Origin of the sequence: Thermococcus sp. 9N3 (genome assembly GCF_012027685.1) — an archaeon.
Lineage (GTDB): Archaea > Methanobacteriota_B > Thermococci > Thermococcales > Thermococcaceae > Thermococcus > Thermococcus nautili.
The window spans coordinates 877,308-930,225 of sequence record NZ_SNUV01000001.1 but is presented as its reverse complement, the minus strand read 5'-3'; the positions used below and the strand labels follow the sequence as shown (position 1 = coordinate 930,225).

Genomic DNA, 52,918 nt, shown 5'->3' with positions numbered 1-52,918 from the left:
ATGAAGAGCAGGTACACCTCAGCCACCCTTGGCCAGCTTTGCGAGCCCGTAGCAGGTTGCAAAGGCCAGGGTTATTCCGAGCAGTCCCATTGCCACACTCTGACCCCAGGTCTCCCCGTAGTCGAGAGGGGCATGGTAGACGGGTTTTTCTTCGAGGCCAACCTTTTCCATAGTCGCCTCCAGTCCGTCCGGGTTGCTTGATGCCAGCGGGAGGACGAGGGCCAGAATTACCGCTATAACCAGGAGTCCCTTTATCACGGCCTTCATGCAGGCACCCCCTCCAGAGAAGGAAGCTTTGCCCGCAGGGCGTTGACGATGAGCACGGTGAGTACGGCCTCGCCGATTCCGATTATCGAGTGGTAGCCCACCATCAGAGCCAGAACCTTTGTGAAGGGCAGGCTGTGGCTGAGTCCTATCTCAATCGAGGCGAGTGTCGCTCCCAGCACAACGGAGAGCCAGGAGGCGAATCCCATCGCGAGGGTTTCGTTGATGTTCCTGAGCTTGAGGTAAACCCCGTACCCTATGAAAGCTCCAACGAGCCCCATGTTCAGAATGTTGGCTCCAATGGCGGTGATTCCACCGTCGCCGAAGAGGAGGGTCTGGATGAGGAGAACAGCGGTCATGACTATAACCGATGCGTAGGGCCCGAGGAGGATTGCAACGAGGGTCGCTCCGAGCAGGTGTCCGCTGACGCCGCCGATTATCGGAAAGTTGACCATCTGGGCCGCGAAGATTCCCGCCGCGAAGAGGCCGAGGAGCGGTATCTTTTCCTCCGGAAGATTCCTGAGTTTTCTCGCGGAATACGCGACTCCAAGTATTGTTATGGCGTATGTCACGATTATAATCGGGGTACTCAGCAATCCGTCGGGTATGTGCATGTTTCACCCCTCCGGTGTGTTATCAAGTAACTGAAGAGTAGCACGAAATAAAAGCGTTTTTAAAACCTGGTATTACTAACCAAAGGTTGAGAACAAAGCGATGCTCCTAGGTGTCCATAGCCCTTCTTCCAAGGACACAAAAAGAAGGCAAAATGAGGAAGTGGCGTCGGAGCTCAGAGGTAACCCCTGTCCTCTTCCTCCGGGGCAGGGGGCATCGTCTGCTCGAGCATCGCCCTCTGCATCTCCTGAACCTTCTGGAGTATCTCCTCGGTCTCCTTGGCGCGCTCCTCGAGGGCGGTCATATCGAGCTCTATTCCGAGTATCTTCGTGACCGCCGTCAGGACGGCCTTGGCAGCCTTGGCGTCGACGATGTAGCCGAGGCTCTCGCCGAGTATGCTTATACCGTACATCGAGCGGAGCTTGCCCATGCCGAGGAGAAGGCCGGCCGCTCCCACTATGGCTCCACCCTCGTCCTCCCTCCAAATCACCTCGACAGAGCAGTCCTTGAGCTTCTCCTTGTAGTAATCAACGAGCTCCTCGTGGGTTACCGCAGCCAAAACCCTCGGCTCGCCCTGGAGTTCCGGCACCTGGTAGCCGCCCATCGTTATTATCTCCCTGACGCCGAGTTCCTGAACGAGGTCGAGCATTTTCCCAACAACCTCGTAGTGGCCGGGGCTGTCCGTCGGCGGAACCTGCTGGTCGCCGGTGATGATGATTAGGTCCCTTCCGTTCTCGTCGGGGTTAACCCAGTAGTAGAACTCGTTCTTCATGAGCTCGACGATTGAGCCCTTCTTTATAATGACCTGGTGCATGAAGTGCGGTGAGTAGAGCTCGGCGAACTTCACCGCGTTGAGCTCCTGGATGAGGTGCTCCGCGGCGAGCTTTCCAACAAGGCCTATGCCCGGGAGCCCCTCTATAAACACCGGGTCCCTGAGCTGGGGCCTCTCAAGGAGGTAGATGGTGGTTTCCTTCATTTTCTCACCTCTATCCCAAGGACTTCCCTTCTCCACCTGCGCCTGTACTCACCGTAGGGGTCCTCCGGCGAGAAGCGCGGTGGGTGGGCTACCTTGGTCTTGGCCCCGCAGACTGGGCAGGTCTCCTTCAGGGTGTACCTGCCACACTCGGGGCACTTCCTTATGCGGAACTTCATGGTTACCTCCTCTTAATCTTCCTTATGCGCTTCTCCTTTCTAATGAGGGTCGCCTCTCCGCCCGCTTCCTTTATGACGCGGAGGATTTCTTCAGCTATGCTCTCGAGAACCTCTTCTGCCTTGTAGTAGTCCGGGGCGGTTATGTCAATCCTGTATCTCGGAGCGCCCTGGTAGGTGAACTTGACGTCTATGTCCTTCTCCTCGTTGGCCCTGTCTCTGGCCCTAATCAGGGCCTCCTTGATTATCTCGATTCCGTTGGGCTTCGGAACGGTTATCTCGAATTCCGCATCGATGGTAACGGTCGGAATCTCGACGTAGGCTTCGATAATCGGCTTGAGCGCGTCAAGCCACTCATCTGGAATGAGGCCCTTCAGAACCTCAATTCCGTTCTGGGCGGCATCTTCAAAGGCGGCGTAAACCTCGCCGTACTCCTCCTCGAGCGGAACCCAGACCTCGCGCCAGGCCGTCTCGAAGTCCTTGCCTATCTTTTCGGCGGCCATCTTGAGAAGGTTCTCGGCCTTCTGGGCGCGCTTGTACTCCTGGAGCTTGGCCTTCCTCTGCTGCTGGTTCACCCTCTTGAGGCTCAGGTCTATGTGCCCCTTCTCCGGGTCAACGCGGATGACCTTGACGACTACCTTCTGGCCCTCCTTCACGTAGTCCCTGATGTTCTTGACCCAGGTTGGAGCAACCTCGCTTATGTGCATGAAGCCCTCCTTTCCGGGATACTCGTCAAGGGTGAGGAACGCTCCGTACGGGTGAATGTTCTTGACGGTAGCGACGACGAATTCTCCCTCCTCGGGAAACTCCTTGGCTTTCCTCGGCATTCTAACCACCTCTAAATTTTTCTCTCCGGAAGGTTTACGAGAAGAGGTTTTTAAAAGTTTGGCGGGAAGGAAAAAGGGAGGAAATCACTCGAGAACCTCGAGGATTTTGGCCTTGATGACGCCCTTACCACCGGTCGGCTCGACGAGCGTTGCACCGCAGACGAGACAGCGAACCTTGGTAGCCGGGTGGCTGAAGACTATCTGCTCGTTGCCGCAGTCAATGCACTTGACGCGGAGGAACCTGCTCCTCGGCATCGGGATGAGGTTCTTCGGGAGCGCCATGTTCACACCTCCACGAGCTCGAACTTCTTAACGCGGAAGCCCTTTCCTCTGGTGTGGGCCTTACCGCAGACGGTGCAGCGGAAGCGGAGGTCGAGCTTCTTGACCGGCTTCTCCCTTCCGGCTGGGTTCGGCCTCGGGAAACCGCGGTAACCCTTGAGGATTCTGCGGAAGCGCCTCTGACCCTGGCTGAGCTCGCTCCTCGGCCTCTTCTTGACCTTCTCTACCTTGTGGATGGTGTGCTTCTTACAGTACGGGCAGTACGTCCTTATCTGCTTCGGGTACTTCATCTCACTCACCTCCACCGGGAGCCCGGCGGGTTCCTTAACGGATACCCCCGAGCCATGAGCCGATGATTAGCTCGGGTTCCCGGTTTGAGACGATGTTTAAAAAGCTTTTTCCCGGTTCCGAAACTTTTAAATACTAAAGGTTACTAAAATGTCCCGGTGATGGGAAATGAGGAGGATGATTGACCTCGTCAGGGAGGCAAAGAAGGTTGAAGAGAGGGCTGAGAGGGACTACCGGAAGCTCCTCAAAGAGCTCGATAAGCCGGAGTACGCCGATTTGAGGGGGCTCGTTCTCAGGCTCGCAATAGACACGGCCTTCCACAAGCGCCTCATGGAAGCCCTTGAGAAGGCCTACAACGACGCCATCAAGCTGGTGGAGGAGTACGCCGTCGAGAAGCCCAACGAGGACTTCGCCCTCATCCCGGGCGTTCCAACGATGGTCATGCCACTCGGCTTCGGCCCGATTGGCGCCAGGATTCCACCGGAAGAGATAATCGAGGAGTACCTCAAGGACTTCCCAACCGAGGTCGTTCTGCCGGACGGTGGGGAGAGGCTCATAGAGGTTCTAAAGAGGTACGCCGAGGAAGAGGAGCGGATGAAGGAGCTCTACGAGGAGCTCTCGAAGAGGGCATTTCATCCCGTTGTGAGGGAGCTCGTTAGGGAAATCAAGAGGAACGAGGAGCAGCACGAGAGCCTCGTCAAGGGCCTCGTCGAGAAGTACTCTAAAGACTGAGTATCAGCGGAACCAGGAAGGGAACGACAGCAGTTAGAATGAACCCGTGGACGAAGGCAACCAGTGCCACCTCCCTTCCTCCAAATTTCGTTATTATCGGCAGGGTCGTGTCCATCGTCGTTGCGCCTCCCATCACCACCGCCGTCTCGGGCCCGATTTTTTGAGTTACGAGGGGGTAGAAAGTAATCGTGAGAATCTCCCTGAGCAAGTTCCCGAGAAAGCCGACCGCGCCGTAAACCGCGGAGTACTGCGCTATAAGCGGGCCCGTCAGCGAGTACCACCCACAGCCGGCCCCTATGGCGAGGCCCCACCTCGGCTCTATCCCGAGAACCAGTGCCGCCAGCAGTCCGCCGAGGATTGAGCCCGTCAGCGTCAAAAACGGCAGGACAAGGGCCTTTCGGCCGACCCTTCTGAGCTCCTCAGCGTTGAAGTTCAGCCCAAGGTCTGCCCCAATCACGAATATGAGGATGTAAAGCATAATTTCATAGGCGTTCCCGAAGTCGGGGGAGAAGAAACGTCCGACGAGTATTCCGACCGTAAGCGATGCGAGAACAAGGTGGAGAAACCTCATCCAACCACCTCCGCGATGAGAAGGCTTCCCACTATCGTCAGAACCGCGAAGATGGCTGAAACGCCGAGGAGCCAGAGGCCGTTCACCTGAACCTCCCCGGTCTTGACCCCAAGGAAGAAAATCATCGCGAGTAGCGCGATGCTCGTGGGCGTTTCCAGGTTCGGTCTTTTTCCGGCCCTCTTGAGAAGATACCCCAGCAGAAGGCCGAGGATGAGCGGGATGAACACGTTCATGCTTTAGATTTTGCTCTGAAGGTTAATAAAAGTATCGAATGGGCTCGGAGGGTGTTCACGTCATCATCTGTGAGCCCTCAGTTTGCTTGCTATTCTTCATCGCCCATCGGGATTTGAGAGCGGAGTTTTAAAGGTTGTCCCGAAAAATCCTCGTAAAACCTCCCCTTCCTTTGAGCCAAAGTTTTTATGATGAAAGTCTCAACAGTTCAGCGGTGGTCGTTATGATTCGCGCATCCCAGAGGGCAATGGGAATAGTTTACGCGATAAGGGACGTCGTTCTGCCGGCGAGAGAGCTTGAAAAGAAGGGAATAAAGGTCATAAGGCTCAACATAGGCGACCCCGGGAAGTACGACTTCCAGCCGCCGGAGCACATGCAGGAGGCTTACTGTCGCGCCATAAAGGAGGGTCACAACTACTACGGGCCGAGCGAGGGCCTTCCGGAGCTGAGGGAGGCTATTGTTGAGAGGGAGAAGAGGAAGAACGGCGTTGATATCACGCCGGACGATGTTAGGGTCACCACTGCTGTAACCGAGGCTCTCCAGTTCGTCTTCGGCGGCCTCCTCGACCCCGGGGATAACATACTCGTCCCGAGCCCGAGCTATCCTCCCTACGTCGGCCTCGTCAAGTTCTACGGCGCCGAGCCGAGGGAGTACATGACCGTCGAGGAGAACGGATGGCAGCCCGACATAGACGACATGAGGAAGCTGATTGACGAGAGGACGAAAGCGATAGCTGTCATCAACCCCAACAACCCGACGGGGGCTCTCTACGAGAAGAAGACCGTCAAGGCGATACTCGACTTGGCAGGTGAGTACGACTTACCCGTCATAAGCGACGAGATTTATGATTTGATGACCTACGAGGGGAAGCACGTTTCTCCAGGCTCGCTCACGAAGGACGTTCCGGTCATAGTCATGAACGGCCTCTCGAAGGTCTACTTCGCCACCGGCTGGCGCCTCGGCTACCTCTACTACGTTGACCCCGAGGGCAAGCTCGAAGAAGTGAGAGAGGCGATAGACAAGCTCGCGCGCATAAGGGTCTGTCCCAACACCCCGGCCCAGCTCGCGGCGATAGCCGGCATGCGCGGCCCGATGGACTACCTTGAGGAGTACATGAAGAAGCTCCGCGAGAGGAGGGACTACGTTTACAAGAGGATACAGGAGATTCCAGGCGTCAGCGCGGTCAAGCCGCAGGGGGCGTTCTACATCTTCCCGAAGATTGAGGAGCGCTCGAAGTGGAAGAGCGACTTCGACTTCGTCATGGACGTCCTCCACGAGGCCCACGTGCTCTTCGTCCACGGCTCCGGCTTCGGAAAGGCCGGCGACTGGCACTTCAGAATCGTCTTCCTCCCGCCGGTCGAGGTGCTTGAAGAGGCCATGGACAGGTTTGAGGAGTTCATGAGAAAGAGGCTCGGGGCGTGAGGCCCCTCTTTTTACCCCCCAGAAACGACCGGGATTACCTCCACGGTAACGCCGTCCTCGACTTTTTCATCCTCGAGGACAACCCTTCCGTCAATCCTCGCTATCGCGCTCTCTGTGTTGAACCCGACCTCCCTGAGGATGTCCGCTACCGTTATGCCCTTCCTCCACTCGACTTCCTTCTCGATTCCCCTTCCGAGGACCCTGACCTTAATCATCGCCACCACCTCACGTGAAGAGAACCGTCCTCTTAAAAACGTCCCTGTGGTTTCCGAAGGCCTCGAACATCTTCCCCGAATAGTTCTCAACGGCGGAGTCGAGCAGTTTGTTGAGGTTGTAGTTTATCTCCTCGCCCATCGGCATGTAGAGCGGTGCAGGCTCGTAGTAGTCCATTCCCTTGAGGAGCGACGTCGAGAAGTACCAGAGGGTCTTCTTAATCTTCCTCCCCCTGACCGGCGAAAAGCTGGCCTCGCCCCCACCAAAGGCCGCGTGGAGGACTACAATCTTCTCGACCTCGACGCCCTTCTTGAGAAGCCTCCTCCGCTCTGTGCTCTCCAAATCAACTATTCTGTAACCGCTCCTCGTGGTCTCGTCGTAGTCTATCGAGACGCCGTAGACGTCCTCAATCCTCGGGTCGTAGACGAGAACCTCGGTTCCTCCGATGACGTAGAGCTTCCCCTCGCGGACGTCAACGACCGTGTTTTCGGTGCTGAGAACGTCTAATCCTTCGGAGACCGCTATGGCCGACATGGTGCTCTTGCCCGTGTGGGGGTAGCCGACGAAGAGAACCGCCCTTCCCTCTGGGTTGACGACGCTTACCGAATCGGTTATGAAAATCCTGCCCTTCCGCGCGCCGGCCCTTGCCGTCGCCTGGAGGAGGAAGAAAACCGGCGCCTCGTTCTTGTAGGCTGAGGGAACCGCGGACTCGAGCTTGTAACGGTCCTTTCCGTTGACGTCGTACATCGAGCTGAAGACCCTGAAGGACTCGCCCTTGAAGCGCTCTATCAGAATGTCGGGCTTTATCTCGGCCCTTAGAACGTCCGGCAGGTAGCGCCGAGCGAAAAGCGTTCTAAAGCCGTCAACGAAGCCGTCGTTGAGCTCCCCGCTGAAGAGAACACCGACACCTCCGACGCTCAGCATCGTCATCAACGACCCTTCAGTTAGCGGGTTATAAACCCTTCGTCGGAGGTTTTTTATATGGGGTCGCCAATCGAAGACGAGGCCTATGGTCACGCTCATCATAGCCGAGAAGCCCAACGTCGCGAGAAAGATAGCCTACGCCTTGGCCGAGGGAAAGCCCGTCAGGAAGACGATAGGGAAGGTGAGCTACTACGAGTTCACCCGCGACGGCAAGAAGGTGATAGTCGCTCCAGCTGTTGGCCATCTCTTCTCTCTCGCTCCGAAGACCAAAACCTACGGTTACCCCGTCTTCGACATCGAATGGGTTCCCGTTTACGTCGCCGAGAAGGGCAAGAACTACGCGAAAGACTACATCAAGGCCTTAGCTACCCTTGCAAAGAAAGCCGATGAGTTCATAGTCGCCTGCGACTACGACACCGAGGGAGAGGTTATCGGCTACACCGCTCTGAAATACGCCTGCGGTGTTGACCCTTCGAAGGCCAAGCGCATGAAGTTCTCGGCGTTGACGAAGAAGGACCTCCTGAAGGCCTGGTACAACCTCGAGCCGACGATAAACTTCGGAATGGCAGATGCGGGAATAGCGCGCCACGTCCTCGACTGGTACTGGGGCGTGAACCTTTCGAGGGCCTTAACCTCGGCCATAAAGCGCGCCAGCGGGAAGTGGATGGTTTTGAGCACCGGTCGCGTTCAGGGGCCGACGCTCAAGTTCCTCGTCGAGCGGGAGAAGGAAATCCAGAACTTCAAGCCGAAACCGTACTGGGTCATCAAGATGATTCTTGAGAAAGAGGGCAAGCAGTACACGGCAACCTACGAGAAGGACAAGATATGGGACGAGGAGGAGGCGAAGAGAATCGTCCAGGAGGCCAAGAAGGGGCCGGCCTTCGTTGAGAAAGTTGAAGTGAAACAGCAGAAGAGGAACCCACCGGTGCCCTTTGACCTCGGAACTCTCCAGAGGGAAGCTTATTCTGCCTTCGGCTACAGCCCGAAGAAGACCCTGGAGATTGCACAGCGCTTGTATGAGCGAGGACTCTCGAGCTATCCGAGAACAAGCTCGCAGAAGCTCCCCAAGAACCTCAACTTCCGCTCGATACTGCAGAACCTCGCGAAGTTGCCGGAGTACAAGCCCTTCGCCCACGAGCTTCTGGGCAAAGGCAACCTCAAGCCCGTTGAGGGCAAGAAGGAAGACCCGGCGCACCCGGCAATCTATCCCACCGGCGAGCTTCCAAAGCCCGGCGAGCTGAGTAAGGACGAGAAGAACATCTACGACCTCGTTGTAAGGCGCTTCTTGGCGCTCTTCATGGAGCCGGCGGTGAGGGAGAGCGTGAAGGTAATCATAAACTCCAACGGTCACCGCTTCATCCTGAGCGGTGCGAGAACCCTCAAGGAGGGCTGGCTGAAGGTCTACGGAAAATACGTCAAGTTCGACGAGGTTATTTTGCCACAGTTTAAGGAGGGTGAGCCCGTCAAGGTCGTCCAGATTAAGCGCGAGAAGAAGAAAACGAAACCTCCAGCTCGCTATTCTCCCGCCGCTGTAATCAAGAAGATGGAGGACTTGGGCATCGGAACGAAGGCGACGCGCGCTCAAATCCTCGAAACCCTCTACCAGAGGGGCTACATCGAGGGCAAGAAGAAGATAAAGGTTACACCCCTCGGCATGCGCGTCGTGGAAGCGCTTGAGAAAAACGTTCCCGACATAGTCAGCGTTGAGCTCACGAGGGCCTTTGAGGAGAAGATGGAGGAGATAATGGCCGGGAAGGCAAAGAAGGAAGAGGTAATCGAGGAGAGCAAGGAGCAACTGATTAAAATCCTCAAGGTCTTCAAGGAGAAGGAACTCGACATCGGAAAAATGCTCCTTGAGACAACCGGAACAGGCGTTACGACCTCGAAGGACTCGGTCAAGGTGGAGAAATCGAAGTCCCAGTCGGGGGCTTCCGGAACTTCCGCGAAATCCGGGACGGAAGAGCCGAAGAAGACCAAGTCCCCTGAGAGGCAGAGGCTCGTCCTCGGAAAGTGCCCCAAGTGCGGTGGTGATTTGGTTCTCAAATACAACAGGAAAACCGGCAAGCGCTTCGTTGGCTGCTCCAACTGGCCGAAGTGCAACGTCACATATCCAATCCTCCAGCGCGGTGAGGTGATTCCCACCGGCAAGACCTGTTGCAACGGCGCTCCAGTGGTGAAGATTCGTGAGAAGGGCAGGGAGTACGAGATTTGCCTCGACATGAACTGCAAGGACTGGAAGCGATAGCCTTATCTTTACTTATGCGGAATCCCCATCATGGACGAGTGGGAGAGAACTGCAAAGGTTCTGCTGGCCAACGCCCGCGAGTTCCTTGAAAGGCTCCGCGACGAGGTCAGGCTGAACGAGGTAACGGTGGCGAGCCTCCTCGACGTCCAGTCAACCTTCGTCCTTGGCCTGGCGGACGCGAGCCTTTACGCCTTCTCTATCGGGCGAGATGAAGTCGTAGAGAGCTCTTACAGGCTATTCCTTGAGGGGTTGGAGGTTCTCAAGGCGGGTCACCTCTTCATAAGCGAACCGGAGCTCGACCTGTGGCTTTCGCCCCTCAGGGAGATTAACCCGGAGAGGGGCTTTTCCCTCGACAGGCGCTTCTCGCTCCTCGGGGAGCCGAAGCCGACGATGGTCTGGGCCAACCGCGTGGTTCAGCTCAGGAACGCCCTCCACGGAAAACCCGTTAGGGACCCTCTCAGGAGCATCGGCTACGGGATAGGCGAGGGCGATAGGCGCTTTCCGGTTCTGTTGAAGGCAGTCAGAAGGCTTTACACGCTTTACCCTGCCCCAATAGATGAGACCGCGAGGCTTTTGGCCCTTGAGCTCGGGTTGGGGCTCGATGAGAAACCCCTTCGGTGCTCCGACGGAACCTGCGAGGAGATAACGGAACTGCCGGACGTTTCGGCCTTCAGAAAAACGGTTTCCGGGGATGTTGAGCTCTACTACCTCATCGAGAACTCCAAAGATATTAGCTCGCCATGGGGAAGCCTTAGCGTTGGAAAGGCGAGGGAGATAGTGGTCTTCTCAAGGAAGAAGGGAAAGGGGTTCAGGCTCAGAGGAGCTCCTTGAGAAGCTTTATCCTCCTCGGGCTCAGGAGGACCTTCGGGTGCTTGAGGAGGGCCTTTATAACCTCTCCGTAGTCTCCACCTGCTATCTTCTCCGCGTCGGCGCCGCTGAGAATCTGTATGAAGAGGTCGAGGTCCTCATCCGTGAGCTTCTCGGTAACGCGCCTGACCTTCAGAACTCTCTCAAGCCTCTTTCCGTCGGTCTCCCACCACTCCCTGGTGTAGTTCTGGAGTAGCGAGAGGTTCTCCTCTTCCAGAGCTTTGACAATCCACTTGCTCGCTATCGTTCCGGCTTCCATCGCTTCCGCCATTCCGCCGCCGTGCATCGGGTTGACCTGCCTCGCGGCGTCGCCGACGACGAGGACGTTGTCCTTCACGAGCTCCTTGACGAAGCCTCCAACGGGGACGACTCCAACGTTTACCTCGAGGAGCTTCTTGGCAGGTATGTTGTTCTCCTTCAGCCACTTGTCGAGGTAGTACTTGGCAGTCTGCGGGTTGTCGGAGTTTATTCCTATGCCAACGTTGGCCCTGTCCTCGTCCTTCGGGAAGACCCAGACGTAACCCCTCGGTGCAATCTCGTTGCCGAACCAGAGGTGTATGAGGTCGGGGTCGAAGCCCTCGATGAGCATCTCGTACTCGTAGCTCGAATCGAACTCGTGTGGCGGGGCGTAGGTGTTTATACCGGCCTTCCTCGCTATCGTGCTCTCGACGCCATCAGCCGCGACGATAACGTCGGCGTAAATCTCAATCGGCTCGTCCTCGTGCTTGGCCTTGATTCCAACGACCTTTCCGTCCTTTCTTATGACGTCCAAAGCTTCAGTCCTCGCGAGAACGTCTGCTCCAGCTTTAGCGGCGTAGTAGGCGAGCATCTTGTCGAAGACCTTCCTCTCGAGGATAACACCGCTGACGTCCTTATAGCGGAGTTCGAGCTCGTAACCGCTCGGGGAGTAGAGTTTCGCTCCGTAAATCTCGCGGTTGATGAAGCGCTTGTCGTAGGGGATGTCGTACTTCTCGAAGACCTTTATGCTTATGCCCTCGGCGCACTGCTTTGGAGTTCCGATGGCCCACTTCTTGTCAATCATGAGAACGGAGTAGCCGGCCTTTGCGACGTTTCTCGCCACTATGGGCCCTGCTATTCCTGCCCCAACGACGACGACGTCGTACTTCCAGCTCATGCTTTCACCTCCAGGGGCTCGGCGCTTAGAGCTCCAACCGGGCAGGCGTTGATGCATATCTTACAGCTTATGCACTTGTCCTGCAGAAACTCCCAGCCGCTTGAGTGCACCTCTATAGCCAAAGTCGGGCAGACTCCGGCACAGCCACCGCAGAGGTAACAGCGGTCTTCGTTAACGACGATTTTAATCTTCTCCGGCATCGTCTTCACCGCCGAGCTTTGCCTTTAGCCTTTCGTCATCTATCGTTATAACGCCGTCTTTTATTCTTAACGGAACGAACCTGTCCAGCTCGCTTGCCTTCTGGAGCACCTCCCTCTCCTTGAGGTTGAGTCTGTCGCTGAGCTCGTCAACGGTGGCCGAGCCGTTGAGGAGAACGTAGTGGAGGATTGCCAGCTGGGTCATGTCGCCGATTTCCTTGAGGTAGGTCTCCTTAATCATCGCCATGAGCCTGTCTCTACGGCCCTCTATCGCCTGAAGCTCCTTGAGGACTTCCTCAAGCTTTCTGGTTAAAGTTCTGAAGGTTAGAATCATCTCATCTAGGTTTTTGGGCTCTTCTGGAAGCTCTATCGAGACCTCCGGCTCCTCGCTCAGGTCAAGACCGCGGTACCAGAAGATGTTGGGGGTTATCGTGACGACGTAAGTCTTGGCAATGTTTATGTCGTAGTACTTCCTCGCGGGGCCGATGAAGGGACCCTCACGCTCGTAGGATTTGAGTATCCCCTCGCGCTCCATTATTTTAAGGTGCTTTGCCACGGCCGTTGAGGAGACGCTAACCTTACTGCTCAGAAAACTGAAGTAGCACTCGGTGCAGGTGAGGTGGCTGAGCAAATCGCGCCTCACCTTGTTCCCGAGGATGTAGAAAATGTCGGGTTCATTCATGGCCCACACCCACCCAAACCTGTGACGTAAAGCTTATATATTGGACATTAAACTTAAGGTTGCAAACCAGGGGATTTTCACCCGGAGAAAATGGTTCGCGAGGATTATAAACCTTTAGATGGAGGTGTGATGAATGGGACTGATTAGCGATGCCGACAAGAAGGTAATAAAGGAGGAGTTTTTCTCCAAGCTCACCGAGCCGGTTAAGCTCATGGTCTTCATCGGAAAGGACCACTGCCAGTACTGCGACCAGCTCAAGCAGCTCGTTCAGGAGCTTGCCGAGCTGAGCGACAAGCTGAGCTACGAGTTCATAGACTTCGACACCGAGGAGGGCAAGAAGAAGGCCGAGGAGTACAGGATTGACCGCGCTCCTGCCGTCAGCATAACCAGAAACGGCCAGGACGTCGGTGTCAGGTTCTTCGGCCTTCCAGCGGGACACGAGTTCGGGGCCTTCCTCGAGGACATCGTTGACGTCAGCAACATGACCACCGACCTCATGCCCGAGAGCAAGGAAGCCCTTGCGAAGATTGACAGGGACGTCAGGATACTCGTCTTTGTAACGCCGACCTGCCCCTACTGCCCGCTCGCGGTTAGGATGGCCCACAAGTTCGCTATCGAGAACACCAACGCCGGCAAGGGCAAGATACTCGGCGACATGGTCGAGGCTATCGAGTATCCGGAGTGGGCCGACCAGTACAGCGTCATGGCCGTTCCGAAGATAGTCATCCAGGTCGACGGCGAGGACAAGGTCCAGTTCGAGGGTGCCTACCCGGAGAAGATGTTCATGGAGAAGCTCCTCGCGGCTCTGGAGTGAGCCTTTCTCTTTTATCCTTCCGCCTGTGACCATGGTTTAAAAGGGTTTTTCAAACCAGTCTGCGTTAAATGAACAATCCAATACATCAACGAACCGAAACGGGCTGAAAAACGGTTCTTAAACTTTACGCAACCGATATAAAGCCTCTCCACCGAGATACCACTCGAAAAGCTTATATACCGGAACCCGCAGGTGGAGGGTAGTGATATCGTTCTAATAAAAAACGTTAAGGGGGCAATTCTCGGTGGCGGCGAAAAAGGAGTTTGATATATTCACTCACGTGCTGGTTCCCGAGCACAGAATCCTCAGCGAGGAGGAGAAAGAGGAACTCCTCAAGAAGTACAGGATTAGGATTTCCCAGCTTCCGCAGATTAAGGCTTCTGACCCTGCTGTCGTTGCCCTTGGAGCCAAGCCCGGCGATGTCATCGAGATAAAGAGGAAGAGCCCCACGGCGGGTTACTACTACTATTACCGCCTCGTCGTGGAGGACTGATTTTAGGGGTGAGAGTTTATGAGCAGAGGAGTTACGGTTAACGAGCCCACTCTAACTCCGGACGAGCTCTGGCTCGTTATGGAATCCTACTGGAAGGAAAAGGGTCTTGTGAGACAGCACCTCGATTCTTACAACGCCTTCATCGACCACGGCCTTCAGGAGGTTGTAAACGAGTTCGGCGGCGTTAAGCCAGACATCCCCGGCCTTGAGGTCAAGTTCGGAAGGATTAGGCTCGGTGAGCCCGAGTTCCAGGAGGCCCAGGGACAGAGAAGACCGCTCTACCCGATGGACGCGAGAATAAGGAACCTCACCTATTCCGCTCCGCTCTACCTTGAGATGATTCCCGTCGTCAACGGCATCGAGCAGGAGCCTGTGGAGGTTCGCATCGGTGAGCTACCGATAATGCTCAAGTCCAAGGCCTGCCGTCTCTACGGTCTCAGCGATGAGGAGCTCATAAAGCTTGGCGAGGACCCGAAGGACCCGGGAGGATACTTCATCATAAACGGTTCCGAGAGGGTTATCGTTTCTATCGAGGACTTAGCCCCGAACAAGACCCTCGTCGAGAGGGACGAGAGGCAGAACCGCGTTATAGCGAAGGTCTTCTCCTACAGGCATGGCTACAGAGCCCTGATAACCGTCGAGAGGAAGAAGGACGGAATCCTTTACGTTTCTATCCCGAACGTTCCCAAGCCTGTCAAGTTCGTTTACGTGATGAGAGCACTCGGTCTCCTCAGCGATAAGGAGATAGTTGAGGCAGTAAGCGACGACCCGAGGATTCAGCAGATTCTCTTCGACAACCTCGAGGATGCAAGCGACATAAGGACCCAGGAGGAAGCTTTGGACCTCATAGGAAGGCTCTCGCTTCCGGGCCAGCCCAAGGAGTACAGGCTCAAGAGGGCCGAGCACATCATAGACAACAACCTCCTCCCGCACATGGGCGTCGAGCCCGAGAGGAGGAGGGCTAAGGCTTACTACCTCGGCATGATGGCCCTCAAGGTTCTCGAGCTTTCGCTCGGCCTGCGCGGTGAGGACGACAAGGATCACTACGCCAACAAGAGGCTCAAGCTCGCCGGAGACCTCCTCAAGGACCTCTTCAGAATCGCTTTCGGCCAGCTCGTCAAGGACATGCAGTACCAGATGACCAAGACCTACCAGAGGAAGGGCGAGCGCTACACCTTCGAGAACGTTCAGAGGTTTGTGAGAAACTCGATAAGGCCCGACGTTCTCAGCGAGAGGATTGAGCACGCCCTCGCGACAGGTGCTTGGCCGGGAGGAAGGACCGGTGTCAGCCAGCTCCTTGACAGAACCAACTACATCTCGACCCTCTCGCACCTCAGGCGCGTGACTTCACCGCTCAGCAGGGACCAGCCCCACTTCGAGGCGCGTGATTTGCACGGAACCCACTGGGGAAGAATCTGTCCGACCGAGACGCCGGAAGGTCCGAACTGTGGTCTCGTCAAGAACTTAGCCTTGATGTCCCAGATAACCACAGGCGTTCCCGAGGAGGAGGTCCGCGAGTACCTCATGAAGCTCGGCATAGTCCCGATTGAGGAGAGAAGGCCCGCTCCGGGTCTTTACCGCGTCTACCTCAACGGTGTTCTCATCGGAACCATCGAGGACGGTCAGGCTCTTGTGGACAGAATTAGGGCCGACAGGAGGAGCGGTAAGATAAGCGACGTCATAAACGTGGCCATCTACGAGGACGAGGAAGTTAAGGAAATCTACGTCAACAGCGATGACGGTCGCGTTAGGAGGCCCCTCATCATAGTCGAGAACGGCAAGCCCAAGCTCACCCGCGAGCACATCGAGGCCGTTAAGAACGGCCAGCTCACCTGGAGCGACCTCGTGAAGATGGGCGTCATTGAATACCTCGACGCCGAGGAGGAAGAGAACGCTTACGTTGCAACCTGGCCCTGGGAGGTTACCGAGGAGCACACCCACCTCGAGCTCATGCCGGCCGCGATACTCGGAATACCTGCCTCACTCGTTCCGTATCCGGAGCACAACGCGGCCCCGCGTAACACCTACGGCGCGGGTATGGCCAAGCAGAGCCTCGGTCTCGGCTGGGCCAACTTCAGGATTCGTGTCGACACTCGCGGTCACCTCATGCACTACCCGCAGGTTCCGCTCGTCAACTCGCGCATAATGAAGGCGGTCGGTTTCGAGGAGAGGCCAGCCGGCCAGAACTTCGTCGTCGCTGTGCTCAGCTACCACGGCTACAACATGGAGGATGCCGTAATCATCAACAAGGCCTCAATCGAGCGCGGTCTCGCTCGTTCGACCTTCTTCAGAACCTACGAGGCTGAAGAGAAGAGGTATCTGGGCGGTCAGAAGGACACCTTTGAGGTTCCCGACCCGACGATACAGGGCTACCTCGGCGAGAAATACTACCGCCACCTCGACGAGGACGGTCTCATTTTCCCTGAGTCCAAGGTCGAAGGAAAGGACGTCCTTGTCGGAAGGACCTCACCGCCGAGGTTCCTTGAGGAGCAGAGCGGTCTTGGCGGAATGGCCCTCCAGGGAAGGAGAGAGACCAGCGTAACGGTCAGGCCGAGCGAGAGGGGTATCGTTGACAAGGTCATCGTCACCGAGACCGGCGACGGAACCAAGCTCGTCAAGGTCACCGTCAGGGACCTGCGCATTCCAGAGCTCGGTGACAAGTTCGCTTCAAGGCACGGTCAGAAGGGTGTTATAGGTTTAATCGTCCCGCAGGAGGACATGCCCTGGACCGAGAGCGGTATCGTGCCGGACCTCATAGTCAACCCGCACGGTATCCCGAGCCGTATGACCGTTGGACAGCTCATAGAGGCCATCGGCGGAAAGGTCGCCTCGCTCAAGGGAAGGCGCGTTGACGGAACCGCTTTCATCGGTGAGCCCGAGGAGAGGCTCAGGAAGGAGCTCGAGGAGCTCGGCTTCAAGCACAGCGGAAGAGAAATCATGTACGACGGCATAACCGGCAGGCGCCTTGAAGCAGATATATTCGTCGGTGTCATCTACTACCAGAGGCTCCACCACATGGTAGCGGACAAGATGCACGCGAGGAGCAGGGGTCCGGTTCAGGTTCTCACCAAGCAGCCGACCGAGGGAAGGGCGAGAGAGGGCGGTCTCAGGTTCGGTGAGATGGAGCGTGACGTCCTCATCGGCCACGGCGCGGCGATGTTGCTCATTGAGCGTCTCCTTGAGGAGAGCGACAAGACTGAGGTCTGGGTCTGTGAGAACTGTGGACACCTGGCACTTGAGGACAAGCGCCGCGGTAAGGTCTACTGTCCGGTCTGTGGCGAGGAGGAGAAGATAAGCAAGGTCGAGATGAGCTACGCGTTTAAACTGCTCCTCGACGAGCTGAAGGCGATGGTGATTAGGCCTTCCCTCAAGTTGAAGGATAGGGTGTGATGGCCATGCAGTCGATGAAAAAGGTCATCGGGAGTATCGAGTTCGGAATACTCTCACCCCAGGAAATCAGAAAGATGAGTGCGGCGGAGATTACCGTCCCGGACACCTACGACGATGACGGTTACCCCATCGAAGGCGGTCTGATGGACAAGAGGCTCGGTGTCATCGACCCGGGTCTTAGGTGTGAGACCTGTGGGGCAAGGGCCGGCGAGTGTCCCGGCCACTTCGGCCACGTCGAGCTCGCGAGACCTGTCATTCACGTCGGATTCGCCAAGACAATTCACCGCGTCCTTGAGAGCACCTGCCGTGAGTGCGGCAGGATAAAGCTCACCGACGAGGAGATAGAGGAGTACATGAAGAAGTTCGAGGTCGTCGGCGACAGGAAGAAGGCCAAGGACAGGCTCATCAAGGAGATTCACAAGAAGGCCAAGGAGAGAATGGTCTGCCCGCACTGTGGAGCACCGCAGTTCCCGATTAAGTTCGAGAGGCCCACCATCTACTGGGAGCTCAGGAAGGACGAAGAAGGTAACGAGTACAAGCACAGGATGATGCCGAGCGAGGTTCGCGACAGGCTTGAGAAGATACCCGACAAGGACCTGCCGCTCCTCGGCCTCGACCCCGAGAAGTCCCGCCCGGAGTGGATGGTTCTCACCGTCCTCCCGGTTCCGCCCGTTACCATGAGGCCGTCAATCACCCTCGAAAGCGGTATCAGAGCCGAAGACGACCTCACCCACAAGCTGGTTGATATCATCCGTATCAACAACAGGCTCAAAAGCAACATCGAGGCCGGTGCTCCTCAGCTGATTATCGAGGACCTCTGGGACCTCCTCCAGTACCACGTGACAACTTACATCAACAACGAGACCTCGGGCATTCCTCCAGCCAAGCACAAGAGCGGAAGGCCCCTCAAAACCCTCGCCCAGCGTTTGAAGGGTAAAGAAGGCCGCTTCCGTGGAAACCTCAGCGGTAAGCGCGTCAACTTCTCGGCCCGTACGGTTATCAGCCCGGACCCGATGATAAGCATCAACGAGGTCGGCGTTCCGATAGCGGTCGCCATGGAGCTCACCGTTCCGGAGAAGGTTACCGAGTTCAACTTCGAGAAGCTCAGGCAGAGGGTCCTTAACGGCCCCGACAAGTATCCGGGAGCCAACTACGTCATCGACCCCGAGGGAAGGAGAATCCGTCTCATGGAAACCAACCGCGAGAAGATAGCAAACGAGCTCCTCGACATCGGCTGGACCGTTGAGAGGCACCTTGAGGACGGCGACATAGTTCTCTTCAACAGACAGCCCTCGCTCCACAGAATGAGTATAATGGCCCACCGCGTCAGGGTCATGCCCTACAGAACCTTCCGCCTCAACCTTGCCGTCTGTCCTCCCTACAACGCCGATTTCGACGGTGACGAAATGAACCTCCACGTGCCCCAGACGGAGGAGGCCCAGGCGGAAGCGAAGATACTCATGGAGGTCCAGAACCACATAATCTCGCCGAGGTACGGAGGCCCGCTCATCGCTGGAATCCAGGACCACATCTCCGGTGGCTACCTGCTCACGCGCGAAGGGGCTTACTTCACCCGCTCAGAGGTTGAGCAGATGCTCATGTTCGCCGGCGTTGACGTTGAGGAGCTTCCCAAACCTGACAAGGTCGAGAACGGCGTCGAGCTCTGGAGCGGAAAGACGATATTCTCGCTCCTCCTTCCGGACGACCTCACCATCTGGTACCGCAACAAGCTCTGCGACGAGCCCGAGCGCTGTGAGGCACTCGAAAAGCTCATCGAGGAGAAGCTCGTCCCGGACCCGGAGGAAGTTAGAAAGCTGGCCTACGACGGCTTTGTCTACATCCAGAACGGAAAGCTCCTCAGCGGTGCGATAGACAAAAAGGCCTACGGTAGGGAGGACGGAAAGCTCCTCGACCTCATAGTGAGGGAGTACGGCGTCGAGAGGGCCAGGCAGTTCCTCGACCAGGTTACCAAGCTGACGATATGGGTCATTACCCACAAGGGCTTCACCACCGCTATAGACGACGAAGACCTCCCGCAGGAGGCCCTTGATAGGATTAAGGAAATCATCCGTGACGCCGAGGAGAAGGTGAACAGGCTCATCGAAGCCTACAAGCGCGGCGAGCTTGAACCGCTCCCAGGTAAGACCCTTGAGGAGACCCTTGAGAGCAAGATAATGGCCGTCCTGGCGGAGGCGCGTGACAACGCCGGTAAGGTCGCCGAGAGGTACCTCGGTATGAGCAACCACGCGGTCATCATGGCCAAGACCGGAGCGAGGGGTAAGATACTCAACATCACCCAGATGGCGGCGATGCTCGGTCAGCAGTCAATCCGTGGAAAGCGCCTCTATCGTGGCTACCGCGGAAGGGTTCTCACTCACTTCAAGCCCGGCGACCTCGGAGCTAGGGCCAAAGGATTCGTCATCAACTCCTACAAGAGCGGTCTCACGCCGCAGGAGTACTTCTTCCACGCCATGGGTGGACGTGAGGGACTGGTCGACACGGCCGTCAGGACTGCCCAGAGCGGTTACATGCAGAGAAGGTTAATCAACGCCCTCCAGGACCTCAAGGTCGACTACGACGGAACGGTGAGAGACCCGACCGGAATCATCGTCCAGTTCCGCTATGGAGAGGACGGCGTTGACCCGATGAAGAGCTGGGGAGGCAAGACCGTTGACGTTGACAGGATTATAATCAGAACCCTGTTGAAGACCCGTGCCAAGGGGTGATGCTCATGGTCTCCGAGAGAACCATAAAGAACCTCGTCGAGAAGGCCGACCTTCCGGCGAGCGTTAAGGAGGAGCTCTACGAGAAGCTCGTGAAGTACAACGAGAAGTACGACCTCAAGAAGGCCGAGGTTGAGGCAATCATCGAGGAAACCGTCAAGGAGTACCAGAACGCCCTCGTTGAGCCGGGAGAGGCGATAGGAACCGTCGCGGCGCAGTCAATAGGTGAGCCTTCAACCCAGATGACCCTCAACACCTTCCACTACGCGGGTGTCGCGGAAATCAACGTTACCCTCGGTCTGCCGAGGATTATCGAGATTGTTGACGCCAGAAAGAACCCATCGACCCCAATCATGACCGTCTACCTCGACGAGAAGCACCGCTATGACCGCGAGAAGGCCCTTGAGGTTGCGAGGCGCATCGAGGGAACGACCCTTGAGAACCTCGCGAGGGAGGAGACGATAGACATCCTCAACTTCGAGTTCATCGTCGAGATTGACCCCGAGAGGCTTGAGAAGGCCGGCCTCGACATGGAGAGGGTCAAGAGGAAGCTTGAGAGCTCATTCAAGAGCGCCGAATTCGAGGTTGAGGGATACACGCTCATAGTGAGGCCCAAGAAGGTAACGAAGCTCTCAGACCTGAGAAAGCTTGCCGAAAAGGTTAAAAAGCACCGCCTTAAGGGTCTCTCGGGCGTCGGAAAGACCATCATAAGGAAGGAAGGCGACGAGTACGTGATATACACCGAGGGCTCGAACTTCAAGCAGGTCCTCAAGGTTCCTGGTGTCGACCCGACCAGGACGAGAACCAATAACATCCACGAGATTGCGGAAGTGCTTGGCATTGAGGCAGCTCGCAACGCAATCATCGAGGAAATCGTCAACACGATGCGCGAGCAGGGTCTTGAGGTTGACGTCAGGCACATCATGCTCGTCGCCGACATGATGACCCTCGACGGCGTCATCCTGCCGATAGGCAGGCACGGTGTCGTCGGGGAGAAGGCGAGCGTCTTAGCAAGGGCGGCCTTCGAGATTACGACCCAGCACCTGTTCGAGGCCGCCGAAAGGGGAGAGACAGACCCGCTCAACGGTGTCGTTGAGAACGTCCTCATCGGCCAGCCCGTTCCCGTGGGTACGGGAATCGTCAAGCTGGCAATGAATCTCCCCCTGAGACCGAAAAGGGAGTAGGGAGGTGTAGTTAATGGTTGACTTCGCCTTTGAGCTTAGGAAGGCCCAGGACACGGGTAAGATAGTTATGGGAGCCAAGAAGAGCATCCACTACGCCAAGGTCGGCGGGGCAAAGATGATTATCGTCGCTAAGAACGCGAGGCCGGACATCAAGGAGGACATCTACTACTACGCCAAGCTCAGCGGAATCCCGGTTTACGAGTTTGAGGGGACCAGCGTCGAGCTCGGAACCCTCCTCGGAAGGCCCCACACCGTCTCGGCCCTCGCGATAATCGACCCGGGCGAGAGCAAGATACTCGCCCTTGCCGGGGGTAAGGAGTGATGCCGCTCAAGCTCAACACCGACCAGATAAAGTACATAGCGCTCTTCGAGAGCATGACCGGGGCAACAGTGCTCGACTGCCTCATCGACACCAACAGGAACAGGCTCATCTACGTCATCAAGAAGGGTGAGATGGGTCTCGCCCTTGGAAAGAAAGGCGCGAACGTCAAGCGCGTCCAGAACATGCTCGGCAAGGACATCGAGCTCATAGAGCACTCCGAGAACCCGGAGGAGTTCCTGAGGAACATTTATAAGAGCCTCGGGGTTAAGGTTAAAAAGGTTCATATCACCGAGAAGAAGGACGGTAAGAAGGTCGCCCTCCTCGACATCGGCCCGCGCGACAAGCCTCGCGCAATCGGAAGGGGCGGCCAGAACATAAACCTCGTGAAAGAGTTGATGGAGAGACACCACGGCATTCACGACGTGATTATAATTTGAGGTGATGTTCATGCCCGGAAAGAAGGCTCCGTATGGTGAATTTGCCGGTAGAAAGCTCAAGCTCAAGAGGAAGAAGTTCCGCTGGAGCGACATTCGCTACAAGAGGAGAGTCCTCAGGCTCAAGGAGAAGAGCGACCCGCTCGAGGGCGCTCCGCAGGCCAGGGGAATCGTCCTTGAGAAGATAGCCGTCGAGGCCAAGCAGCCGAACTCGGGAATGCGTAAGGCGGTTCGTGTTCAGCTCATCAAGAACGGTAAGGTCGTCACCGCCTTCACCCCCGGTGACGGTGCAATAAACCACATCGACGAGCACGACGAGGTCATCATCGAGGGAATCGGCGGTCCTAAGGGCGGTTCGATGGGTGATATCCCAGGAATCCGCTACAAGGTCGTCAAGGTCAACAGGGTCTCACTGAAGGAGCTCGTCAAGGGAAGGAAGGAGAAGCCGAGGAGGTGAAGGAGAATGGCCAAGCCGCTCACCGAGCGCTTTTTCATCCCGAAGGAGCTTAAGGTCATGGGGCGCTGGAGCGTTGAGGACGTCGTCGTCAACGACCCCTCGCTGAGGCCCTACATAAACCTCGACGCGAGAATCCTCCCGCACAGCCACGGCAGGCACGCCAAGAAGCCCTTCGGCAAGGCCCAGGTTCACATCGTCGAGAGGCTCATCAACAAGGTCATGAGGAGCGGTGCCAGCCACTACAAGGCCGGCGGTCACTTCATGAGAAGGGAACACCGCTCGATAATGAGCAAGAAGATGAAGGCCTACGAGGTCGTCAAGGAGGCCTTCATGATTATCGAGCGCAGGACCAAGCAGAACCCGATTCAGGTTCTCATAAGGGCCATCGAGAACTCCGCCCCGAGGGAGGACACGACCACCATCGCCTTCGGTGGAATCCGCTACCACATGGCCGTTGACGTCTCCCCGCTCAGGAGGCTCGACATCGCCCTCAAGAACATCGCCCTCGGTGCTAGCATCAAGTGCTACCGCAACAAGACCACATACGCCCAGGCCCTGGCTGAGGAAATCATTGCCGCCGCCAACAAGGACCCGAAGAGCTTCGCCTACAGCAAGAAGGAAGAAATCGAGAGGATTGCCCAGTCCTCCCGCTGAGGGCTGGAGGCTTCTTTTACCATTCTCTCTTCAGTTGTCTATTACCTCTTCTGTTGTTGCCAAAAACTATTTAATTTCCAAAATTCAAGGATTTAATATGACAACTGAAATTGTCAAAGTAGACAAGAATGGAAGGATATATCTCCCAGCATCCCTGCGGAAGAAATTTGGGACCAGCTCTTTCTACGTTGAGGAAAGGGGGGATGAGATAGTTCTTATCCCGGTTCGCAAAAAAATCAGGAAGTACTACGGAATATTCAAGGGTGAAAATCTAAGTGCGGAAGAGATTGACCAGTTAATTGAGGAGAAAACAGAGCAACTTCTGAGGGATGAGCTGTGAAGGTTTACGTTGACGTGAATGTTCTGTATTATTTCCTCACAGCAAACGAGGAGTTCGGAGAGCGTGCGAGAGACCTGCTCGAGCGATACAGCGGGAACATGATAACTTCAGCCCTTACAGTATGGCAACTTTATATTCTGTTTAGGAGGCAAAAGACTAAGTTGAACATCACTGATATACTTCTGGATTTGGGAATTGAAGTAGTTCCCTTAACCATGGAAATCCTTAGAAATGCCGAAAGATGCAAAAAGCTCGATTTCGACGATGCCCTTCATTACGCCACTATGAGGGCCCATGGGATAAGGACAATCCTGTCAAACGATAAGGATTTCGACAAAGTTGACGTAGAAAGGGTATTCTAAACCTGCACTGGGCATGTCCCCTTCCCATGTTTCTCTCTGTTGATTTCCAAATGTTTTTATGCTTTGTGGGTAAGATTATTTTGGTGGTAGTAAGATGACAACCGTAAAAGTTTCTTCGAAGGGCCAGATAGTCTTACCCAAGGCCATTCGTGAGAAGTTCGGCATCAAAGAGGGCGATGAACTTGAGGTTCTTGACTTTGGGAACGAGATTGTGATAGTTCCGATAAAGAAAGGCCTAAAACTCAGGGGGCTTGTGAAGTTCGAAAAACCCGCTAAGGAGATTCTAAGGGAGATTAGAGCAGAAGAGGAGGAGCCGGAGGACTGACCATGAAAGTCGTCCTGGACAGCCATGCAATTCTTGCCTATATAAACGACGAGCCTGCGGCCGAGAAGGTTCAAGAATACCTTAACCTCGGGAAGGAAGGAAAGGTTGGGCTATACATGAACGTTGTTAATGTGGGAGAAGTTTACTACGTTCTTTCAAGGCGAAAGGGCGTTGATGTGGCCAATATTGCGATAGCGCTTCTAAAGCGGGAACCAATAACGTTCATCATTGCGGATGAAAGGCTCGCTTTAATGGCCGGTCGGATAAAAGCCTTCCACAAGTTGAGCTATGCAGATGCCTTCGCCGCCGCCACAGCGATAGACCTCGATGCGGTACTCTTAACGGGGGACGATGAGTTCAAGAGTGTTGAGGATAAAGTGAAGATTGAGTGGCTCTGAGTTTTTGAGTTAAAGGAGAAAGGCCCAAACCAATTGGGAGACGTAGAAACCTCTCCCATTCTTCCCTCAGCTCCCTGAGGCTCTTCTCAAGGTCTTTTCTGTCTTTGTAAACACCCTGTATCGGAGGATTCATCAGGTGCAAAACGGCACCGGGAAAACCATTTAACCTCCAGGGCCTATCCCAAATCGGTGAGAGAATGAGTGAGGTTATCAACCCTCATACGCTCCTCCGGAAAATAGAGCGCATAGAGAAAGAACTGGAGGACTTAAGGACCATGTTACTCAAGATGGTCGTCGAAAACCTATCAGAGGGTGATGAAATAGACAGGGAAACGTTGAAAGCCTTTGAGAGAGACCTTAAGGACATGATAGAGGGCAAAGTTGAAGTTCTTAGCGCCGATGAGACCATTAAAATCCTTTCGGAAAAGGTAGGAGGTTAACGCTTTTTGTACGCCCGCCGGCCAGATAAAGCCCCCACAAGTTGGAATCATGCCGATGCTTTATGCCGCATTCAGACTTCACTAAACCTCACCCTGAATGAGTCCCTATCTTTATCGATTCTCAGTGAAAATCTGGCGTAATAGCTGTCGTAGGCGAAGTCGTCGAAGACCATTCGACCGCCACCCTTTACCTGCAGAGGCTTTCCTTTCCCAGTAACCTCAACTCTCAGTATCCCGCCGTTTCCGGGCAAAAGTCTGAATCCCCTGATAACGCCCCTAAATGGTCTTACAGTGATGGCGCCCTCCCAGAAGTCCAAAAGCACGGGCGAGAGCCGGCCCGTTATTTTTACGTACTCACCTCGTTTGAAGATAATCTCCCCCGTAAGTTCCTCCTCGATTGGCGCATATACAAACGATTTCCTGCCTGCTCTGCAAAGCCGACAGCGGACTGGAAAATTTATCACTGCCCTGGAGAGAACCCCAAAGTCCACAACCAGGTAAACCACTCCCCAGTAGGTTGCCTCCTCTCCATTATCGCACGGCACTTCCTGCCCTGCTTCAGGTGGTATGGTTCGCGCGTATCCGCCGAGAATTCTGGCGACTACTCTATACGTTCCCTCGTCGTCCCGGGGCTCGATTGAAGGGGTGGCATTCTTCAGAACTTCCACTTTGTCTATGGTGGTCTCGATAACGGGTTCTACCTCAATCTCCTGCCCTATCCTGAACACTTCAGAGGGTTCCCTCAGGCCACCGGAAGTCATGTCCGAAAGCGTTGTATCATCAATGTGGAGGTTTAGCTCCACGTCCGCTCCACCTATCTCAGTTATATCAAACTCTTCCCCACCATGTTTCCCGGCTTCTCAACTCCGAAGAACCTCAGAACCGTCGGCGCTATGTCCATGAGGCTCGGTTCCTCGAGGTTAACCTCCTCAAACCCCCAGAGAATCAGCGGGACCTTTATCACCGGTTCATTCATCGAGCCGTGCATTCCCCTGACCCAGTGGCTTGCCCCCTTTATCCCCTTGCACATCCTGTGGGAGCAGAACCAGTAGCCGGGCTTCGCTGAGACAATCAGCTCCCCGCTGTTCGGGCTGTTGAGATGGGGCAAATCCTCGCGGAAGAAGACGGCCTTAACACCCGGCGCTCTCCTCAGCACCTCAAAGGCTTCCTCTGCCTCATTCGGGTTCCTCAAATAGACGTGAACTCCTCCGCCGGAGGAAACGCGGAGCGTTTCAATCCCGTGCTTTCTGAGATAGGTTTTCAGGTTCACCCACGTGTGAACCTCCTCCTGCCCGTGGTCGGCGAAGATTATGAAGGCGTACTCGTCCTTGAGGCGCTCCCAGAGGGTTCTAACTGCGGTATCAACCGTCTCAACGGCCTTAAGCGCACCCTCGCTCAACGGCCCGTGGTCGTGGCTCATTCCGTCTATAGAGGCGAAGTGGACGAGAAGCAGGTCAGGTTTGCATTCCTCGTAGAGGTAGAGAGCCGAGTTTAGAACCCACACGTCTTTCCTCCAGTCGCGCCCGTGATTGCGGTACATCTTGTCGCTCGCGAAGAAGGGAGGAAAAATCCTCACGTCGGTTCCGCTGAAGGGGGGCATCGTGTAGCCCGAAACACTCGCCGTTCTAACTCCCCTCTGGCGAAGTATATCAACGATTGTCGGGGCCTTGATAACCTTATGGGGATTGAAGGCGACCTCGTAGTCGTAGAAGTTCACCTTCCTGTCCGTTAGCCTGTCGTAGTAGCCATTCTCAACGACGCCGTGGTCCCTCGGCCAGACCCCGGTCATCACGCTCGTGTGCACCAAATCCGTCAGCGTCGGGAAGATGGAATCCACGACAGCAAAGCTCCCGGTTTCTACCAACTCGCTCAGGAACGGCATGTGCTTGAGGTTGTAAACGCCGTTTCCGTCGAGGCTTATGAGGGCGAGCTTTTTTCTCATTTCCACCACCGGTGTCAGCCTGACGTGCACTCATCACCGCTCAGTGGGATGGAGCGGTCATCATTCACCGGGCTTCATTGGTCAATCCGGTATAAATTCCTTCCGAGCCATTCGTCGAGCGTCTTCTGCCTCGCGAGGCTTCCTAAGATGTAGCTCCTCTTGAGGTACTCCTCGAAGGGGTGCTCAAGCCTTCTCCGTATCGCTTCGAGGGCCTCGTTGAGCGTCTCGAAGCGGCCGATTGGATTGTTCAAAGCTTTCTTCACGCCGAGGCGAATCTGCCAGACGCCGACGGGGGCGTAGTACTCGGGCGTAACTTCCCTGAAGACGACAGCCCGCGCCTGCCTCCTTCTCGCCCTGAGGGCTTCGAGGACGCTCAAGCGGGCGGCATGATAGGCGCCAGCCGTTTCCTTGACGTACTCCTTCCTCCCGCGGAAGTCCTCGTAGTCGTGAATCACGCTCGGCTTCTCGCTACCGAAGAGCGAACCCTTCAGCCAGACCTCCAAAAGCTCGAAGGCGTAAGACTGGGGCATCAGCAGAACTACGTAGCGGTTGCCGAGGAAGCGGTAAAAGTAAACCTCGTAGTCGTTTATCTCCGGGTAGTGCAGAATCTCGCGCCTCAGGTTTTTGCCTATGGTGTCCTGAACCGCTGTGATGCTCCACCGCGTCGGGACGAGCTTCCTTTCAATTCCAAGAAGGCCCGCCGAGAGTAGCCTTATGATGTAGTACTCGTCGAAGCCCCAGTTGTAGAGGCGCATTATGGCCTGCTCAGCCTTCAGCTCGTCGCTCACCACGTAGTCGGTTCTCCTTGGGATTTTCGGGTTCTCGGTCAGCTCGAAGTCGAGGAGTTCCGCTTTAGGTCCGATGGGCGGGGCGAATTCGCTCGGCAGAACCTTGAGCACGGGTTTCCTCTTAAGGATTATCTCACTGTCCACCGGTTTCACTGACATCGCCAATTCCTGAACCTCGCTCAGAATCCTCCCGCTCTTCCTTACGTTCACATCGGCCTTCGTCTCGCCCATGACGAGCAGGGAGCGGTAGTAGAGAATATCGCGAATCGTCTTGTTCTCCCACTTCAATGGACTGTCAAGGTGGCTGGTGTTACCCTCTATCGGGGGAACGAGCGGGCCGATTCTAACCTTTGGGTATCCGTACTCGCCGACGAATACGCTCGGTGGGGAGGAGCCGAAGAGGTGGCGCCTGTTGAGCTTCTGCTCCACAGTACGGGCTACCCTAAAGCGCTCGAGAATCGGGCAGGTTGGCCTTCCGCAGAGGAGTTTCCGGCCCTTGCAAACTGCGCAGAGCTTGGAGTTGAAGAGCTCCACCATTGGGGATGACTTGTCCCAGGGATGTAAAAGCTTTGCCCCGCCAAAAAACTTAAAAACCCTCCCCGGCTCATATAACCTGGGTGCTGTGCCGCGGTAGCCTAGCCTGGTAGGGCGCCGGCCTGCTAAGCCGGTGGGCGGTGCCCACCGGGGTTCAAATCCCCGCCGCGGCGCCATTAACTTCTCTGGGTCAATGCCGGGATAGCCTAGAGGCGAGGCGAGGGACTGCAGATCCCTTCCACCCGGGTTCAAATCCCGGTCCCGGCTCCAAACCCCTTAACGTTTTTGAGGTTTCTACTCATAAACATGGAAAAATTTATAAGCTTCGACCCTGACCTTTCTCTGATTCCTATTCCCTATCGTACGTGGGGTGGTATCTTGCGGTTTGTAATAAGGTTAACGCCCCAGAGTGAGCCGTTTAAAGTGCCCTTTAATCATCTTCACTACCTTCAGGGGTTGGTCTACCGGCGAATTCAGCGCACCAGCCCCGACCTTAGCCTTAAGCTCCACAATCCCAAGGTTCCCAAGTTCTTTACTTTCTCCCTGTTTATGGCTGAGAAGCGGGATTTTCTTGAAGACAAACCCTATTTTCACGGCTACCGCAGGGGTTATTTCTATTTTTCAACTGCCATCCCTGAAATCGCAGAGGCGTTTATTGGAGGGCTCCTCCAGGACCCAGAGGTTGAACTGTGGGGTGAAAACTTTACCGTCGAGGAAGTAAAAGCAATATCTGAACCGAACAAACTTGCTGGCAGAAAGATGATAACTCTGTCTCCTATTGCCGTGACTACCCTAAAGCCCCAGTTCGGCAGGCTTAAACGCTACGACCTCAATCCAACCGAGCCGGAATTCTATGAGAACATTCGAGAGAACCTGATTGACAAGTACGTGGCCCTCTACGGGAAGGTTCCGGAAGAGAAGGACGTTGAATTCAAAGTTCTCCTTGCCAAGCCCAAGCGCCTCCAGGTGAAACCCGGGGTGTACCAGAGGGCATGGCACCTCGTTTTCAGGGCAATGGGCAGTGAAGAGCTCCTCCGCGTTGGCTACCTCGTTGGCTTTGGGGAGAAGAACTCGATTGGCTTCGGGATGGTGAAGGTGGATGGGCGAAACGAGCCGAAGAAAAAGCGCTGGAAGGGAGGTGTGAATAATCGGAAGGGAAACTTCACTCGCTCGATTCTTGAACAACCCCACTCAAACAAAATCTCCACGTGGTGATGGAAAAACCAGAAAATTCAGAGCCCTCTTCACTTGGACTGGACACCCCTTTGTGGATGCCGGTCTCGTTGCACTGCTCCTCATAAACAGAAAGAACTCTCCGGAGGAACTCACAGAAGAGGACATCGAGAAGGCAATAGACTTTGCCTCAAAGCTCTACGCGCGCAAGGAGTGGAGTTCCGGCTACATTCACGCGATGATGCTCCCCAACAGTGGAATCCTGATGGCCAACCCGAGCATGGCGAAGAGGAGAACTCCAGAGGCAATAGCCAAGAACCTCAGGGGTCTCCTCGAGGAGTCCGAAGACCCCAACGCGCCAATCTGCGAAATCTGCGGTAGGAGACACTCCCGTCCAAAACCTGTCTACCGCTCCGACTTCCCGCTGGTCGGCACTGGAGGAGTCCCCAACTACTTCCCTTCCGCCAAGGACGGCCTCAACGTCTGCGCCCACTGCCTCTTTCTCGTCCAGTTCCTTCCACTGGTCGCCTACAAGGTCGGGGGAAGGGTTCTCGTGATGCACACCTACCCCTACGAGCTCATGCTCGAACTCCATAGAGAAGCCTTAAACGACGTCAGGAAGAACTTCCTCGCCTCGAACGCGAGGGACTTCAAGAGGCCGGAGAACTTCCTGTTTCACCTCCTCGGAGAGCTGACGAGGAAGACGGAGCGTGACGACCTCTGGGCCAACGCGTCAATAACGCTTTACTATTTCGTTGTCAATAACAAAAGCCCAGACGTTACGATAATCCACGTTCCAACGCCCGTCCTACGCTTCATCGCCCACGCGAGCAGGGAGGACCCAAAGGGCTGGAAGAGGATTGTGGCTATGGGCTGGCGCAAACGGCCGGCCGAGGAGGAGTTTGAGAAGTACGAGAGGAGCTACGCCAACGAGGTCTACGCCAGGCTCTTGGCCGAGGAGAGCATTTTGCCCTACTTTATCGATGTGAAAAACCGCCGTGCGAACGCGAAATGGTCGCTTTTGTCTTTCTACTGTTCGGAGGTGTTGGGTTTGGATAAGGAAGCTCTGGAGTTTATCAGAGATGTTGGCGATAGGATTGTCGAAACGCTGGAGAAGCTCCCCGACAACCAGCTTTCGAGGCGCGTCAGGGAGCTGGAGAAGGCGGAGAAGCTCTACCAGTTCGAGGCCTTCTTCGTGAACCTCGAAAAGCTCCGCCAGAGGCTTGGGATAGAGAAGCCCCTGATGACCTTTGACGAGTTCGCGACGGTTCTAACATCTTACGGCGAGGACCTTAACGTCTCGTGGAGGACCGTCAAGCACCTGCTCCTCTTCAGGGTCTATGAGAAGCTCCACGACCGCCTGATGAAGGCCTCAGAAGAGGCCGAGGAGGCCGGAGAAGCTGAAGAAATTGAGGACGTTGGGATTTACGGCCTTGGGGAGGTGGAAGAATGAGGTTTGCAACCGGAATGGTGCTGATTGACGCACCGCACTCCGCTCTGAACATGCTCGGAATCGATGAGAGCCTCGCCGACAGGAACGTCACGAGGGTTAAGACCTTCAGAAGGGGAGGAAAGCGCTACCCCTACGTCTCGCCACAGGCCTGGCGCTACTGGTGGCGCTTTACCCTCAAGGAGCACTTCAACTGGGAGCTCTCCCCGCTCTACCGCGAGCAGAAGCAGGTCTTCACCGCGGCGAATCCGCTCAAGTACCCGGACGACGATGTTTTCGGCTACATGAGAGCCTTCAAGAAGGGTGGGGTTAACGTCACCGTCACGAGGGTCTCGCCCCTCAAGAACACGCCCCTGATTTCGATACTGCCTGATAGAAGCTCCGTGACGGTTGACGAGGGCTACGCATCAAGGCATGAAGGGGACCCCGTTCCCTACAGCCAGGAGTTCTACTCGACGGTTTTCAAGGGGGCCTTTTCGCTCGACCTCGACTCCGTCGGACGGTTCACAATCATCAGCAAGGCCGGCTTCAAGAACCTCCTCACGTGGGACGACGTTCCAAAGGACAAGAAGGGCAATCCAAAGAAGGGCACTGAGGACGTCGTCAATGAAATCAAGGAGATGGAGCGCATAGCTGAAGAACTCGGCGTCGAGAGAACTGGAAAAGAGTGGGTTATGCCTCCGGAAATCCGGAAGAAGCGCGCCACCGAGGCCATCAAGGCCCTTCGCCTCCTGACCGGCGGGGCCAAGCAGAGCCAGTACCACACTGACGTAACTCCAAAGTTAGTCCTGCTCCTCAACGTAGATGCCGGCATAAACCCCTTCATAAGCGACCTCGTCTTCGAGGAGAGGGGTGAAATCCGCTTCGACGCCGGGGCCCTTGCGAAGAGGCTCAAAGACCTCAAAGAGGTCATCCCCAAGAACGCGAGGCTCTACATCGGCTACGACGAGGGTTTCACCCGCTCCCTCGGCTGGGACGTCAATGAAATTGCCAAGACACTGGAAAAAGCCGGCGTTGAGGTCTTTATAGGCACCGTTGGGGAGGCGATAGAGGAGTTCGCTAAGGAAATTGAAGCCTACTACGGGTGAGCCCATGATACGGGTCAAACTGAGGGCGTGGACTGCTTCCTTCCGCTATCCCACTTTTCAATCGGGCCATCAGCCGACGTTACCGGTTCCCCCACCCTCAACGGTTCAGGGAATCCTCTCGGCGGCGAAGGGTGAGCCTGTCTACCTAACCGAGCTCCCCTACGTCGGCTACGTCTTCAGGAGCGAAGGTAAAGGCTTTGACCTCGAAAAAATCTACGCCCTCGGAAAGGTCGAGACGGACATAATGAGGCGCGAATTCCTCTACAACGCCGAGCTTTACCTCTACCTCCCGGATGAGTGGGCGGAGCACTTCAGAAGGCCAAGGTATCAGCTCCTCCTCGGCCGTTCGAGCGACGTGGCGACGGTTGAGGAGATAAAAGAGGTTAGTCTGGAGGAAAGGGAAGCCCTGGTCGGCGGGACCGTCCTTCCGGTGAGCCTCGGAGTTCCCGGCGTCGTTCACACCCTCGTCGTCGAGTACGACTATTCGGTAACGCCGAGGAAGGCAAGGCTCGTCAGACCTTTCGTAGTCCTGCCGTTTCCAAGGGGCAAAGCGCCGAGGCTGAAGCTCCCCTACGACGAGGAACTTGGGGTCGGCGTTTACCTCCACAGGTGGCGCGAATGAGGGTCTGCTACGCCAAGTTCCTTCCGCACGATTTCCTTGAGTGCCATACCAACGACGCGATAAACGTGCTGAGGAGCATGAAAGGGGCGTTCAAGTGGCTTGAGGAGTTCTTCCCCCGCATCTGGGAGCTTTCCTTTTACTCCGTTCTTCTCCACGACCTCGGCAAGTGTGCGAGCGGGTTCCAGAGGGACCCCCGAAAGTGGGGCTATCGGCACGAGATACTCTCGACACCATTTACGGCCTTCCTCGACCTTCCCGAGGACGAGAGAAACCTCATTGCACTCGCAATCCTCACCCACCACAGGACCCTCGACGAGCTTGAAGAGATACTGCCCAGCGGGGAACACCGTGCGGAGTTCGAGGACAGGGTGGAGGAGCTCCTCCAGAACAGGGACTACATTGAGGGCATTTTCTTTGAACGTGTTCCCTACTGGGAGCTGTATTTCTTCGGAAGGCGGAAGGGCCTTTTCAACCCCCTGGAAGACTGGGCCGAGCGAATTATGAACTACGACTTCGACTCCCTGCTAACTTGGTATGAGCGGAACTCCCAAAGGTACTGGAACGAGCTAGTCTTCCTCCGTGGAATCCTCAACGCCTCCGACCACCTCGCTTCAGCCGGTGAGCTTGCCGTTCGCCTGCTGTCTGACATAAGAACTGCCGTTGAGGCAAGGGTTCCGCCCGAGCGCTGGAGGCCCCTCCAGAGGCAGGCGGGAGAAACTGAGGGCAACCTAATCCTCCGCGCACCCACGGGCTATGGTAAAACCGAGGCTTCCCTCCTCTGGGCCGACAGGAACGCCTTCCGAACCAAGAAGGGAGTGGCGAGCAGAATCTTCTACGTCCTCCCTTACAAGGCCAGCATAAACGCCATGCACTCGCGCCTTTTGGCGCTCTTCCGCGAGCCCGAACTCGTTGGGGTTCTGCACAGCTCTTCAGCCTTCTACCTCTACTCCTCAGAGCTTGAATACAGGCGCCTCTCCTCGCTTTACCGGAAGATTTACACGCCCCTCAAGGTTACAACGCCTTTCCAGCTCATGAAGCCCTTCTTCGGCGTCGGCTTCCCTGAGATGGGCCTGATGGAGCTAACTGGTTCGCTCCTAATCTTCGATGAGATTCACGCCTACGAGCCGAACGTCCTAGGGATAATCCTCGCGATGCTTGAACTGCTGAAGAATAGAAAGACCAGAACCCTCGTAATGAGCGCAACCCTGCCCGAGTTCCTTGAGGAACTCCTTAGCGAGGTCCTCAACCCCAAACTGTTAACCGCTCCTCCTGAAGAGGCTGACAGATTCACGAGGCACCGCGTGAACGTTATAGACGGCTCAATGGACGAGGTTGAAGAACTGCTCGCCGAAGTTCCGGCGGATGGCCCCGTTTTAATTGCCTGCAACACCGTATCGAGGGCGATGGAGGTTTATTCCCGCCTGAGCGAGGACCACAACGTCATGCTCCTCCACAGCAGGTTCACCTATGGAGACAGGGAGGAAAAGGAGAGGAATCTCCTCGCAAACCTGAACAACTACGATGTCGTTGTTGCGACGCAGGTAGTTGAAGTCTCGCTCGACATAAGCTTCTCGACGATAATCACCGAGCCTGCTCCCCTCGATGCACTCATTCAGCGCTTCGGCAGGGTGAACAGGAGGGGATTTGGAGAACCGCGGGACGTCCATATCCTGACGAAAGGTGGAGACGGAGACAAAAAGATATACCCGATAGAGGTCGTGAAGGAGAGTCTCAAACTCCTCGAGGAGCTCAACGGAAAACCTCTCCTCGAATCCTTGGTTCCAGAACTCGTTACCTGTGCGTATGAACCTCCGGCGAAGAAGCTCACGGAGGAGGTGTTAACGTACAGGGAGCAGGCCCTCGAACTGTTCAGGGGCCTAAAGCCTCTGAAGGGCAGGGAGAGCGAGAGGAGATTCTATGAGATGTTCCACGGCCTTGAGGCGGTTCCCGGGGTCTATCAGGACAGGGTTTTGGAGCTGATTAACCACGGGCGGTCAATCGAGGTTTACCGCTACCTCGTGCCGGTTCCAATGTGGCTGTACCTGAGTGAAAGTGACGCCTTTCACAGGCTCTCTGACAGGGGGCCGGGGAAGTACGTACTGGTTGCGGAGCTCGAGTACAGCCCGGAACTGGGCCTCCAGCGGGAACCGAGGGAAGGAGGGGACATAATGTGAGCTCCGAGGAATATCCCACCACCGACCTCCTCATCACCGGCACAGAGATAAACTACCTCTTCATCTGCCCGACGAAGCTCTGGTACTTCGCGAAGGGCATCACAATGGAGCAGGAGAACGAGTGGGTTGACTTCGGCAGGTTCCTTCACGAGCAGCGCTACGCAAACGAGGAGAAGGAAGTCCTCGTTGGGAGCATAAAGATTGACTTCATTCGGCGGGGCGATACCATAGAGGTTCACGAGGTCAAGCTCGGCAAAAGCATGGAGAAGGCCCACGAAATGCAGGCGCTCTACTACCTCTACTACCTCAAAAAGCTTGGCATAAAGGCAAAGGCCGTCCTCCACTACCCGAAGCTCAACGAGACAAAAGAGGTAACTCTCGACGGCAGAGAGGGTGAAATCGAGAAGGCGATAAAAGAAGTTGAGCGGGTTAAATCTCTCCCGGCTCCACCGAAGCCCGTTAAATCAAAGAAGTGCCTCAAATGCGCCTACTACGAACTCTGCTGGGTTTGAGGTGGTCACATGAGGAAGCGCTCCTTAACCCTGCTCTCGGACGGAACGCTTTTCAGACGGGAGAACACCCTCTACTTCGAGAACGAACGCGGCAGGAAGCCCCTCGCCGTCGAAGGAATTTATGACCTCTACATCTATGGACACGTGACGATAACCTCTCAGGCCCTCCATTATCTGGCCCAGAAGGGGATAGCGGTTCACTTCTTCAACCACTACGGCCACTACGATGGGAGCTTTTACCCCAGGGAAAGCCTCAACTCAGGGGATTTGGTCATCAGGCAGGCCGAGCACTATCTCGACCGAGAGAAGCGCCTCAAACTGGCGAGGCTCTTCGTTAGGGGAAGCGCCCTCAACATGGAGCGGAACCTGAGGCGCTGGAAAGTTAATGATGGCTTCTCTGAGGAGCTGAGGGAACTCCTAGAGGAACTTGAGGGGGCACGGAAGATAACCGAGGTCATGAACGTCGAGGCGAGGATTCGCGAGGCCTACTATTCGAGATGGGACGAACACCTTCCAGAGGGCTTTAAGATAGTCAAACGCACTCGTAGACCGCCGAAGAACGAGATGAACGCCCTGATAAGCTTCCTCAACTCAAGGCTCTACGCGACCATTGTGAGCGAGCTCTACAACACCCAGCTGGTTCCAACCGTCAGCTACCTTCACGAGCCCGGGGAAAGGAGGTTCTCCCTTGCCCTCGACCTGAGCGAGATTTTCAAGCCGATTGTAGCGGACAGGCTCGCGACGAGGCTCGTAACCAAGAGAATGCTCTCGAAGGAGCACTTCCGGGAGGAGCTCAACGGCGTCCTCCTGACGAAGGAGGGGATGAAGAAGGTCCTTTCCGAGTACGAGAAGGAGCTCACGAAAAGCGTTAAACATCCAGAGCTGAAGAGGAACGTCACGAAGAAAAGGTTAATTCGTCTTGAGGCTTACAAGCTCATCAAGCACCTCGTTGGGGTGAAGGAGTATGAACCGCTGGTGGCTTGGTTTTAAATAATATCCTCCATCGGATTCTTCTCCGTTCCGAGGACGTCGCGGAGGGGCTCTGAACGGAGGCGGTAGATTACCACCGAATCCTCGCGTTCATTTATTATCTCCTTCAGCCCGGCCTTGATGCGCTCGTACTCAGCGCGTGTGACCTCGCCCTCGAAGACGCTGTTCTGAACCCAGTGAAGGTGCTGGCGGAGAAACTTCTTCACGTGATTAACGCGCTTCACGTTAACGTCGTAGACCACGATAATGTACATGGGACCACCATCAAAGTTTTAGGTCGAGGAATTTTAACTTTTCCGATGCATCACGCTCAGAACGCTCTGATTTTGGATAGCGACCACCATAGCGGAGAAAGCGCAAAAACCTTCCCCAATATCACCAGGAAATCGATTTTTATGCGCTAAAAAACTGGAACATATTGTTATATTTTTGTTGCAATCCATTCCAAATTTCCTTCCAAATACTGAGATAAAGGTGTGCCTGGTCCAGATTCGCCCAATCACTGTTTAAATCTGACCGTTTTTCATAAAAGGAGATTTTATATCAGCTTCTAAGAAATCGCTGGCGCCAACCCCTCGGCATTTGACAGTACTTATTCCGGGATTGATACAAATCGGGTAAAAGACGGCATCGCCACCTTTGTAAGTGGGTTTATTCCCTCAACCACGACTAACAAGACCTTCGAAATTAGCACCAATCTCCGGAAAGGCTTAAATATCGAGAGGTCTTCTCTCTTTGTTGGGCGAAAGAATGAATTTCGCGCCCTGTTGCAATAAGACTCTAGGAGAATTGAAAGCTCTGAGCACGTAGCTTATTGATAAGGGCCTCCTCTGGTTGCAATAAGACTCTAGGAGAATTGAAAGTCGACATCAGCGAGGACTTATTAGATGACATTCTCCTGTTGCAATAAGACTCTAGGAGAATTGAAAGGCGGAATCAATGCATACAAGTCCTCAGCATAAGTTCCCGTTGCAATAAGACTCTAGGAGAATTGAAAGTAAGGTTACAGAGGTCGCGGAAGCTGTAGATGTCCAGTTGCAATAAGACTCTAGGAGAATTGAAAGTCAAAACGCCAAGCTCCCTGGCCACGACGACAGCGGGTTGCAATAAGACTCTAGGAGAATTGAAAGAAGGATAACGCCCCCCTTTCCTCTCTTCTCCACCCATGTTGCAATAAGACTCTAGGAGAATTGAAAGGTGCCTTTCCGAGTATCCGAGCTCTGCCGCGAGAGCCTTGTTGCAATAAGACTCTAGGAGAATTGAAAGTCAACGAGATTCGCGTCGTCAGCAATGGAAACGTCGGTTGCAATAAGACTCTAGGAGAATTGAAAGGCTCAGGATTCTCTTTCAGCTCTTGGATAATCAGCTCGTTGCAATAAGACTCTAGGAGAATTGAAAGAAGTTCATGATATGGGACGGGGATTATATTATAATAGGTTGCAATAAGACTCTAGGAGAATTGAAAGACGTGGAGGAGAATGAGGAGGGAAACCGGAGGCTCAGGGTTGCAATAAGACTCTAGGAGAATTGAAAGTACGCCGGGCCTCCTCTACCACCGCCAGAATATCCCGGTTGCAATAAGACTCTAGGAGAATTGAAAGTGGGATTCTCAGCCTCGATTTTGTCTAGAACCCTCAGGTTGCAATAAGACTCTAGGAGAATTGAAAGACGAGGGACCTTAAGCTGATGCGGGGACGGCTCAAGGGTTGCAATAAGACTCTAGGAGAATTGAAAGGGGTCTTTGACGCCCTCTTTCAGATTATCCACGAGGGTTGCAATAAGACTCTAGGAGAATTGAAAGGAGCTTTTGTTGTTCCTCTTTCTGCTCTGGGGTTAAGGTTGCAATAAGACTCTAGGAGAATTGAAAGGCGCGGACGGGCTTAGCGGAACGTCGGCAGTTACGGAGTTGCAATAAGACTCTAGGAGAATTGAAAGCTTAAAAGCATTCTCCCCCGGCTTTGGTCTCTCCGTGGTTGCAATAAGACTCTAGGAGAATTGAAAGCGTCGTATTTTTCCGCTAAATGCTCCGCTCTCCGTGCGTTGCAATAAGACTCTAGGAGAATTGAAAGACCGTAGATGGTGGGGTTTAGGTTTAGAAACTACTTAAGTTGCAATAAGACTCTAGGAGAATTGAAAGATACATAATATTATGAGACTCGCGAGAACTGTCAGCAGGTTGCAATAAGACTCTAAGAGAATTGAAAGGGACGAGCCCTTTGAGCTAAGTTCCAAAATTTAGGCAGAGAAAAAAGGGCAAAAAGCCCTCAGAGAAGCATCCTCGCGTCGACGGCAACGGCGCCGTCCTCGTAGGCGAAAATCGGGTTGATGTCGAGCTCCTTAATCTCGGGGAGCTCAAGGGCAAGCTCGCCGACCTTGACGATGATGTCAGCCAAAGCCTCGATGTCCACCGGCTTCTCACCGCGAGCTCCGGCGAGAATCGGGTAGGCCTTGATTTCCTTAATCATCTCAAGGGCTTCCTCCTTGGTAATCGGGGCGACGCGGAAGGAAACGTCCTTGAGAATCTCGACGAAGATTCCACCGAGACCGAACATGATGGCCGGACCGAACTGCGGATCGCGTATCATACCGACTATGACTTCCTTGCCGAGCGGGAGCATCCTGTAGATTATGACGCCCCAGAGGTCGGCGTCGGGCTTGTACTTCTTGGCGTTCTCCATGATGGTCCTGAAGGCTTCTCTTGCCTCTTCGTCGTTCTTGATGTTGACCTTAACACCACCGGCGTCGCTCTTGTGGATAATCTGCGGAGAAACGATTTTCATGACGACGGGGTAGCCGATTTCACGGGCGAACTTAACGGCTTCCTCCTCGTTGGTCGCGACCTTAAAGTCCGGAACCGGGACGCCGTAAAGGCGGAGTATCTCCTTCGCCTCGGGCTCAACGAGGGGCCTGTTCTCGGCCTTGGCCTTCTCGATTATCTTCCTTGCCTCTTCGACACGGCTCATCTCAATCACCTCGTAAGCTTGACGTTTATCACTCAGAGGGGAAGGTTAAAAGGGTTTCCATTTGCAAAGTTTTGGTTCAAGCCCGGTTGAAGCCGTGGGAGGCTATAAATAGGACAAAGGCCAAAGTTAATTGGTGAACAATATGAGGAAAAGGTTCTTTCCCTTGGTCGTTTCGCTCGTTGTCATTGTTCTCGTTGCCCTCTCCTTCCAGGGGGAGAAGGCCTCGACGAGCGACGTTACGGTTGCACTCTACAGCTCGGCGAGCGTTGGGATTGTTGAGCGAACCCTTGAAGTGGAGCTGAAGGCAGGGATAAACGAGGTTCCGCTGAAGGAGCTTTCCGGCCTGAACCTGGCGGAGGTTAGCATCAGACCCCTCGACGACGGCGTCTCGGTCATGGGACTCTTCGGTAGCGGTGAGAGCAAAGTTGGGAGCGACGTCGAGGTCGGCCTGAAGAACGGGGAGGTCATAGCTGGAAAATACCTCGGAACCCGGGACGGGAAAATAGCGGTCGAGGGGGACGGCTACTATCTGATAAACCCGAACGAGGTCGCCTACTTCAAAACGAAGGACCTCGGAGGGTCGAGCGTTTACGCCGTCCTCAGGTCGGAGAAGGCCGGGAAGTTCAGGGTGAGCGTCACCTACCGCGTTTCCGGGATAAGCTGGGAGAGCAGGTACAGGCTCTACATCGGTGACCAGGCCGAGCTCAGGGGTTACGTTGTCATAAAGAACCCCACCGACAGGGAGTTCAGCGATGCCAAAGTTCTCCTAGTCGCTGGAGACGTCAGCTTTTACTCCACATACACCCAGCCGCGGAACCTTTATGAAAAGGCGGGGGATACGAGCGAGGTAACGGTTGGCTCCCCTGAGAAGGTTGAGGCCTTCTACCTCTACCGCCTCGGCGTTGCGGACATCAAAGCGGGGAGCACGATGGTCTACCCCTACGTCGAGCTGAGGGCTCCTTTTGAGAGGGAGTACCTCTACGAGAGCTGGGCCTACGGCGGTGAGAGGCCCGTCTACGAGTCGATTTCCTTCAAGACGGACAAAGTCCTTCCAGCTGGAACCGTGGAGATTTTCAAGGAAACTCGGGATGGGGAGCTCTTCATAGGCGAGTCGAGAATCGGGCACACGCCGAAAGGCGATACCGTCAGGATAGGCATCGGCAGGGACTACGAGCTCAAAGGCACCACGACCGTCCTCGAGCGGAGCAACGATGGAAAACACTACAAAATCAGGATAACCCTCCAGAACTTCGGGAATGAGACGAAAACCGTTATCGTCCGGCACCACAAGTGGGGTAAGGTGACCTACGCCAGCCTTCAGCCCCTCGACGAGACGGCCGACTACGTCGAGTTCTCGGTGACCCTGAAGCCCGGGGAAAAGAGGGAGATAACCTTTGAGTACGGGAGTTAGCTCTTCCGCAGGGTTATCTCGAAGCCCTTATCCCCTTTTGTTACATCCATGACGAGGCTCTTGTCGTAGTCTATGAACTTCGTGCCCACGATGTTGTAGCCCTCCTTCCTGAGGAAGTCGGCCATCTTAAGCCCCAGGTCGTCGAAGAACTCGGCCGCCATTGTGGCCAGGCTCGGCTCCTTTATCCCAAGCTCGTCGTGATACCTCCTCGCCAGCTCAAAAACGTCGCTCATGATGACCACCGATGATAGTATTCCTTGGCGTTAAAAACCCTTTCGCCGAAAGGCTTAAATTCACCCGGGCTAACCCCAAGGAGTGGTAAAGATGGCGAGGGTTCTCTGGGTCGTCAAGGCCGGCGGTAGGCTCTACTCCAAGGTTCTGGGGGAGTACCCGTACTACGTCGAGGTTGACCTTTCCACCGGCGAAAGCCTCTGCACCTGCCCGCTCGGAGGAAACTGCCCCCACGTCTCCGCGGTGGTTGAGACCTACGAAAAGGGCCTGTACTTCGACGCAGGAAGCGAGGGGCCCCTGAATCCCGAATCGCTCGCGTGGACCTACCTCTCAGAGGTCCCCCGGCTGGCGCTTGAGGTCACCCTTACGGAGCTCTTTAACTCCCTCAGAAGGGACGAGAGCGGGAGCGAGACGGCAATGCTCTTCCTCCGCGCGTTAAGACTTATCCGCGAGACGAAAGCCGAGGAGTACCTTCACCCGCTCGGCGAGGCCCTCGATGAGCTGTTGGCTGTTTTCCACGATTATCCCCTCGTGAGCAGGCTGAGGGAAGCCTACGAAGGGGTCAAAAACGCCCTCCAAAAGGAACCCTTATAAGGGCTTACCAGCCGAAACACCAACTTAGAGGGTGGGAATATGAAGGCGATTTACAGGGAGGCCTGCCCAAACTGCTCGGGTAGAATCTCCGACGAAAGGCTCGTGATGAAGAACCCCTGTGGTGAGTGTCTCGATAATCCCGTCACCGCTGAGGACTACTTTGAGCTCGTGAAGGCCGTGAGAGAGGCGCTCAAGGAGAGAAAGAAGCTCAAGGCCTGGGAGGAAATCTACTCCCTCGAAAAGGGGCTCAGGGACGTTGAGAAGTTCTTCGAGGAGGCCACTGGCTTTAGGTTCTGGAGCGCCCAGAGGACGTGGGTCAAAAGGCTCCTCAAGGGAAGGAGCTTCTCAATAATAGCTCCAACCGGAATGGGCAAGAGCACCTTTGGAGCGTTCATGTCCGTCTACTACGCCACGAAGGGCAAGAAGAGCTACATAGTCGTCCCCACGACGCCCCTGGTAATCCAGACCATAAGAAAGGTTCAGGCGATAATCGAGAGGACGGGGCTCAGCGTTAACCTCGCCTACTACCACGGCAACCTCAGGAAGAAGGAAAAGGAAGAGATGCTCGCCAAAATCGAAAGCGGGGACTACGATATACTCATAACGAGCGCCCAGTGGTTAGCCAGGAACTTCGACGAGAAGCTGAAGGGTAGGCACTTCGACTTCATCTTCGTTGACGACGTTGATGCCTTCCTCAAGGCGAGCAAGAACATAGACCGCTCTCTCCTCCTCTTAGGCTTCACCGAGGAAATCATTGGCAAGGCGTGGGAAATCATAAGGCTCAAGAAGCAGATGAGCAAATACCTGAACGGTAGAGCCGAAGACAGGGATGAGAGGCTGAAGGAGCTCAACGAGGCCATAGAGAAGCTCCAGCGCGAGATTGAGGAGTTCAAGAGGAAGAACGACATTGGAATCATGATTATCGCCTCGGCAACCGGTTCGGCAAGGGGCGACAGGATAAAGCTCTACCGCGAACTGCTCGGCTTCGAAGTCGGTTCCGGAAGGAGCGCGCTGAGGAACGTCGTGGACAGCTACCTGAAGCCGAGCAAAGACGTTAAGGAGCACGTGGAGGAGCTCCTCAGGAAACTCGGGAAGGGCGGCCTGATATTCGTTCCCATTGACCAGGGGCTGGGCTACGCCGAGGAGCTCGTGAACTACCTCAGGGAAAGAGGTTTTGCGGTTGAGCTCGCGAGCTCGAAGAACAAGAAGGCCGTTGAGAGGTTTGAGAACGGCGAGGCCGATTATCTGGTCGGCGTCGCAACATACTACGGCTCGATAGTCCGGGGTCTGGATTTGCCCCACCTCATCCGCTACGCGGTCTTCACGGGTGTTCCCAAGTTCCGCTTTAGCATAGACCTTGAGAGGCCCACCATATACCGCGCCCTCGGTCTGCTGGGCGAGGTCATGGACTTCCTTGACGATGAGGACAGGAAAACTGCAGAGAAGCTCCACGCGAGGCTCAGAAGGCTGATTAGAAACATCCCGCAGTTCGAGCTCCTAAAGATTGAGGAAGCCTTGGCGGAGGGCCTTCCCATCGAGAACGACTTCCACAAGACGGTTCTCAACGTATTCCGCGAGCTGGTTGAGTTCCTGCGCGAGGTCCTGAAGAAGGAGGACGTCCTCAAGAGGCTCGCGGAAGACCCCTTCGTCAGCCTCGTGAAGGAAGAGGGCAAGTGGTTCATCGAGATTCCTGACGTCAGGACGTACATCCAGGCGACCGGGAGGACGAGCAGGCTCTTCGCGGGCGGAATAACGAAGGGACTCAGCGTCCTAATAGTGGACAACGAGAAGGTCTTCAACGGCCTTGTCAGGCAGATGCGCTGGCGCTTCACCGAGTTCAAGATGGTGCCCTTCGAGGAGCTCGACCTTGAGAAACTCCTGAGGGAGATAGACGAGGACAGGGAGAAGGTAAGGCTCGTAATGGAGGGCAAGATAAGCTCGAAGGTCAAAGACCTCGTCAAATCGGCCCTCATGATTGTGGAGAGCCCCAACAAGGCCAGGACGATAGCCAACTTCTTCGGCAGGCCGAGCAAGAGGCGCATCGGTGATTTGGTCGCCTACGAGGTGAGCATAGGCAACAGACAGCTTACGATTCTCGCGAGCGGGGGGCACATGTTCGACCTCGTCACCGACGAGGGCTACCACGGCGTCCTAATCGAGCGCGAGGAGGACATGCTCAGGTTTATTCCCGTCTACGACACCATAAAGCGGTGCCGTGACTGTGGCTACCAGTTCGTTGACTGGGAGAAGAAAGGTATCTGCCCGCGCTGTGGCTCCACTAACGTCCGCGACGCCCTTGAGAACGTCATCGCGATGCGCGAGATTGCCCAGGAGGTCGACGAGATACTCATCGCGACCGACCCGGATACTGAGGGTGAGAAGATAGCCTGGGACATAAGGAACATTCTGAGCCCCTACACGCCGAACATCAAGAGGACGGAATTCCACGAGGTCACGAGGCCGGCCATACTGAAGGCAATCGAAGAGGCGAGAGACGTGAACGAGAACCGCGTCGAGGCCCAGATTGTGAGGAGAATAGAGGACAGGTGGATAGGCTTCGAGCTGAGCGGTGAGCTCCAGAGGGTCTTCGAGAACCGGAACCTCTCCGCCGGAAGGGTTCAGACGCCCGTTCTCGGCTGGATTATCGAGAGGTATAAGGAGTTCAGCGAGAGCGAGGTCTACTTCCTCGGCTTAACTCTTGAGAACGACCTCCAGGTAACGGTCGAGCTCGGAAAGGACGGCAAGGACGTTGAGCCGCCGGAGTACGTTACGGTGGAGGAGGTTCAGCTCGAAGAGAGGGAGCTCAATCCCGCCCCGCCGTACACGACCGATGCAATGCTCCGCGACGCTTCCACCTTCCTCAAGCTTTCGGCCCCGGAGACGATGCGCTTGGCGCAAGACCTCTTCGAGATGGGTCTCATCACCTACCACAGAACCGATTCAACCCACGTGAGCAACGCGGGAATAGAGGTCGCCAGAGAATACATAACGAGCGAGCTCGGCGAGGAGTACTTCAAGCCGAGGCCCTGGGGTGAAGAGGGCACGCACGAGGCCATAAGGCCGACGAGGCCCATCGACACGGGCAGGTTGATGCAACTCATCCGCGACGGCGTAATCCAGCTCCCGAGGAACCTCACGCGCAACCACTACAGGCTCTACGACATGATATTCAGGCGCTTCATGACGAGCCAGATGGTTCCGGCGGTCGTTCTCCACGAGAGGGCGGTGATAAACGCGGGCGTTGGAAAGGTTGAGCTCGAGGGCTATGTCGAAATCATCAAGGACGGCTGGACGAAACTCAGAAACCCGCCGTTGAGGCAGCTGCCGAAGCTTGAGCAGGGGGCGAGGCCTAAGGTCGTTGAGTCCAAGAAGTGGAAGGCGCCGAAGGTTTCTCTCTACACGCAGGGCGACATAATAGCCCTGATGAAGGAGCGCGGTATCGGGAGGCCTTCAACGTACGCGAAAATCGTTGAGACCCTCATACGGCGCGGCTACGTTGTCGAGACGAGGGGCAGGAAGAAGCTCGTTCCGACGGAGAAGGGCATAAAGGTCTACCACTACCTCGTCAGCAAGTACCGTGAGCTGGTGAGCGAGGAGCGCACGAGGGAGCTTGAGAAGCTCATGGACCTAATTGAGGAAGGAAAGGCGGATTACATGAAGGTGCTGAACGACCTTTACGTCGAGATTAGGCGATACGTTTACGGGGAGGGGTAAACGGGGATGTTTATCCCTCCGTACTTTAGGTAACTATTTTTGGTCATCTTAGCCCCCATTTATAATCGGGTAGTGAAACTTTGGTTTACGGTTGTTGTTTTATTTGAGGGTAAAACCAAAAACCTTAAAATCCCTCTTTGAGTAATGCCTTTGCATGTCTATGCAACCCGGGTTTTATCTCGGGGAGTCACTAGTTGCAATCTGAGTGTGTTTGTATGCAACACTCCCAGTGTTTGGAAAAAGTTTATAATGGATTCCTTCGAAAATATGAATAGAAAATGTGGTGGTGGTAAAGATGGTTAAGGACAGGATGGTGGAACTCCTTCAGGAGCACTTCGAGTTGAACCTCTACGAGGCTAGGGCGTACGTCGCCCTCGTCGGCTTCGGCGTTCTCACCCCTGCCGAGCTCGCCAGCGTCTCGGAGGTTCCCGCGCCGAGAACCTACGATGTTCTCAGGAGCCTTGAGAAGAAGGGCTTTGCCATTAGCCAGCCGGGCAAGGTCAACAAGTACAGGCCCGTTCACCCGGAGAACATCCTTGAGAAGTTCATCGAGGAGTGGCAGGAGCGCGTCAAGGAGGAACTTGAGGCCAAGAAGCAGGCGAAGGAGGAGCTCCTCCAGCTCATGAAGCCCCTCATCGAGACCGAGATTCCGAAGTACGGTGTCGAGCGCGTTTGGGTCGTCAGGGGAATAAGGAACGCGACCCTCAAGACCAGAGAGATGTTCGAGGACGTCAAGGAGCAGATTCTCCTCGCCGACGACGGCTACATAGCCATCAACCTCGAGAGCGACCTCCTCAAGGCCATTGACAACGGCGCCAAGGCCAAGATAATCGTCACCGAGCCCGTACTCAAGAGGATTGAGGGCTCGAAGATTCTCGACTACGCCAAGAAGGGCAAGCTCGAGCTCAGGGTCCTCGACAAGTTCGACCTCCCGATGCTCATCTGCGACGACGAGGTCTTCTTCGCCCTCGAGGACATGGCCGCGCGCTACTTCAACTACGAGACCCAGGTCTGGATTAAGGACTTCAGGATTAAGGCCCTCTTCGAGGCCAAGTTCAACGAGTACTGGGAGAAGGCCAAGAAGGTCTGATTCCCCTTTCTTTTTGTTTCCGCTTATCGTTTTTGGATTCTGAATATGAAATCCGAATATGAAAAAAGAGGTTAGACGTACTTGAACTCCTCTTCGAGCTCGTCTCTCTCCTTCAGCTTCCAGTAGAGCTTGCCGTCCTTCTGGTAGCTCTCGACCTTTCCGCTCTCGGCGAAGCGGAGCAGGTAGCGCCTTACCTCCATCGGCTTGATGCCGGTTTCTTCGGCTATCTCCTCAACCGTCTTCGGGCCGTTTTCGAGGGCCTTAAGGACCTTCACGTTCTTCATCCCCCTCCCTCCAGAGCCTTGTACCTTTCCAACAGGTTGATTATCAGCTCCATAACCCTTAAGTGTTTCTCAAGCTCCTCGATGTCGTCGGGCATCGAGTTCGCCAGCTCGGTGAGCTTCTCCATGAGCCTCTCCTCAACCCCTTTCATCTCGCTCGCCATCTGCTTCTTCCTGTGCTCGCAGACCGGACAGAAAACCCTGCCGTCCTTCTCGAAGAGTGGGGAGCCACACTTTGGACAGTGTCTGTCGAGCATCTTCGCGCCGGACAGCATCAGGGGCATGATTATCTTCCGTATCTCCTCGTCGCTAATCGACATGGCATCACCCCATCAGGAGCTGGAAGACCTCAAAAAAGGCCTTCTTTCCGAGCCTTGAGCGCCTCAGCCTGTCGGAAATCTCGGCTATGTCGAAGGCGATTATTTTGAAGTTCTCCTTTATGGCCTCAAGGATTTCAAGGAGTTCCTCGAGCGTTAGCTCCCCGTGCTGGAAGCGGGCTATCTTGTACTCGGGCCTCAGAACGTCCATATCGACGGTCAGGTAGACTTCCTCGCCGAGGTACTTCTTCGCCTCGTCCATTATCTCATCGACCGAGTTCGTCTGGAAGTTCTTGTAGGCCCTCCACTTTCCGCGAACTTTCCTGCTCCTTAGCGTTGCCGGGAAGACCTTGACGCGCCTCGTCCAGAGCTGGGTTCGCTCGGTCGTTGGAATCATGAGAACCGGGGCCATCACAGCGGCCCTCTCGATTAGCCTTCGCTCGAGGGCGTAAGCCAGCCATGAGCCGTGGTCGAGGTAGTCGTGCATTAAATCGGTGTGGGCGTCAACGCTGATTAAAGATTTGGGCTGGAGCTTCTCTATTATACCGTAGGTGGCGAGGTGCTCACCGATTATGTAAGCCCTGTCCTGGGGAACCCTGTCCGCGAGCAGTTCGACCCTGCTGGCTTCGACGATGACGTAGTCGTCAATCAGCTTGTTCCTCTTCAAAAGCTGGAGCGCGTAGAGCACGCCTTCCCTGTTGGGTCTCTCGCCGAAGGGGATGAAGGTGACCATTCAACCCACCGAAAAGGATTAGGGGCTTCTTTTTTAAACCTTGACGAAAATTTTCGGCATTTTTTTGTAAATTTTCAAAGCCAAACTTTAAAAAGTCGCCCCGAAACCATAAATCGAAAACCTTTCGGAGGTCTCGCCATGATACTCCAGGTCGCCCTTGATTTGACCGACATCGAGCAGGCCATCTCTATAGCTGAGAAGGCCGCTCGCGGTGGCGCTCACTGGCTTGAAGTCGGGACGCCACTCATCAAGAAGGAAGGCATGCGTGCCGTTGAGCTTCTCAAGAGACGCTTCCCGGACAGGAAGATTGTCGCCGACCTCAAGACGATGGACACCGGAGCTTTGGAAGTCGAGATGGCCGCGAGGCACGGAGCGGACGTCGTTTCTATTCTCGGTGTCGCGGACGACAAAACCATAAAGGACGCCGTTGACGTCGCGAGAAGGTACGGAATTAGGGTTATGGTTGACCTAATCGGCGTCAAGGATAAGGTCAAGCGCGCCAAAGAGCTCGAAAAGATGGGCGTTCACTACATACTCGTCCACACGGGTATAGACGAGCAGGCCCAGGGCAAGAGCCCCCTGCAGGACCTTGAGGAGGTCGTCAAGGCCGTTAAGGTTCCCGTCGCGGTCGCCGGCGGTCTGAACCTTGAAACGATTCCGAAGGTCATAGAGCTCGGCGCGACGATAATCATCGTCGGAAGCGCCATAACCAAGGCCAAGGACCCGGAGAAGGTCACGAGGCAGATAATCGACCTCTTCTGGGGCGAGTACATGCAGACCATCAGGAAGGCCATGAAGGACATCGTTGAGCACATAGGGAACGTTGCCGACAGCCTCAAGCTCGAGCAGGTTCGCGGCTTCGTTGATGCCATGATTGGGGCCAACAAGATATTCATCTACGGGGCAGGAAGGAGCGGGCTCGTCGGAAAGGCCTTCGCTATGAGACTAATGCACCTCGACTTCAACGTCTACGTCGTCGGTGAAACCATAACGCCCGCCTTCGAGCAGGGCGACCTGCTCATAGCCATCAGCGGTTCCGGTGAGACTACGAGCATAGTCGATGCTGCAAAGATAGCCAAGAAGGAGGGCGGAAAGGTCGTTGCCATAACCTCCTACGCCAACTCGACCCTCGGAAAGCTGGCAGACGTCGTCGTTGAGATTCCGGGAAGGGCAAAGACAGACATCCCGACCGACTACATAGCGCGCCAGATGCTCACCAAGTACAAGTGGGTCGCCCCGATGGGAACCCTCTTCGAGGACTCAACGATGGTGTTCCTTGACGGTATCATAGCCCTTCTCATGGCGACCTTCCAGAAGACCGAAAAGGATATGAAGAAGAAGCACGCGACCCTTGAGTGAGGGTTGCGATGCGCTCTTTCACTCACCTTTTTGTTGGAATCGGCAACGCTGGAGCCAGGATAGTCGACAGGATAAGCGCCGACGGCGTGGTTAGGGTGACAATCAATCCCGGCCACTACCTTCTGCGCCCGGGGCGCTACGCGGAGAGAATCAGGGACTTCTTCTCGCACCTGCCCGAGGACACCTTTCTGTGGCTTCTCTTCGAGGACAAGGAGATAAACCTCGAACTGGTTGACCTTATCCTCGAACACAGCCCCTCGGACGCGATAAAGCTCGCCTACGTCCTCACGCCGAGGAGGGAGCTCATCCACGAGAAGCCAGTTTGGGCTGATAACTTCGAGACCGTCTTCTACGACTCCCTCTGGGACTTCCTGAGCGAGGACGTGCCTTTGGGGGTTGCCTTCGAGCGGGCATCGGTTTCGATAGCCGAGCTCTTTTCGAGGCTCTACTACTACCTCGAAAACCAGATGCTGGTCAACATAGACTACGCCGACCTGTTCAACATGATTCGCGGGGGCAACGTCGGCATAATGCGCCTTCTCGATAGAGTTGATTTCAGCTGGCACTGGGGAATATGGGAGAGGGGTCTGATAGGAATCCTCGTCGGGAACGACTTCCCACTGAAGGGGGCCCACGAGATACTGTCGCGTTTCCAGAAAATCCTTGCCGAGAAGGACATAATCTGGGGCGTCGTGACCGATGAGAACGTCAGGGACGTCGAGATACTCGCGCTGCTCGTGAAGGGGTGGGAGGATGAAGGCGGTTCTCTTTGACGTTGATGGAACCCTGCTCACGGAAATGCCACTTATTCAGCTCTTCCTTCCCTGGGTCTACGATGAACTCGCGAAGAGGCTCGGGGTCACTAAGGAAGAAGCGAGGGAGCGGTTCCTCAACGAGATTATGGCGAGGAGGGACACCTACGACTGGCACGACTGGAACTTCTTCTTCAGGCTCTTCAACGTTGACCTCAACTACGAGGACCTTCTGAGAAAGTACCCCCACAAGCTCCACGTTTACCCGGACGTTGTGCCCACCCTTGAGTGGCTGAGGAGCAATGGCTACCGGCTCGGTGTCGTTACGAGCGGACCTGAGTACCAGAGGCTGAAGCTCGAACTTACCGGGCTCGATAAATACTTCGATGTAATCGTGACGCGGGAGGACGTGAAGGCGATAAAGCCCGAGCCGAAGATTTTTCTCCACGCCCTTGAACTGCTTGGCGTTGAGCCTGGAGATGCCCTCTACGTTGGCGACTCCCTCAGCCAGGACGTTTATGGCGCCAAGCACGTTGGTATGACCGCCGTCTGGATTAACCGCGACGGCTCGGACGGCTACCACATGGCCGATTACGAGATTAGAACCCTCCACGAGCTTAGGAAGGTACTGGGGTGATGGGTATGAAGGAGCTGTTCAGTGGGGAGGGTGTTTTCGTCCGCTACTCGGAGAAAGAGGTTGAGATAAGGCCCGGAGATAAACTCGTCCACAGGAGCGAGGAACCAACGGAGCTCTGGTGGAAGCTCAAGGAGGCTGTCAAGGGCAGGAAGGTTAGGGTTGTTGTCTACGAGGTGGAAGAATGATTGCCCACCTGATAAACACCGACGTCGGTGGCAGGGGCGTCGGAAGGCTATACCTCGACTACCGGAGGAGGGACTTTAATTTTTTACATAATTCTGCAAAGCTGTTTTTAGATAATTATGGAAAAGTGCTAATCGTTACCGGCTTTCCAATCCCCCCGATGAACGTTCCGGAAACCGACGGCCCACCGGGGGCGCTGGCACTGTACCGTGCCGTCAGGGAGCTCGGTGGGGAAGCCGAGATTCTCGCTCAGGAAGAGGTCATCAACGCGATGATTCCCTTCCAGAAGGCCCTTTCCCTGCGCTTTGCCGGGGAACCAGACGTCTCAAGCTACGACCTCGTAATCTTCGTCGAAACGCCCGGAAAGGCTCAGGACGGCAACCACTACTCCATGTCCGGCCTTCCAATCGTTGGAGAGACCTTCGACTGGGTTGTGGAAGATGCAAAAGAGCACGGCGTTCCAACGATTGGAATCGGCGACGGGGGCAACGAGATTGGTATGGGGAAGGTTCGGGATTTGGTGGTTCGCTACGTTCCGCACGGGGAGAAGATAGCCTCTACAATCGAGACCGATGAGCTTATCCTCTCTGCTGTCTCTAACTGGGGGGCCTATGGTCTGATAGCCCAGGCCTCTCTGGAGCTCGGGAAGAACCTTCTCTCCGGCTGGGAGGAGACTTTTGTCGTCAGGCTCCTCGTTGAGAGTGGTCTCATTGACGGCGTCAGCAAGAAAAGGGAAGTGAGCGTCGACGGGATTCCAATCGAGGTTCACGTTGCTTTCGTTGAGTTTCTGAACGGGATTGTCGAGTTCAATCTCTAAAGTTTGAGCTCCTCCCTTGTGGCCAGTTTCAGTTCTTCAATTTCCTCCCAGGTGAGGACCCTCCTGCCCTTTGTCAGCATCATCACGTCGCTCGTGACCTGCAGGATGCAGTAAACCGCGCTTGGGGTTATCACAAGGTAGTCGTTGGAGGACTCTATCTCCGCCAGTCCCTTCTTGAGCTCGGGCAGCTTTGCGGAGAGCTCCTCGGGGGATTCAAGCGTCCCGCCTATGGGCAGGCCCTCGGTAGTTGCGAGAAGGAAGCCGCTTATTTCGAACTTTCTGAGGAGCATATCTTTAAAGTCCAAAAACTCTTGGCTCTCCGGTCTCAGAAGTTTCCTAAGCCTATCAAGCAGGCCCATCTTTACCAACCTCCATCCCAATGCGTTTCATATATGATGAACACGAGGTCTCGACGAGTTCAACTCCCCGCGTTTTGAACCATTCATACGGATTCTCATGGGAGATTTCTTTTGAAATCCTCCTCGAAAGCCGTTTTTGAATTCGAATTAGCTCCTCTGAGGTTATCCACTGGTATTCGACTCCAAGGTTCTTTAGGTGCCTCGTCAATTTGTTGTCTTTGCCTCTGGTTGGAACGAGCGGAGGCGTTCTTGAGAGAAGAATGAGGGTTCGCTTTCCCTTCAGGCATTCTAAAACTCCATCGATTGTGTCTATGATGGGTTTGAGCCTGAGTGACTCTGCAAGCTTCCACAGAAGTATTTTGCAGTTTTTGACATCAACCATGAGGAGGAGTCTGTTGCGCTGTTCCTTCAGCGTGATGTGGAGAACTAGAATCCCAACGACCGCGTCCCACTCAAGAAGCGTTTGAAGGATTTCTCCCGAGATTTGCTTTGTTCTGTGCTCCCTGATGACGCTCCAAACCTTGTACCGAGATATTTTAACCCCCGTCTTCAAGAGGTGGTTGTGGATTTCCTCTATGGTATGCCCCCGCTCCTTTAAATCGACTATGAGGTTTACTATTTCTGATGGAAGTTCTTTCTTTTTCCTGCCTGGAGTTTTAATCTGTTTCGTTTTAAGAACCTGGAGTACGCGCCTTCGCGACACGCCCAGCACCGCCGCGATTTCATCGAGCTTCATTCCATCCTCTCGGAGCTTCAGTATCTTTTCAACGTCCTCTGGTTTGAGCTTCATAGGTCGTTGTGTGCTACTAATTTGGCAGGTTTATATAACTAATGCGAAATCTTTTCCAAATAATAGGCGGCAAATATTATATCGCGTCGTGACATCGTGTTGCTGACCTGCCCCTTCGAGGGGTGTCACCCATGACGGAGGCGAAGGTCGTGGAGAGGGTTAATGAGAGGTCTGAGGAAATGGCGACTAAAATAAACAACCTGATTCTCTACGGAATATACAAAGTCCTCGGGGCTGGAGCCAAGGGACTTGGAAACTCTGTTGGTGAGGAGCTTCTGAATACAATGATGGAGGAGTACGGACTGAACTTTGAGGGAAGCGATGACCCCCAGGAGCTCCTCAACCGCTTCACAGAGGTTATGATAAACACCCTCGGGTTTGCCGAGAGGGGTGAAATCATCGTGAACGGAAACAACGTCACCTTGAAGCTCGACAACCC

At 55.1% G+C, this 52,918-nt stretch carries 61 protein-coding genes, 2 tRNA genes and 1 CRISPR repeat array (2 of these 64 only partly in view); of the genes, 37 read left to right on the top strand and 26 right to left on the bottom strand.

What is annotated here, in order from left to right; genetic code table 11:
* From E3E30_RS05210 to E3E30_RS05175, 8 genes are all read right to left on the bottom strand, one after another.
* Positions 1 to 17: the start of a CbiQ family ECF transporter T component gene (locus tag E3E30_RS05210; RefSeq protein ID WP_167728643.1), read on the bottom strand. It extends 643 nt beyond the left edge of the window; only the first 17 of its 660 coding nucleotides appear in the window; the start codon lies at positions 15 to 17; its stop codon lies off the left edge, out of view.
* Position 18: 1 nt separating this feature from the next.
* Positions 19 to 267, bottom strand: a complete 249-nt coding sequence (locus E3E30_RS05205) for a PDGLE domain-containing protein (RefSeq protein ID WP_042688947.1) — start codon at positions 265 to 267, stop codon at positions 19 to 21.
* Positions 264 to 878, bottom strand: a complete 615-nt coding sequence (locus E3E30_RS05200) for an energy-coupling factor ABC transporter permease (RefSeq protein WP_042688949.1) — start codon at positions 876 to 878, stop codon at positions 264 to 266. Before E3E30_RS05200 ends, E3E30_RS05205 begins: the two co-directional genes overlap by 4 nt.
* 173 nt (positions 879 to 1,051) lie before the next feature.
* Positions 1,052 to 1,852, bottom strand: a complete 801-nt coding sequence (locus tag E3E30_RS05195; protein WP_167728642.1) for a proteasome assembly chaperone family protein — start codon at positions 1,850 to 1,852, stop codon at positions 1,052 to 1,054.
* Positions 1,849 to 2,028, bottom strand: a complete 180-nt coding sequence (locus E3E30_RS05190; RefSeq protein WP_099210085.1) for an RNA-protein complex protein Nop10 — start codon at positions 2,026 to 2,028, stop codon at positions 1,849 to 1,851. Before E3E30_RS05190 ends, E3E30_RS05195 begins: the two co-directional genes overlap by 4 nt.
* Before the next feature lie 2 nt (positions 2,029 to 2,030).
* Complete coding sequence (locus E3E30_RS05185; protein ID WP_042688955.1) at positions 2,031 to 2,852, bottom strand: translation initiation factor IF-2 subunit alpha; 822 nt, start codon at positions 2,850 to 2,852, stop codon at positions 2,031 to 2,033.
* An 84-nt stretch (positions 2,853 to 2,936) separates the two neighbouring features.
* On the bottom strand, positions 2,937 to 3,134 hold the full coding sequence (locus E3E30_RS05180; RefSeq protein ID WP_015859102.1) for a 30S ribosomal protein S27e: 198 nt from the start codon (positions 3,132 to 3,134) through the stop codon (positions 2,937 to 2,939).
* Positions 3,135 to 3,136: 2 nt separating this feature from the next.
* Entirely contained in the window at positions 3,137 to 3,421 is a 285-nt protein-coding gene (locus E3E30_RS05175) for a 50S ribosomal protein L44e (protein WP_042688957.1), read from the bottom strand.
* A gap of 166 nt (positions 3,422 to 3,587) precedes the next feature.
* Between E3E30_RS05175 and E3E30_RS05170 the strand changes: the two genes are divergently transcribed.
* A complete protein-coding gene (locus E3E30_RS05170) occupies positions 3,588 to 4,151 on the top strand; it encodes a ferritin family protein (RefSeq protein ID WP_167728641.1) in 564 nt (187 codons plus the stop codon).
* On the opposite strand, the gene E3E30_RS05165 is transcribed toward E3E30_RS05170, so the two are convergent.
* Both E3E30_RS05165 and E3E30_RS05160 read right to left on the bottom strand, forming a co-directional pair.
* Positions 4,141 to 4,722: a lysine exporter LysO family protein gene (locus E3E30_RS05165; RefSeq protein ID WP_167728640.1), complete on the bottom strand. Its 582-nt coding sequence runs from the start codon at positions 4,720 to 4,722 to the stop codon at positions 4,141 to 4,143. The two genes, E3E30_RS05170 and E3E30_RS05165, sit on opposite strands and share 11 nt — an antisense overlap.
* Positions 4,719 to 4,955, bottom strand: coding sequence for a hypothetical protein (locus E3E30_RS05160; protein ID WP_167728639.1), 237 nt, complete (start codon positions 4,953 to 4,955; stop codon positions 4,719 to 4,721). Before E3E30_RS05160 ends, E3E30_RS05165 begins: the two co-directional genes overlap by 4 nt.
* Before the next feature lie 221 nt (positions 4,956 to 5,176).
* Here E3E30_RS05160 and E3E30_RS05155 point away from each other — a divergent pair, with 221 nt between their 5' ends.
* Positions 5,177 to 6,376 (top strand): pyridoxal phosphate-dependent aminotransferase, encoded by a 1,200-nt coding sequence (locus tag E3E30_RS05155; RefSeq protein WP_167728974.1) that lies wholly within the window; start codon positions 5,177 to 5,179, stop codon positions 6,374 to 6,376.
* An 11-nt stretch (positions 6,377 to 6,387) separates the two neighbouring features.
* Here the strand turns inward: E3E30_RS05155 and E3E30_RS05150 are convergent, their stop codons facing one another.
* Together E3E30_RS05150 and E3E30_RS05145 are read right to left on the bottom strand one after the other, a co-directional pair.
* Entirely contained in the window at positions 6,388 to 6,591 is a 204-nt protein-coding gene (locus tag E3E30_RS05150) for a MoaD/ThiS family protein (protein ID WP_167728973.1), read from the bottom strand.
* Positions 6,592 to 6,601: 10 nt separating this feature from the next.
* On the bottom strand, positions 6,602 to 7,513 hold the full coding sequence (locus tag E3E30_RS05145) for a hypothetical protein (protein ID WP_042688970.1): 912 nt from the start codon (positions 7,511 to 7,513) through the stop codon (positions 6,602 to 6,604).
* Positions 7,514 to 7,598: 85 nt separating this feature from the next.
* Between E3E30_RS05145 and topA the strand changes: the two genes are divergently transcribed.
* Complete coding sequence (gene topA / locus E3E30_RS05140) at positions 7,599 to 9,758, top strand: DNA topoisomerase I (RefSeq protein WP_167728638.1); 2,160 nt, start codon at positions 7,599 to 7,601, stop codon at positions 9,756 to 9,758.
* Between the two features lie 30 nt (positions 9,759 to 9,788).
* The gene (locus E3E30_RS05135) at positions 9,789 to 10,589 is read left to right on the top strand and encodes a hypothetical protein (protein ID WP_167728637.1); all 801 of its coding nucleotides are present in this window, start codon (positions 9,789 to 9,791) and stop codon (positions 10,587 to 10,589) included.
* Here E3E30_RS05135 and E3E30_RS05130 read toward each other — a convergent pair.
* Genes E3E30_RS05130 through E3E30_RS05120 form a run of 3 tightly spaced genes read right to left on the bottom strand, consistent with a single transcriptional unit; the run spans position 10,573 to position 12,639 of the window.
* Positions 10,573 to 11,760, bottom strand: coding sequence for an NAD(P)/FAD-dependent oxidoreductase (locus E3E30_RS05130; RefSeq protein ID WP_167728636.1), 1,188 nt, complete (start codon positions 11,758 to 11,760; stop codon positions 10,573 to 10,575). The two genes, E3E30_RS05135 and E3E30_RS05130, sit on opposite strands and share 17 nt — an antisense overlap.
* Complete coding sequence (locus E3E30_RS05125; protein WP_042688979.1) at positions 11,757 to 11,960, bottom strand: 4Fe-4S binding protein; 204 nt, start codon at positions 11,958 to 11,960, stop codon at positions 11,757 to 11,759. Before E3E30_RS05125 ends, E3E30_RS05130 begins: the two co-directional genes overlap by 4 nt.
* On the bottom strand, positions 11,944 to 12,639 hold the full coding sequence (locus E3E30_RS05120) for a helix-turn-helix domain-containing protein (protein WP_042688980.1): 696 nt from the start codon (positions 12,637 to 12,639) through the stop codon (positions 11,944 to 11,946). Before E3E30_RS05120 ends, E3E30_RS05125 begins: the two co-directional genes overlap by 17 nt.
* A 133-nt stretch (positions 12,640 to 12,772) precedes the next feature.
* On the opposite strand from E3E30_RS05120, the gene E3E30_RS05115 reads away from it, so the two are divergent.
* The 14 genes from E3E30_RS05115 (at position 12,773) to E3E30_RS05050 (ending at position 24,975) form a co-directional block, all read left to right on the top strand.
* Positions 12,773 to 13,453 (top strand): thioredoxin family protein, encoded by a 681-nt coding sequence (locus tag E3E30_RS05115; RefSeq protein WP_167728635.1) that lies wholly within the window; start codon positions 12,773 to 12,775, stop codon positions 13,451 to 13,453.
* A gap of 244 nt (positions 13,454 to 13,697) precedes the next feature.
* Positions 13,698 to 13,946, top strand: a complete 249-nt coding sequence (locus E3E30_RS05110; RefSeq protein ID WP_042688985.1) for a DNA-directed RNA polymerase subunit H — start codon at positions 13,698 to 13,700, stop codon at positions 13,944 to 13,946.
* Between the two features lie 18 nt (positions 13,947 to 13,964).
* Positions 13,965 to 17,336: a DNA-directed RNA polymerase subunit B gene (locus E3E30_RS05105; protein ID WP_167728634.1), complete on the top strand. Its 3,372-nt coding sequence runs from the start codon at positions 13,965 to 13,967 to the stop codon at positions 17,334 to 17,336.
* A gap of 5 nt (positions 17,337 to 17,341) precedes the next feature.
* Positions 17,342 to 20,062, top strand: coding sequence for a DNA-directed RNA polymerase subunit A' (locus E3E30_RS05100; RefSeq protein WP_167728633.1), 2,721 nt, complete (start codon positions 17,342 to 17,344; stop codon positions 20,060 to 20,062).
* 5 nt (positions 20,063 to 20,067) lie between these two features.
* Positions 20,068 to 21,243 carry a DNA-directed RNA polymerase subunit A'' gene (gene rpoA2, locus E3E30_RS05095; RefSeq protein ID WP_167728972.1) on the top strand — a complete coding sequence of 392 codons (1,176 nt, stop codon included), beginning with the start codon at positions 20,068 to 20,070 and terminating at the stop codon, positions 21,241 to 21,243.
* 13 nt (positions 21,244 to 21,256) lie between these two features.
* A complete protein-coding gene (locus E3E30_RS05090) occupies positions 21,257 to 21,565 on the top strand; it encodes a 50S ribosomal protein L30e (RefSeq protein WP_167728632.1) in 309 nt (102 codons plus the stop codon).
* A complete protein-coding gene (locus E3E30_RS05085; RefSeq protein ID WP_099210127.1) occupies positions 21,565 to 22,002 on the top strand; it encodes a NusA-like transcription termination signal-binding factor in 438 nt (145 codons plus the stop codon). Before E3E30_RS05090 ends, E3E30_RS05085 begins: the two co-directional genes overlap by 1 nt.
* Positions 22,003 to 22,012: 10 nt before the next feature.
* Positions 22,013 to 22,456: a 30S ribosomal protein S12 gene (locus tag E3E30_RS05080; RefSeq protein ID WP_042688992.1), complete on the top strand. Its 444-nt coding sequence runs from the start codon at positions 22,013 to 22,015 to the stop codon at positions 22,454 to 22,456.
* A gap of 6 nt (positions 22,457 to 22,462) precedes the next feature.
* Positions 22,463 to 23,110 carry a 30S ribosomal protein S7 gene (gene rpsG / locus E3E30_RS05075; RefSeq protein ID WP_042688994.1) on the top strand — a complete coding sequence of 216 codons (648 nt, stop codon included), beginning with the start codon at positions 22,463 to 22,465 and terminating at the stop codon, positions 23,108 to 23,110.
* A gap of 97 nt (positions 23,111 to 23,207) precedes the next feature.
* Entirely contained in the window at positions 23,208 to 23,450 is a 243-nt protein-coding gene (locus E3E30_RS05070) for an AbrB/MazE/SpoVT family DNA-binding domain-containing protein (protein ID WP_206205067.1), read from the top strand.
* Complete coding sequence (locus E3E30_RS05065; protein WP_042688998.1) at positions 23,447 to 23,812, top strand: PIN domain-containing protein; 366 nt, start codon at positions 23,447 to 23,449, stop codon at positions 23,810 to 23,812. The genes E3E30_RS05070 and E3E30_RS05065 overlap by 4 nt, the downstream gene beginning before the upstream one ends.
* 94 nt (positions 23,813 to 23,906) lie before the next feature.
* The gene (locus tag E3E30_RS05060) at positions 23,907 to 24,137 is read left to right on the top strand and encodes an AbrB/MazE/SpoVT family DNA-binding domain-containing protein (RefSeq protein WP_042689001.1); all 231 of its coding nucleotides are present in this window, start codon (positions 23,907 to 23,909) and stop codon (positions 24,135 to 24,137) included.
* 2 nt (positions 24,138 to 24,139) lie between these two features.
* Positions 24,140 to 24,535 (top strand): type II toxin-antitoxin system VapC family toxin, encoded by a 396-nt coding sequence (locus E3E30_RS05055; protein WP_042689002.1) that lies wholly within the window; start codon positions 24,140 to 24,142, stop codon positions 24,533 to 24,535.
* A gap of 197 nt (positions 24,536 to 24,732) precedes the next feature.
* On the top strand, positions 24,733 to 24,975 hold the full coding sequence (locus tag E3E30_RS05050; protein ID WP_167728631.1) for a hypothetical protein: 243 nt from the start codon (positions 24,733 to 24,735) through the stop codon (positions 24,973 to 24,975).
* Between the two features lie 71 nt (positions 24,976 to 25,046).
* Here the strand turns inward: E3E30_RS05050 and E3E30_RS05045 are convergent, their stop codons facing one another.
* The 3 genes from E3E30_RS05045 to E3E30_RS05035 all read right to left on the bottom strand — a co-directional run bounded on the left by E3E30_RS05045 (position 25,047) and on the right by E3E30_RS05035 (position 28,242).
* On the bottom strand, positions 25,047 to 25,778 hold the full coding sequence (locus tag E3E30_RS05045; protein WP_167728630.1) for a hypothetical protein: 732 nt from the start codon (positions 25,776 to 25,778) through the stop codon (positions 25,047 to 25,049).
* Positions 25,779 to 25,798: 20 nt separating this feature from the next.
* The gene (locus E3E30_RS05040; RefSeq protein WP_167728970.1) at positions 25,799 to 26,917 is read right to left on the bottom strand and encodes an alkaline phosphatase family protein; all 1,119 of its coding nucleotides are present in this window, start codon (positions 26,915 to 26,917) and stop codon (positions 25,799 to 25,801) included.
* Between the two features lie 74 nt (positions 26,918 to 26,991).
* A complete protein-coding gene (locus E3E30_RS05035; protein ID WP_167728629.1) occupies positions 26,992 to 28,242 on the bottom strand; it encodes an Nre family DNA repair protein in 1,251 nt (416 codons plus the stop codon).
* Between the two features lie 87 nt (positions 28,243 to 28,329).
* Here E3E30_RS05035 and E3E30_RS05030 point away from each other — a divergent pair.
* From E3E30_RS05030 to cas1b, 9 genes are all read left to right on the top strand, one after another.
* Positions 28,330 to 28,415 (top strand) — tRNA-Ser (locus tag E3E30_RS05030).
* A gap of 19 nt (positions 28,416 to 28,434) precedes the next feature.
* Positions 28,435 to 28,509 (top strand) — tRNA-Cys (locus E3E30_RS05025).
* 108 nt (positions 28,510 to 28,617) lie between these two features.
* A complete protein-coding gene (cas6, locus tag E3E30_RS05020; protein ID WP_167728628.1) occupies positions 28,618 to 29,454 on the top strand; it encodes a CRISPR-associated endoribonuclease Cas6 in 837 nt (278 codons plus the stop codon).
* A 52-nt stretch (positions 29,455 to 29,506) separates the two neighbouring features.
* A complete protein-coding gene (gene cas8a1, locus E3E30_RS05015) occupies positions 29,507 to 30,865 on the top strand; it encodes a type I-B CRISPR-associated protein Cas8b1/Cst1 (RefSeq protein ID WP_346765897.1) in 1,359 nt (452 codons plus the stop codon).
* Positions 30,862 to 31,950, top strand: coding sequence for a type I-B CRISPR-associated protein Cas7/Cst2/DevR (gene cas7i, locus E3E30_RS05010; protein ID WP_167728627.1), 1,089 nt, complete (start codon positions 30,862 to 30,864; stop codon positions 31,948 to 31,950). The genes cas8a1 and cas7i overlap by 4 nt, the downstream gene beginning before the upstream one ends.
* A 4-nt stretch (positions 31,951 to 31,954) precedes the next feature.
* Positions 31,955 to 32,572, top strand: coding sequence for a type I-B CRISPR-associated protein Cas5b (cas5b, locus tag E3E30_RS05005; RefSeq protein WP_167728626.1), 618 nt, complete (start codon positions 31,955 to 31,957; stop codon positions 32,570 to 32,572).
* Complete coding sequence (gene cas3, locus E3E30_RS05000) at positions 32,569 to 34,746, top strand: CRISPR-associated helicase Cas3' (protein ID WP_167728625.1); 2,178 nt, start codon at positions 32,569 to 32,571, stop codon at positions 34,744 to 34,746. Before cas5b ends, cas3 begins: the two co-directional genes overlap by 4 nt.
* Entirely contained in the window at positions 34,743 to 35,258 is a 516-nt protein-coding gene (gene cas4 / locus E3E30_RS04995; RefSeq protein ID WP_167728624.1) for a CRISPR-associated protein Cas4, read from the top strand. Before cas3 ends, cas4 begins: the two co-directional genes overlap by 4 nt.
* Before the next feature lie 9 nt (positions 35,259 to 35,267).
* On the top strand, positions 35,268 to 36,248 hold the full coding sequence (gene cas1b, locus E3E30_RS04990) for a type I-B CRISPR-associated endonuclease Cas1b (protein WP_167728623.1): 981 nt from the start codon (positions 35,268 to 35,270) through the stop codon (positions 36,246 to 36,248).
* Here cas1b and cas2 read toward each other — a convergent pair.
* Both cas2 and E3E30_RS04980 read right to left on the bottom strand, forming a co-directional pair.
* Positions 36,245 to 36,502 (bottom strand): CRISPR-associated endonuclease Cas2, encoded by a 258-nt coding sequence (cas2, locus tag E3E30_RS04985; protein ID WP_167728622.1) that lies wholly within the window; start codon positions 36,500 to 36,502, stop codon positions 36,245 to 36,247. The genes cas1b and cas2 overlap by 4 nt on opposite strands.
* Positions 36,503 to 37,014: 512 nt before the next feature.
* Positions 37,015 to 38,453: a CRISPR direct-repeat array (repeat unit 30 nt; unit sequence GTTGCAATAAGACTCTAGGAGAATTGAAAG).
* Positions 38,454 to 38,512: 59 nt separating this feature from the next.
* Positions 38,513 to 39,211: an acetate--CoA ligase family protein gene (locus E3E30_RS04980; RefSeq protein WP_167728621.1), complete on the bottom strand. Its 699-nt coding sequence runs from the start codon at positions 39,209 to 39,211 to the stop codon at positions 38,513 to 38,515.
* 142 nt (positions 39,212 to 39,353) lie between these two features.
* On the opposite strand from E3E30_RS04980, the gene E3E30_RS04975 reads away from it, so the two are divergent.
* Positions 39,354 to 40,622, top strand: coding sequence for a DUF4139 domain-containing protein (locus E3E30_RS04975; RefSeq protein ID WP_167728968.1), 1,269 nt, complete (start codon positions 39,354 to 39,356; stop codon positions 40,620 to 40,622).
* Here the strand turns inward: E3E30_RS04975 and E3E30_RS04970 are convergent.
* Positions 40,619 to 40,855 carry a hypothetical protein gene (locus E3E30_RS04970; protein ID WP_042689027.1) on the bottom strand — a complete coding sequence of 79 codons (237 nt, stop codon included), beginning with the start codon at positions 40,853 to 40,855 and terminating at the stop codon, positions 40,619 to 40,621. The two genes, E3E30_RS04975 and E3E30_RS04970, sit on opposite strands and share 4 nt — an antisense overlap.
* 91 nt (positions 40,856 to 40,946) lie before the next feature.
* Here E3E30_RS04970 and E3E30_RS04965 point away from each other — a divergent pair, with 91 nt between their 5' ends.
* From E3E30_RS04965 to trmBL2, 3 genes are all read left to right on the top strand, one after another.
* On the top strand, positions 40,947 to 41,447 hold the full coding sequence (locus E3E30_RS04965; protein WP_167728967.1) for an SWIM zinc finger family protein: 501 nt from the start codon (positions 40,947 to 40,949) through the stop codon (positions 41,445 to 41,447).
* Between the two features lie 39 nt (positions 41,448 to 41,486).
* Positions 41,487 to 45,161, top strand: a complete 3,675-nt coding sequence (gene rgy, locus E3E30_RS04960) for a reverse gyrase (protein ID WP_167728620.1) — start codon at positions 41,487 to 41,489, stop codon at positions 45,159 to 45,161.
* 295 nt (positions 45,162 to 45,456) lie between these two features.
* Positions 45,457 to 46,251, top strand: coding sequence for an HTH-type transcriptional regulator TrmBL2 (gene trmBL2 / locus E3E30_RS04955; protein ID WP_042689033.1), 795 nt, complete (start codon positions 45,457 to 45,459; stop codon positions 46,249 to 46,251).
* A 71-nt stretch (positions 46,252 to 46,322) separates the two neighbouring features.
* On the opposite strand, the gene E3E30_RS04950 is transcribed toward trmBL2, so the two are convergent.
* The 3 genes from E3E30_RS04950 to E3E30_RS04940 are packed head-to-tail and all read right to left on the bottom strand — an operon-like array spanning position 46,323 to position 47,582.
* Positions 46,323 to 46,535 carry an ArsR family transcriptional regulator gene (locus tag E3E30_RS04950; RefSeq protein WP_042689035.1) on the bottom strand — a complete coding sequence of 71 codons (213 nt, stop codon included), beginning with the start codon at positions 46,533 to 46,535 and terminating at the stop codon, positions 46,323 to 46,325.
* Positions 46,532 to 46,852: an Sjogren's syndrome/scleroderma autoantigen 1 family protein gene (locus E3E30_RS04945; RefSeq protein ID WP_167728619.1), complete on the bottom strand. Its 321-nt coding sequence runs from the start codon at positions 46,850 to 46,852 to the stop codon at positions 46,532 to 46,534. Before E3E30_RS04945 ends, E3E30_RS04950 begins: the two co-directional genes overlap by 4 nt.
* Before the next feature lie 4 nt (positions 46,853 to 46,856).
* Positions 46,857 to 47,582 (bottom strand): arginase family protein, encoded by a 726-nt coding sequence (locus tag E3E30_RS04940; RefSeq protein WP_167728618.1) that lies wholly within the window; start codon positions 47,580 to 47,582, stop codon positions 46,857 to 46,859.
* 138 nt (positions 47,583 to 47,720) lie between these two features.
* On the opposite strand from E3E30_RS04940, the gene hxlAB reads away from it, so the two are divergent.
* From hxlAB to E3E30_RS04915, 5 genes are read left to right on the top strand one after another with little or no spacing between them, the layout of a single operon-like run.
* Entirely contained in the window at positions 47,721 to 48,941 is a 1,221-nt protein-coding gene (hxlAB, locus tag E3E30_RS04935; RefSeq protein WP_042689044.1) for a bifunctional 3-hexulose-6-phosphate synthase/6-phospho-3-hexuloisomerase, read from the top strand.
* Between the two features lie 8 nt (positions 48,942 to 48,949).
* Entirely contained in the window at positions 48,950 to 49,714 is a 765-nt protein-coding gene (locus E3E30_RS04930) for a hypothetical protein (protein WP_167728966.1), read from the top strand.
* The gene (locus E3E30_RS04925) at positions 49,695 to 50,330 is read left to right on the top strand and encodes a TIGR02253 family HAD-type hydrolase (RefSeq protein WP_167728617.1); all 636 of its coding nucleotides are present in this window, start codon (positions 49,695 to 49,697) and stop codon (positions 50,328 to 50,330) included. The genes E3E30_RS04930 and E3E30_RS04925 overlap by 20 nt, the downstream gene beginning before the upstream one ends.
* Positions 50,331 to 50,335: 5 nt before the next feature.
* A complete protein-coding gene (locus E3E30_RS04920) occupies positions 50,336 to 50,515 on the top strand; it encodes a hypothetical protein (RefSeq protein WP_167728965.1) in 180 nt (59 codons plus the stop codon).
* On the top strand, positions 50,512 to 51,330 hold the full coding sequence (locus E3E30_RS04915; protein ID WP_167728616.1) for a glutamate cyclase domain-containing protein: 819 nt from the start codon (positions 50,512 to 50,514) through the stop codon (positions 51,328 to 51,330). Before E3E30_RS04920 ends, E3E30_RS04915 begins: the two co-directional genes overlap by 4 nt.
* On the opposite strand, the gene E3E30_RS04910 is transcribed toward E3E30_RS04915, so the two are convergent.
* Positions 51,327 to 51,689, bottom strand: a complete 363-nt coding sequence (locus tag E3E30_RS04910) for a hypothetical protein (RefSeq protein WP_167728615.1) — start codon at positions 51,687 to 51,689, stop codon at positions 51,327 to 51,329. The two genes, E3E30_RS04915 and E3E30_RS04910, sit on opposite strands and share 4 nt — an antisense overlap.
* A complete protein-coding gene (locus tag E3E30_RS04905) occupies positions 51,676 to 52,479 on the bottom strand; it encodes a hypothetical protein (protein WP_167728614.1) in 804 nt (267 codons plus the stop codon). The genes E3E30_RS04910 and E3E30_RS04905 overlap by 14 nt, the downstream gene beginning before the upstream one ends.
* Before the next feature lie 131 nt (positions 52,480 to 52,610).
* Between E3E30_RS04905 and E3E30_RS04900 the strand changes: the two genes are divergently transcribed.
* Positions 52,611 to 52,918, top strand: partial view of a hypothetical protein gene (locus E3E30_RS04900; RefSeq protein ID WP_042689060.1) — the 5' portion only. It continues 175 nt past the right edge of the window; the window shows 308 of its 483 coding nt (coding positions 1-308); its start codon is at positions 52,611 to 52,613; the stop codon falls past the right edge of the window.

What these genes read in the sequence shown, in the direction of transcription:
- E3E30_RS05205 (WP_042688947.1), bottom strand. Translation starts at nt 267, where the DNA reads ATGAAGGCCGTGATAAAGGGACTCCTGGTTATAGCGGTAATTCTGGCC.
- E3E30_RS05200 (WP_042688949.1), bottom strand. Translation starts at nt 878, where the DNA reads ATGCACATACCCGACGGATTGCTGAGTACCCCGATTATAATCGTGACA.
- E3E30_RS05195 (WP_167728642.1), bottom strand. Translation starts at nt 1,852, where the DNA reads ATGAAGGAAACCACCATCTACCTCCTTGAGAGGCCCCAGCTCAGGGAC.
- E3E30_RS05190 (WP_099210085.1), bottom strand. Translation starts at nt 2,028, where the DNA reads ATGAAGTTCCGCATAAGGAAGTGCCCCGAGTGTGGCAGGTACACCCTG.
- E3E30_RS05185 (WP_042688955.1), bottom strand. Translation starts at nt 2,852, where the DNA reads ATGCCGAGGAAAGCCAAGGAGTTTCCCGAGGAGGGAGAATTCGTCGTC.
- E3E30_RS05180 (WP_015859102.1), bottom strand. Translation starts at nt 3,134, where the DNA reads ATGGCGCTCCCGAAGAACCTCATCCCGATGCCGAGGAGCAGGTTCCTC.
- E3E30_RS05175 (WP_042688957.1), bottom strand. Translation starts at nt 3,421, where the DNA reads ATGAAGTACCCGAAGCAGATAAGGACGTACTGCCCGTACTGTAAGAAG.
- E3E30_RS05170 (WP_167728641.1), top strand. Translation starts at nt 3,588, where the DNA reads ATGAGGAGGATGATTGACCTCGTCAGGGAGGCAAAGAAGGTTGAAGAG.
- E3E30_RS05165 (WP_167728640.1), bottom strand. Translation starts at nt 4,722, where the DNA reads ATGAGGTTTCTCCACCTTGTTCTCGCATCGCTTACGGTCGGAATACTC.
- E3E30_RS05160 (WP_167728639.1), bottom strand. Translation starts at nt 4,955, where the DNA reads ATGAACGTGTTCATCCCGCTCATCCTCGGCCTTCTGCTGGGGTATCTT.
- E3E30_RS05155 (WP_167728974.1), top strand. Translation starts at nt 5,177, where the DNA reads ATGATTCGCGCATCCCAGAGGGCAATGGGAATAGTTTACGCGATAAGG.
- E3E30_RS05150 (WP_167728973.1), bottom strand. Translation starts at nt 6,591, where the DNA reads ATGATTAAGGTCAGGGTCCTCGGAAGGGGAATCGAGAAGGAAGTCGAG.
- E3E30_RS05145 (WP_042688970.1), bottom strand. Translation starts at nt 7,513, where the DNA reads ATGCTGAGCGTCGGAGGTGTCGGTGTTCTCTTCAGCGGGGAGCTCAAC.
- topA (WP_167728638.1), top strand. Translation starts at nt 7,599, where the DNA reads ATGGTCACGCTCATCATAGCCGAGAAGCCCAACGTCGCGAGAAAGATA.
- E3E30_RS05135 (WP_167728637.1), top strand. Translation starts at nt 9,789, where the DNA reads ATGGACGAGTGGGAGAGAACTGCAAAGGTTCTGCTGGCCAACGCCCGC.
- E3E30_RS05130 (WP_167728636.1), bottom strand. Translation starts at nt 11,760, where the DNA reads ATGAGCTGGAAGTACGACGTCGTCGTCGTTGGGGCAGGAATAGCAGGG.
- E3E30_RS05125 (WP_042688979.1), bottom strand. Translation starts at nt 11,960, where the DNA reads ATGCCGGAGAAGATTAAAATCGTCGTTAACGAAGACCGCTGTTACCTC.
- E3E30_RS05120 (WP_042688980.1), bottom strand. Translation starts at nt 12,639, where the DNA reads ATGAATGAACCCGACATTTTCTACATCCTCGGGAACAAGGTGAGGCGC.
- E3E30_RS05115 (WP_167728635.1), top strand. Translation starts at nt 12,773, where the DNA reads ATGGGACTGATTAGCGATGCCGACAAGAAGGTAATAAAGGAGGAGTTT.
- E3E30_RS05105 (WP_167728634.1), top strand. Translation starts at nt 13,965, where the DNA reads ATGAGCAGAGGAGTTACGGTTAACGAGCCCACTCTAACTCCGGACGAG.
- E3E30_RS05100 (WP_167728633.1), top strand. Translation starts at nt 17,342, where the DNA reads ATGCAGTCGATGAAAAAGGTCATCGGGAGTATCGAGTTCGGAATACTC.
- rpoA2 (WP_167728972.1), top strand. Translation starts at nt 20,068, where the DNA reads ATGGTCTCCGAGAGAACCATAAAGAACCTCGTCGAGAAGGCCGACCTT.
- E3E30_RS05090 (WP_167728632.1), top strand. Translation starts at nt 21,257, where the DNA reads ATGGTTGACTTCGCCTTTGAGCTTAGGAAGGCCCAGGACACGGGTAAG.
- E3E30_RS05085 (WP_099210127.1), top strand. Translation starts at nt 21,565, where the DNA reads ATGCCGCTCAAGCTCAACACCGACCAGATAAAGTACATAGCGCTCTTC.
- E3E30_RS05080 (WP_042688992.1), top strand. Translation starts at nt 22,013, where the DNA reads ATGCCCGGAAAGAAGGCTCCGTATGGTGAATTTGCCGGTAGAAAGCTC.
- rpsG (WP_042688994.1), top strand. Translation starts at nt 22,463, where the DNA reads ATGGCCAAGCCGCTCACCGAGCGCTTTTTCATCCCGAAGGAGCTTAAG.
- E3E30_RS05070 (WP_206205067.1), top strand. Translation starts at nt 23,208, where the DNA reads ATGACAACTGAAATTGTCAAAGTAGACAAGAATGGAAGGATATATCTC.
- E3E30_RS05060 (WP_042689001.1), top strand. Translation starts at nt 23,907, where the DNA reads ATGACAACCGTAAAAGTTTCTTCGAAGGGCCAGATAGTCTTACCCAAG.
- E3E30_RS05055 (WP_042689002.1), top strand. Translation starts at nt 24,140, where the DNA reads ATGAAAGTCGTCCTGGACAGCCATGCAATTCTTGCCTATATAAACGAC.
- E3E30_RS05050 (WP_167728631.1), top strand. Translation starts at nt 24,733, where the DNA reads ATGAGTGAGGTTATCAACCCTCATACGCTCCTCCGGAAAATAGAGCGC.
- E3E30_RS05040 (WP_167728970.1), bottom strand. Translation starts at nt 26,917, where the DNA reads ATGAGAAAAAAGCTCGCCCTCATAAGCCTCGACGGAAACGGCGTTTAC.
- E3E30_RS05035 (WP_167728629.1), bottom strand. Translation starts at nt 28,242, where the DNA reads ATGGTGGAGCTCTTCAACTCCAAGCTCTGCGCAGTTTGCAAGGGCCGG.
- cas7i (WP_167728627.1), top strand. Translation starts at nt 30,862, where the DNA reads ATGAGGTTTGCAACCGGAATGGTGCTGATTGACGCACCGCACTCCGCT.
- cas5b (WP_167728626.1), top strand. Translation starts at nt 31,955, where the DNA reads ATGATACGGGTCAAACTGAGGGCGTGGACTGCTTCCTTCCGCTATCCC.
- cas3 (WP_167728625.1), top strand. Translation starts at nt 32,569, where the DNA reads ATGAGGGTCTGCTACGCCAAGTTCCTTCCGCACGATTTCCTTGAGTGC.
- cas1b (WP_167728623.1), top strand. Translation starts at nt 35,268, where the DNA reads ATGAGGAAGCGCTCCTTAACCCTGCTCTCGGACGGAACGCTTTTCAGA.
- cas2 (WP_167728622.1), bottom strand. Translation starts at nt 36,502, where the DNA reads ATGTACATTATCGTGGTCTACGACGTTAACGTGAAGCGCGTTAATCAC.
- E3E30_RS04980 (WP_167728621.1), bottom strand. Translation starts at nt 39,211, where the DNA reads ATGAGCCGTGTCGAAGAGGCAAGGAAGATAATCGAGAAGGCCAAGGCC.
- E3E30_RS04975 (WP_167728968.1), top strand. Translation starts at nt 39,354, where the DNA reads ATGAGGAAAAGGTTCTTTCCCTTGGTCGTTTCGCTCGTTGTCATTGTT.
- E3E30_RS04970 (WP_042689027.1), bottom strand. Translation starts at nt 40,855, where the DNA reads ATGAGCGACGTTTTTGAGCTGGCGAGGAGGTATCACGACGAGCTTGGG.
- E3E30_RS04965 (WP_167728967.1), top strand. Translation starts at nt 40,947, where the DNA reads ATGGCGAGGGTTCTCTGGGTCGTCAAGGCCGGCGGTAGGCTCTACTCC.
- rgy (WP_167728620.1), top strand. Translation starts at nt 41,487, where the DNA reads ATGAAGGCGATTTACAGGGAGGCCTGCCCAAACTGCTCGGGTAGAATC.
- trmBL2 (WP_042689033.1), top strand. Translation starts at nt 45,457, where the DNA reads ATGGTTAAGGACAGGATGGTGGAACTCCTTCAGGAGCACTTCGAGTTG.
- E3E30_RS04950 (WP_042689035.1), bottom strand. Translation starts at nt 46,535, where the DNA reads ATGAAGAACGTGAAGGTCCTTAAGGCCCTCGAAAACGGCCCGAAGACG.
- E3E30_RS04945 (WP_167728619.1), bottom strand. Translation starts at nt 46,852, where the DNA reads ATGTCGATTAGCGACGAGGAGATACGGAAGATAATCATGCCCCTGATG.
- E3E30_RS04940 (WP_167728618.1), bottom strand. Translation starts at nt 47,582, where the DNA reads ATGGTCACCTTCATCCCCTTCGGCGAGAGACCCAACAGGGAAGGCGTG.
- hxlAB (WP_042689044.1), top strand. Translation starts at nt 47,721, where the DNA reads ATGATACTCCAGGTCGCCCTTGATTTGACCGACATCGAGCAGGCCATC.
- E3E30_RS04930 (WP_167728966.1), top strand. Translation starts at nt 48,950, where the DNA reads ATGCGCTCTTTCACTCACCTTTTTGTTGGAATCGGCAACGCTGGAGCC.
- E3E30_RS04925 (WP_167728617.1), top strand. Translation starts at nt 49,695, where the DNA reads ATGAAGGCGGTTCTCTTTGACGTTGATGGAACCCTGCTCACGGAAATG.
- E3E30_RS04920 (WP_167728965.1), top strand. Translation starts at nt 50,336, where the DNA reads ATGAAGGAGCTGTTCAGTGGGGAGGGTGTTTTCGTCCGCTACTCGGAG.
- E3E30_RS04915 (WP_167728616.1), top strand. Translation starts at nt 50,512, where the DNA reads ATGATTGCCCACCTGATAAACACCGACGTCGGTGGCAGGGGCGTCGGA.
- E3E30_RS04910 (WP_167728615.1), bottom strand. Translation starts at nt 51,689, where the DNA reads ATGGGCCTGCTTGATAGGCTTAGGAAACTTCTGAGACCGGAGAGCCAA.
- E3E30_RS04905 (WP_167728614.1), bottom strand. Translation starts at nt 52,479, where the DNA reads ATGAAGCTCAAACCAGAGGACGTTGAAAAGATACTGAAGCTCCGAGAG.